This window comes from Erwinia sp. JH02, assembly GCF_013074405.1.
GTDB classification, from domain to species: Bacteria; Pseudomonadota; Gammaproteobacteria; order Enterobacterales; family Enterobacteriaceae; genus Erwinia; species Erwinia rhapontici.
The window spans coordinates 1-55,716 of the sequence record NZ_JABANZ010000017.1 but is presented as its reverse complement, the minus strand read 5'-3'; the positions used below and the strand labels follow the sequence as shown (position 1 = coordinate 55,716).

Genomic DNA, 55,716 nt, shown 5'->3' with positions numbered 1-55,716 from the left:
GAATAAATAATACGAGTGATGTATGATGTATGATGTATCAGATATAACTAATGAGTCGCATAGCAGGAAGTCGATAGGGTGGTATCTATCACATTTTCGCCACAGGAATGTCCTTCCACCGAGTTGTCCATGCCGGCGACAGCATCTCACGTTTCATCTGCCACTCTGGCGCCGTTCCCTGACCGGCAAACCACAGCTTACCCAGCCCTGAATTGTTCACCTTATCGAGCACGGTCATCAGCTGTGCGCTGGCAGGGCGTGGGGGAGTTTCATCGAAAAGCCCCAACTGGGCCACTGAGCCTGAGCTGAAATCACCGAGCATAACCCCTGCTTTAGCATAGCGATGGCCGTCGCGCCAGATGCGCTCAAGGCAGCGCATGGCCACGGCAATAACGTCGCGGGTATCCTGCGTGGCCACCGTCAGTTTTTCACCCGCCACGTTGCCGTAGTAAGGCTCGCCCTGTGCAAACGGGGAGGTCTTGATGAATGCAGAGACGTGCCGGCAGTATTGTCCTTCCTGACGCAACTTTTCCGCTGCTCTCTGTGCGTGGGTGCATACCGCCTGTCGCATGCTCTCAAGCGCGGTGATGCGTTGGCCAAAGCTCCGGCTGCATACGATCTGCTGCTTAGTTGGGGGGACCTCTTCCAGAGCTATGCAGGATTCGCCAGCGAGTTCCCGCACTGTACGTTCGAGCACGACGCTGAAGTTCTTTCTGATAAACGCGGTATTGCTGCGTGCAAGGTCTAGCGCCGTGACGATCCCCATCGCATTTAGCTGCTTACTGAGTTTTCGTCCTACTCCCCAGACTTCCTCCACCGGCTGACGTGCCAGCAGCTTCTCGGTTCGCTGCGGATTATCAGCCGTCAGCGCCAGGACACCACCAAACTGTGGCCACTCCTTGCTTGCCCATTGTGCTGATTTTGCTAGGGTTTTTGTGATTCCCATGCCCACGCCTACGGTCAGGCCGGTGACTGACTTAACCCGTTCACGTACACGCCTGCCGTAGTCTTCAAAAGGCTCAGTGCGGTCAATACCTTTTATGTCCAGGAATGACTCGTCAATCGAGTAGATCTCAGTGGCAGGCGCCATTTCCTCCAGCACTGTGGAGACCCTGACCGACATGTCGTGGTACAGCGAATAATTTGAAGAAAAGACGTTGAGGCGCACCGGGAACTGGCGGGATTTTATCTGAAACCAGGGTTCTCCCATGCGTATACCCAGGGCCTTACTTTCGGGGCTGCGTGCGATAACACAGCCATCATTGTTCGAAACGACGATCACGGGCTGATTTTTTAGATCCGGGCGGAATACCTTCTCGCAGGAAGCGTAAAAGCTATTCACGTCGACGAGTGCAAACATGATTTATCCCCGCGTGGCGTGCAGAAACCAGGTCACCACGCCGAAGATTTCCAGCGAGTCCGGATCAGGGTAAATCGTGGGAAAAGAGGGATTCATTGGTTGAAGTGCAAGGCTGGGGCGCAGCTGCAGCACCTTAACAGTGAACTCTCCGTCCACGGCTGAGATAATTATATCCCCGTGACCGGGTTTTTCTGATTTATCTACGACGAGGAGGTCTCCGTCTTTGATCCCGGCATCCGTCATGCTGTGCCCGGAAGCCCTGATGAAGTACGTAGCGCTCCGGTGACGTATGCAGAGGTCGTTCAGATCCAGCATCTCTTCAACATAATCCTGGGCTGGACTCGGAAAGCCGGCGGGCACCCGCTCCAGAAACAGAGGAAGCGGCATGTGGATTAATGTTGTAGATACCGCAGACATCCGGGAACGGTTCATGGAAAACACCTTATTTATACTGTTTATATATACAGTATAAATATAATCCCGATCGACAGTCTCTACAACAAGGCTGTCGGTAACTTACAAATCGTTCCTGAAAATCTTCAAGATATCTCTACAGTGACTCAATAAGATATCAAATATATCTCATATTTATCTCGTAATGTGTTTATAGTTTTCTCCAATGCCGTTAGTATTCTTATTGTTCTCGTATTTATCCCTTTTTTATCTCCCTTACGGTTCTCAAAAATCCCCTTCAGGGGTAAGGTATGCCAGATGAAAATTTTTATGGATGACGGTTCCACTAACATCAAGATGAAATGGGAAGCGGACGGTGAGATCAGACAGATGATCAGCCCGAACAGTTTTAAGCAGCAGTGGTCAGTGCCTTTCGGAGCGCAGCCGGTGTTCAACTACACCATGAATGGCGAGCAGTATTCGTTTGACCCTGTCGCTTCAGATGCGGTGGTAACAACAAACATCGCGTGGCAGTACAGTGATGTGAACGTTGTTGCGGTACATCACGCACTGCTGCAGACGGGAATGGAGCCCTGTGAGGTAGACATCATCGTCACCCTGCCGCTGGATGAATATTATGACCGGAACAATCAGCCGGACACTGCGGCTATCAGGCGTAAAGAACAGAGTCTGCTGAGGCCGGTAATACTGAACGGAGGGCGTACCTTCACGGTCCGGAGCGTGACCGTCATGCCTGAATCCATCCCGGCCGGATTCAACGTTCTGAAGGCGATGGATCCACTGGAATCTCTTCTGATAGTAGACCTCGGAGGGACCACGCTGGATATTTCACAGGTCACCGGACGTATGTCAGGAATAACGCGCATTTACGGGGACTCATCGGTGGGCGTTTCACTGATGACATCAGCCGTTCGTGATGCGCTCCGCATGGCCAGAACGCAGGGCAGCAGCTATCTTGCTGATGACATTATCATTCATCGCAGTGACGACAGTTATCTGGCAGCACGCATCAACGACACGACGCGCCTGCCGGACGTAAAAAGTACGCTGACTGAATCTGAAAACAGACTGACTAAACGGGTTCTGAACGCGGTCAGTTCATTTGAGGGATATACGCACGTCATGGTTATCGGCGGAGGGGCTGAAATCGTGGCAGGGGCAGTCCGTGAGCACTGTGGCATTCGGCCGGAGCGCTTCTTTAAAACAGATTCACCCCAGTTTGACCTCGTCAACGGTATGTTTGAAATCGGATAACAGAAATGGATACGCGAAGAAAAATACAGTTTTACCTGAACCCGGAAACAAACCAGGCGGACCACTGCGTGGATAAGGTGCTGGACAATACGCCGCAGGGTGACAGGGGCAGGCTGATGCGTGCAGCAATGCTCAGTGGCTTCGCGCTGCATAAAATTGACCCGCGTATCCCATTCCTGCTCTCAGAGTTGCTGACAGAAAAAACCACGTTCAGCGAAACTCTGCAGGTTATAAAAGCCGTACTTCCGGCGGCTCAGGCGGAAAGGCTGGAGGAGATCCTCCAGACCGTTCCACCGGTTACTACTGCTGAACAACAATCCCGGCAACCCGGCGCAGATGCGGAGACGCGTAATAATGCACGCGGCATGTTTGGGGTTAAGGAGTAAGACTTATGGATGCCATAAGAACGTTTTTTTTACGGATGAGCCGGGCTGACCGGTTGTCTCCTGAGCAGCGAAAGAATATCGGTGAGTATCTGCTGCTTGGTAGCAGCCTGTTTATTGTTCCACTGCTCTTTCTGGATAACCCTGGCATTGTTGTGAAGGTTGTTCTGCAGCTGCTGTGGGCACTGACGATAGCAGCCGGTGCGATGCTGGCTCACGTCCAGAAGAAAAAGCCTGACTGAAAGAGGGAGGAAGAAGAGTGACCGTGCTCCCTGTGACTCTGGTTAACTGACGCTTCCTCGCCCCGACTGTTCGTTCCTCGCTGCGCTGCGGTACGCCTCAGCCTGAGCTGTGGCGAGCGTTGGGGTAATAATTATTTTTACTGAATTAGTAATAATATCAGCATCCTTCCTGGCCTCCACGGTACGGAATTTCCGGTGAAATTCTTTCGCTGGAGGTTCCGTGCCTGCCCGTCCGGCAGGACACAGTGATCTCCGGCTCTTTACAGGCCCGACCGATAAGGGGGGTAGCCGGTGCGTTAATAAATCAAAACAGGACGCGGGTGCCGGGCATCATAGGCATCTTCTTCAGCGAACCGGTTGGCCCATCCTTCAGCGGTAAGCCCGTCCATTCCTTCAGCCGCGTTGGCGTTGCTGGCCTGAACAACATCTTTAATATCTTCCCCGGTAAATGGTGCGCCGGCTGCTATATAGATTTGCCGGACTCTTTCTGCATTGATTTTCACTGGAATACCTCGCGTTGATGGACTGCCTGAAATTACCATCAGGATCATGATTACAAAACACTGGATGAATACACATGTCGCATTTTCAGGCATGTCCAGAGTGGTCAGGTACCACCGCATCAGTTAAATGACGTCGCGTTGCTCCTCTTAAACTGCGCCTGCCGGCGCATCTCCAGTCTGCTTAACCAACAACCATCTGGGCTGTCTGGTAAAAGGAAGTCGCTCCGCTCCGCCGTACCTCGTCGGTTTCCGCGACCGCGCTGGCCGGACCATTGCCGGGGACCAGACGGACGAGTGGCTACAGCCCGCCTGTCATGAGATGTACCGCGTACTCAAAAACGACTCACTCATGGTCAGTTTTTACGGCTGGAACCGGGCAGACCGCTTTATCAGCGCCTGGACCGCCGCCGGCTTTCGCATCGTCGGGCATTTCGTTTTCGCCAAGACCTACGCGTCAAAATCCGCTTACGTCGGCTACACGCACGAATGCGCCTACGTGCTGGCCAAAGGGCGCCCACGCCTGCCGGAAAACCCGCTGCCTGACGTACAGGGCTGGAAGTACACGGGCAACCGGCATCACCCGACAGAGAAGCCGGTCACCAGTCTGCAACCCATGATTGAGTCCTTCACTCACCCGGGCGCCATCATTCTCGACCCGTTTGCCGGATCCGGTTCGACCTGCGTCGCTGCGCTCCAGTCTGGCCGTCGCTATATCGGCATCGAGCTGCTGGAGCAGTACCACCGCGCAGGACAACAGCGCCTGGCTGCGGTGCAGCGCGCGATGATGAAGCCCGCCGCTAACGGCGACTGGCTGCCGGAGGCCGCATGACGAATTACGCCGGGCTGGAACCCCTACGCGAAGACGTGGCGGCGCTGGCAAACGACATATACGAGCTGCTTTCCAGGTTGAAAGCCCTGGAGTCGCCAAAGCACCACTATGCCGAAACAGTCGCGGAGCTGCTTGCCCGCAATGCGTTCTGCCGCATCAGAGACCTGTACATGGAGGCGTACCGCGAGGCGCTTGTCCTGGACGACAGCTTTAAAGACTGACTGAAACGGCCGGGACCGCCCGGCCTGATAATGACAAACGGAGAACAGAGATGTACGGAACCCGAAAAGAAATTAACGACAAGCTGAAACGTGCCTTCACCAACGACGAACCGCTGGCGGTCCTCGTCTGGTCCCGGGAAACGGTGACGGACGTTTTCGATGAGGAGCTGACCGACGCCGAGGTCGGTCACCTTATGTCCCGTATCGGTGCGGTTGCTTTCTACGGCCACGCGGCGGACGGCGTTTCGCGGCACACCCTGAGTGAATGGCTGTTGTTGCACAGAGCGGAAACCCGCACGGTCATGGTGGATGCCGAGCTGCTGAAAAAAATCACCATGACAGCCCGGAACGCGCTGCTGTCGGCCAAGGGGGCCGCATGGGATGCGGGTAAGGATTACACACCTGCCATCCGCGAGGGCCTGGACGATGTGGCGCGCGTGCTGACGATGCTGGCCGCCTGAGCCTGAAAGGGGGATGAACTGCCGGAGACGACGAAACCCGTCGTTTCCGGTTTTTTTTGCAGGGGAACGGCTGGCACCGGCGGCGGTTCGCCGGGTACGAACGGGGGCATCGAACCCCCGCCCGTACCCCAACGCCACGCGGCAATTCCCGGCCGCGCCGGGGCCGCAAAGGTCGCAGGCTAAGCCTGCCTACGGGGGTAAACGGTGCGCCATGAAGCCGCCGTGTCGTGGGGGCTTACGCCGTGCCCGAACCTTAGCCGGGCCGCTGCGATCGCAAGAGTCCGCTTCGCCGCCTCCTCACCCGTTCGCGCCCGTCACGGGCATTCAGCCCGCAACGGCCTTGCGCTGCGGCTTCCGGTGGCGCTCCTGCGCTCTCCGCTTTGCGCCCGTCTCTGGTGTGGTCACGGCGCAAGCCCGCGCCGTATCACATGCCAACACCGGAGATGCTATGAACACACTTACCCCCGCCGCCGTCCAGGTTGATCGCTTCGTCAAAATGCGGTTTCTGCCGATGCTGTTTGCGCACGACTACGTACGTGCTGAACATAACGTATTTCTCTACGCCAGCCGCTTTCTTCATGACTATGACGGCTGTGAGTGGACTTTTGTAACCCTGGAGAACGGCGGGGGGTTCATGCAGCCGGAAGGGGATGATTGGGAGTTCTGCAACCCGGATAATGGCAGGGCGCTGATTCTGTCGGGTGAGGCGGCAGGGATTGTGATCACTGGCCTGGTGCTGAACCACCGCAGCTGGTTTTACGACAGACACGACGAGCCGGACCTGTGTGAATTCTACTGCCAGCGCTTTCGCCAGCTGACGGACTATGCCTCTTCACATCCTGAGTATGACACCATTTTCATCGCACTTAACTGACAGGAACGGGCGGCAGTAGCCGCCCTGGAAGTATCTAAAAATAAAGTTGATTGAGTAAGTACGTTTCAGACGATCTTATGATGACAGGAGTTTAGACTCGTTCTGTTCAGCCCTGAATGATGGCAAATGTCAGATGACTGAACTTAATAGCTCTTTACAAAAACTCAATAATAATTATTATTCTCATCTGGGTTGAGAGTGAAAAGGTTTAAACATGAAAAAATTAAGAACAGTGATAATCGGAGTGGTTATTATAGCAGGTTGTGTGTTCGCATATAATTACTGGTCTATCGGGGAAGGTAGAAAACAAGACATTTTAGCGTGCGGTAATTTGTCGCCTACAAAGGCCGCTGAAGCCGTGATTAATGATGTTATTAATCCGGGAAATAAAATCTTCTCACGTTTTGATTTGGTTCGTAGTGATGTGAATATCCTGACTCCAGAAATACAGATTGAAGAAACGATGGCATACGTTCCTTTTACTTTGCCGAAGAATAAAAATCAGAAATATATTGCCATGCCTAGATGTTCTGTACTGTCTGATGTTGAATACTCTAAAGAGTGAAAAGATGGCCATGAGTATTCATGGCCGTACCAATACTATTTCTTTCCGCTAATATTAACTTTGTGCTCTCCATTTAAATATATGTCATACGGTTTCCCATCAATCACTCGAAGTATATCAGTAAGAAGTTCTCCAACTTTACCTCTACTTGCATCTGCATTTGCATCATAGACATCTTTCGTCCCCCTAATTACGCCATTGAAGTTCCAGGAACCATCAGATTTTACGGTCAGTGTGCCATTGGTTGTGAGTGAAATTCTTCCAAGGTAAGACCATTCCCAATAGCTACTGTTTCGAAAATCATATCCAAAAGGTTGGTTGCTGATATTGAACGTACCAATCTGCCCGGATGACAGGATGTTGTTGATTGGCTTCATATTTGAACCAGTAAGATTGAAGCTGAGTTGGTCAAGCTGAACAGATAAAGGTTCACCGTCGCCGAAGGTATAGTGAAATAAAGCAGCAAGTGGAGCCATAGCCCCATTAGTTAATTTACTCTGTTGAGATGGCTTGAAACTCATCGATGCATAATTAGTACTGCTCTGAAAATAACTATTAGGACTGAAGTTTGCTCTTTGCTCTTCTGCAAATGCAGCCTGACTAAGAACAGTATAAAAAGTCATCTTGGCTTTTTTTCCTTGAAGTGCCTTCAAAATTGTCTCAAGACGTCTGCGTGTTTCAAATCCACTGTTAAACTCTGCGGTTTTTTGCAAAGTTAAGCTAACCTGAAATCCTGCACCTGGAGGGGCCGAAAAACTGAAAGGGTTAGTGTAACCTGCGTTTGAATAATTTGGTGCTACGGCAGTTACTGTCATGGTGTTTGACATTATTAAATCCTCATTTATGAAAGATAACTTGTGAGGTGCTATTGTTATTTGTTAGGTGAAATTTTTCATTAATTTTATTATCTGCCAGGCACTAAAGAACATGTCGAACTAAGAAGCTCTTGCGAATTATTAATGGCTTTGTTTACTTAACTAAAATAAAAAAGAACCAATGCTTATTCTAAGTTGATTGAGCAGTTACTGTATTTCATAAATCATTAATATAACCACAGGAGATGGCACCTCCGGCTCCCCGTCCGTTCCGGCCGGGTCGTCGAGCCCTACTGCGCTAACCGGGCGCGTTGCGCACGGTAAGCTCCGCCGAACCGCCAGAAGCGGCGTTTCGTGCCTGCCGGCTAGGGTCTGATGGAAACAGACAGGTCAACACCCGCAGCCGGCGTTTGCCGGCGCCTCTCACTGGCCACTCCGTGGCCGCTAAAGCCCGGACTGCGTGTCCGCTGTCCGGGGCTGTGCCCTGCTCACCACCGGTGGGTGATATCTCCGTGGTATTTCCGTCGCAGGGAACTGCGCCACACCGTCTCGCTCCTTCTGACAAGGCTGAAATGAACGCCTCCGGCGGCCTTGTCAGCGCTTCCCGGCGCGGCTTTTTCCCTTTCTGCGACGGCGAATACTCACAGAGACATCATTTAACCCACAGAAGGAGAAGCAGCATGTCACAGCAAAACGTCAACGGCGCGACAGCGAAGCCTACAGAAACATCTGCAAAAAAAACGCGCAGCGGAACCAAAAAAGAAACGGCGGCAGTTGAACAGGTACTGGCGCAGGCCACGAGTGAAATGGTCACGCTTTCCCGTTTAGTGGTATCGGCACATCAGGCGCGGCGGCGCGAACATTCAGCCGAACATATCCGGGGGATTGCCGACAGCATCGCCGGGGTGGGGCTGTTACAGAACCTTGTCGGTCACATAATGGAAGACGGTCGTATCGGGGTTGCCGCCGGGGGCGGTCGCCTGCTGGCATTGCAGCTGCTCCAGGGGGAAGGGCGCTGGCAGCCGGACCAGGCTGTACCCGTCCTGATGGTGCCGGAGGATATGGCAAAAGCCGTTTCCCTGACCGAGAACGGGAAGCGCTGTGACATGCACCCTGTTGACCAGATCGCCGGGTTCCGGTCGCTGGCAGAAGACGGCAAGAGCACGGCGCAGATTGCCGACCTGCTGGGCTACAGTACCCGCCACGTCGAACGCTGTCTGAAGCTGGCGGGGCTGGCTCCTTCCCTGCTGTGCCTGCTGTCTGAAGACCATATCCAGCTTGACCACTGTCACGCCCTGGCGCTGGCCAGTACCCACGAACGGCAGGAACAGGTCTGGGAAAATGCCGTCAGCCGCGTCTGCGGCGTGCCGTCCGCATCGCTGATCCGCTCCCTCGTCACCTCCGGTGAGGTGAAAACCACTGACAGCACGCTGTTCAGTTTTACCGGGCTGGACGCGTACACCGCCGAGGGCGGCGAACTGCGCAGCGACCTTTTCAGCGATGCGAACGAAGGCTGGATTGATCCCGTCACGCTTGAACGCGCCGCGCTGAAAAAGCTGGCGGCAGCGGCGGCTGAGATTGCAGATCGCGAAGGCTGGCAGTGGAGTGAAGGACGCCTGTCCCAGGTCAGAACGTATGGCGATGACGCCCGGGCGTATCGTCATTATCCGTTCCCTGAGCGTGTGTTCGCTGTGGCACAGACGGAACGGCTTGCGCAGATTGAAACCCAGATGAAAACCGCCAGCGACGACGAACGCGCCGTGCTGGACGCTGAAATGGTCGCCATCCACGATGCAGGTGAAGCTGCCGCATGGCCGGAGGCTACGCGCGACCTTTGCGGCGTTGTGGTATCCCTCGATCAGGGAGTCATGACCATTCAGCGCGGCATTGCCCGTATCTCAGAAGAAGAGGCGGCGGCCATCGAGGCCCGTCATGCTGCTGCGGTGGCTGCCGTGTCGCGCAAACAGCCGACGGTCGAAGCTGACGATTTCCCGGCAACCCTGGTGAATGCGTTGTCCTGTGAACGTACGCTGGCCGTTCAGGCCGCGCTTTGTACGCAGACCGATATCTCCGTCACGCTGCTGACCTGGCACCTCGCCCGCAGCGTGTTTACTTCGGGATTTGGCGGCACTGACCCGTCATGCGTCAGGCTTAACGACAGCCATTATGCGCTGCGTGAAGGGGCGCTGTCCGGGGAAAGCGGGAAAGCGTACCGTTTTCTGATGGAAGAAAAGGGGCGCTGGCAGGCACGACTGCCGGAGGGATGGAAGCAGGACATGCGCTGGCTGCTGGCCTGGACCCCGGAAGACAGGGCCGCGTTGCTGGGATTCATGGCAGCCCTGGCCGTGGATGGCAGGCAGACGCGTGAGCACGGCCGCACAGGTCGCAGCAACCTCGACGGGCTGGAAACGGTGATGGGGTTCAACCTGTACGACTGGTGGCAGCCGACCGCTGAAAACTATTTCAGCCGTATCGGGAAAGCGCAGATCTGCGCGGCGATGAGAGAAGCGGGACGTTCCGGGAAAGCCAGCGATGCGGAGAAGATGAAAAAGGGCGATGCCGCAGCGCTGGCAGCCGACGAACTGGCCGAACTCCAGTGGCTTCCTGGCTGGATGAAACCCGCCGATGAGAAGAAAAAAAACGCACAGTCCCCGGACAACAGCGCCGGATAACCCACGGGCCGCCCCGCGAGGGGCGGCAGTCAGGAGAGAAGACCATGAGCCAGATTTATTCCCCTATTCCATCCTGTCGTGCGCTGGTTCCCGTGTGCGATGTCCGCCGTGCCGCCCTCGATGCGATTGCCGAAGTGGAAGACAAACGCCGTGACGGAAAGCGCCTGTCCGGGCAGCCGTTTGCCAGGGATTTCTTCCGGCATCTTAGCGGTGAGGGGCGCGCCAGCGGCAGGAGTCTGATGCAGGCAGGGGTGATGTGGGAGCCGCGTAACCGCATGACCAGCATCAGCGACTATGAGTACGCATTCAACGTGCTGCTGCAAAGTCAGGGGCTGCACTATCCGCTCCCCCTGTCCGGGAGCGTGCGCCAGCGCCTGTTCCCTGAGTACAGCTTTTCACAGGCAGATCGTCGAGATAAGAAGGGCGATATTGCCCGTCACACAGCTGCACGGCGGGAAGCCAGCCAGGAAGCGCGGAAGTATCTGCTGTTGCAGGGGCTGGTCGGTCAGGCAGGTGTGGAATTGAACTTCTGTACGCCGGTCAACGTTATTGCATGGTATGCGCGCTGGGAGCGGGAGTTCCCGGAGGAGCTGATCGAAGGGACATTCTGGCGATAGCTAAAGCGGTTCCCTTCACTGCGCCCGCTTCGCAGCCAGGAAGGGATGGGCATTCCTTTATGGTCTGTGATGGCTGATCTGGCAGAAACCAATGACCGGACACCGGGCTGGCTGCACGCGCTGGAGCGCTGGATGGTGCCGAACAAGCTGATGAATGAGGTGCTGGCATGAGCAGGGGACACTATATCACTGAACTGAAAACGGCTCGCAGCCAGCGCCGGAAACTGGTCACGATGCGCGAAAAACTCATCGTGATGGCAGGAGAATGGGACGGGCTTTCCGGGGCGCAGGAAACTGAAACGGAGCGGCTCTTAGAGTCTCTGAATGAGCATCTCAGCCGACTCGATGATGACATTGCCATGTGGAAAAATGGCGGGGAAGGCGAAGGTTATTTTTAAAGGAAGCGCAGGCATAAAGGGAGATAAACCTGGTGTCTTTCGTTGAAGCGGGTATAATCATTTTATACGTTTTTACGTAACTACAGTTAAGGCAAGGGATGCGTAAACCACTCAGTTTTATTGACAGCAGCCTGGATGATTTGAAGGTGTTCCCGGGCGAAATGCAGAGTGAAATCGGTCACCAGTTGGACATGGTACAGCAGGGGCTTGATCCCGATGACTGGAAGCCTTTCCCGACCGTAGGGCCGGGAGTCCGTGAAATTCGCGCGAAGGGAATGGACGGGATATACCGGGCCATGTATGTGGCTAAATTTGAAGAAGCGGTGTACGTGCTGCACTGTTTCCAGAAAAAAACGCAGGCAACAAGCCAGCCTGACGTCCAGCTGGCCCGTAAACGATTTAAAGAACTTGTTCAGGAGCGTAAGCCATGAAAATTCAGACATTTGAAAACGTCTGGGATGCTATCAGCCCGACGAAGGAAGAGGCAGAAAATATGAAGGTACGTTCACAGCTGATTATTGCTCTGAACGGCCTGATCGCAAAGCGTGGCCTGAGTACCACTGAGGCAGCTGAGTTGCTGGGCGTCAGCCAGCCGCGCATTTCCGAGCTGGCGAAGGGCAAAATTCACCTTTTCAGCGTTGATAAGCTGATTACGATGCTGGCTCATGCCGGGATGCATATTGGCACGATTGAAATCAGGGAGTCCGTGGCCGCCTGAACCACCGCATAAAACCTTTCACGAACTGCTGCGCCTCCGGCGCGGCGGTTCATCTTTATAAACTCCATTATGGCTTCCTCCCCCCTCAGATGCGTTAGCGTTTTCCCTGTTATCAAGTGGCCATTCTGCCTGTCATTCCGGTTCTTCTTCATTGTCCCTTTCTGGCTGTGCAGCAGCTGCATAACGTGAATTCAAAACAGTCTGGCCCCCTTCGGCTTCCCGTCCGTTCCGGCCGGGTCGTCGAGCCCTACTGCGCTAACCGGGCGCGTTGCGCACGGTAAGCTCCGCCGAACCGCCAGAAGCGGCGTTTCGTGCCTGACGGCTAGGGTCTGATGGCAACGGCCACGTCAACACCCGCAGCCGGCTGGCGCCGGCGCATTTCACTGGCCGCGCTGCGGCCGCTGAGGGCGCCACGCCGTTCCGTCGTGTCGGGTGTGTTCCTGCTCATCTCACCAGCGGTGTTCCTGTCCCAGTATGTACGCTGCGGAGGGCCTGTCGTAGCACCGCTCCTCTCTCCTGCAAAGGCCGCTCCGTTGCTCCTCGCCCGTTCGCACTCGCCATAAAGACGGCTCGCTTGCGCTGCGGCCTGCGGGCTCCGTCACTGACTCCTCACCCGTTCGCACTCGCCTGAAAAGATGGCTCGCTTGCGCTGCGGCCTGCGGGTCTCCCCTGCACTCGCTCGAGCGCGTTGCTACTTTGCCCTTCGCCGCTCCGTACATACCGAAACATGGATTAACCACCTCAGCAGGAGAAAAAGCATGAACACACAGAACATCAAAACCGCCGCAACCGAAACACCCAAAACATGGGGTAAAGGGCCAGAAATCAAGGGAATCAGCCCGGCACTGGCTGAAAATCTTATGTACCTCAGAACCCTGCGTGAAGGTCGCATGTTGACGCGTGAACGCGATGAGCAGCTTTTCGGGACGCTGACCATTATGGCCGATGCCGTATGCAGTACCGTCACCGACTGGTCGACGGCGCGCCCTGTCATGCCGCTTTCATCCGTACAGGCATGGGCTGAAGCACGGGAAATTGCCCTGACGCTGCACGGGGAGTCGGGCAAGGCGGCATGGAACTACGCCGTCGATTATCTGAGAACCGAGCTGAGTGTCGGTTACGCCATGTTCAGAGCCGATATCGCCTGATCCGCAAACATCCCACGAACCCGGCCCGTCTCCGGTGGGCCAGAAACAGAAGGAACGCAGCATGACACAGAACCAGACCGCAGCAGAAACCCGCACGGAAAAGGTGTTTTTCAGCCCGACGCTGTTTATCGGCTGGCGCGCAGAGCGCGTCAGCGGCAAATGGCGCACCCAATCTGACGGCAGAACGCTGCATGATCTGCGCCGCACGTGGCCGCACGTGGCCGGACATGCAGTTGATCACCCTCAGTGAATATCAGGCGCTGTCTGACGCGCGTCACTGCCCGCCCGTGAAGGAAATCGACGAAGCCCGTTTTACCGACCAGCTGGAGGTGTTGCCCCCGGAAGACTGGCAGTATCCGGGCAAGGGGCAGGGGCAGTCGTTCAAATCCTCAGAGCATTTTCACGGTGACGTGACGGACATTTTCGCCCACGTTCAGGGGCGTTTTTTTGAGTTTCGCGACCGCTGCACGCTGTCACATCAGGACATCGTGGCGCGTATTCAGAAAGAGGTGTTTGACCTGGAGCAGGCGTAAAAAAGGCAGAGCGAAAGCCCTGCCTCATTACGGTCAGCTGCGCTAACAGCTGGCCATTATCAACAACATAATTGGGATGAAACCATGAACATTGCTGAAGCCACAATCATTGCACCAACGGCGGGATATGTAAAGACAGACGTGTCCGCGCCACACGTCCGGGTGATGCACGACAGCATCGCCGCGAAGGATATCAAACCGGAAATCCGCGCCAGAGGCCGCCACGTTGCCCGCTGTTCGCAGAAACGCCGGTCAGTACGCGTCCCCGCGATGCGCGGCAGCGAATGGGGGCAGTTTCTGCGCACCCTCGAATTAACCCGGGCGCTGGCCTGAACCACGGAACGCCGCCCCGCCGGGGCGGCAGTCAGGAGAATGAACATGCAAAACTTAACATCCCGCCAAACCCCCGTCTGTGCCGCGCTGTCCGGCGTCTGTCTGCTTGTGCTGGATAACGATGAGCAGGCGCTGTTTATCAACGGTGATTACATCAGCGAACAGGCTGAGACGCCTGCGCTGTTTGACGTGGCGCGACTGACGGCCAGCGCGATGGGGCTGCCGCTGAAACGCCTGGAACTCCCGGTTCCCGCCGGGGAATGGTGCTGGAGTGACATCACCGGACGCCTGAACAGTGCGGCAGGCACGCTCGACGCCCGGGCGAGGGTGACTGTACTGGAATGCGCGCTGGGAAGTGGCAGGGGCTTTCACTTCTGCGGTCATCCGGTGCTGAGTGGCAGCAACAGCGACCTGTGGTTTCCGCGTAATGAGGGCGAAAGCCTGCACGCAGCCGTTGAGCGGGTGATGGTGATGAACCACCAGGCCAGAAACGTTGCCCGGATGGAGCCAGTGAGCGAACACCCACACGGTGCCGACTGGTCCGTGGTTTATAACGTGACGCTCAACCGGGGCTGAAAGGACGGGCAGGGGATATCCTGCCCGAACCATGAGACTGTCAGTAAGGAATACAAGATGAACGATAAAAATGTGTGCGGCAGCACGGAGCCTGAAAGCGCCCATCCCGGCCGCCTGGTCGATGGCCTGATGGACGTGGTGCATGAGGTAATGAACAGTGGTGATGAAATGACGCAGACGCATTCAGAGCGTCTGATCACGGTTATCGATACCCTGCTCTATTTCTCGCTACAAAAGGGGCTGACGGAGTCGGGTGAGGAAACCGCCACCGCAATTTCTGATCTGCTGGCTGACCTGATGCACCTGGCCCGCCACGTGGGTATTGATGACGCTGAGTTTTCCAGGCTTATCAATACGGCATCGATGCACTTTGAGGCGGAGCTGAACGGCGGAGAAGGCTGAGGAAAGGGCGGTGCTGACGCACCGCTCGTCCTCATAGAATTCAGCCTCTGTCTTCTGGGGTTTCTGATTTACCCGGTGTACTGCCAGTTCCTGTTTCTCCTGCTGCTGCCAGTGTCTCTGTTCCTCTCCGTTTTGCTGCTTTTCATCCCCGGAATTTTCCTGCTGTGCAGCTGCATGGCGTGAATGAAAAACAGTCTGGCCCCCTTCGGCTCCCCGTCCGTTCCGGCCGGGTCGTCAAGCCCTACTCCGCTAACCGGCAAGCCGGTAAGCTCCGCCGAACCGCCAGAAGCGGCGTTTCGTGCCTGACGGCTAGGGTCTGATGGCAACGGCCAGGTCAACCCCCGCAGCCGGCTCACGCCGCCGCTCTCACTGGCCGCGCTGCGGCCGCTAAGGACGCCCCGACGTTTCGCCTGGCGGCGACCCGCCGTGCCGGGTGCGTTCCTGCTCATCTCTCTACCGGTACATCCTGTTCCGCCGGTTCTTTGCGGAGGGCTGGTCGTAGCACCGCCGGTTCGCGCAGAAAGGGGTGAAATGCACGCCGACCAAAAACTTTTTGCCTGGGCCGCAAAAACTTTTCGTCGTCGCCCCTTTATGCACTCTCTTCGGCGTCGCTCCTTTGCCCTTCGCCGCAACGAACTCACCGAAACAGGGTAATGACCTCAGAAAGGAGAACCAGCATGAACACACAGAACGTCAACACCGCCGCTGCCGAATCTACCAAAACACGGTTTAACGGCGACAAAGTACACCGGGCGCTGCGCCGCCCGCTATTTGTGCCCGGCTTGCCGGAGATCAACACGGTCGCCCTGCGTACACAACTGGGTTTCCACATTGAGACGCTGACCGCCCTAAACGTTATTCACGCTGAATATCAGAGCTACCGGCAGGCCCGCGTCAGTGAGCTGGCACTTGAGCTGACGAAACCGGAGGAACGTCTGTTAATCAGCGTTGAAGTCATACACCCGGAGGTGGCAAGCGAACCTGAGACGTTTTCTGTCCGGATCGTTCACGCGGCGAACCGCCTTGACGACGCGTCTGTTGATGCACGCGTCGCTGAATACGAAACAACCAACGTCTGGAAAGCACAGGGGATCGTCACGCCTGACGCTAAGGCGATTTTTAACGGGGAAATGAGCGGGCTGGAACGTTACGGCCGGGAGCAGATGGTGCCGGGATGCAGGGGCAACCCGTTTGGACCGTGGCGTTTTGAGCGCGTGCAGAGCTGACAGGCACTGAGCCGTTTTCTGATAACAATCCTGATAAATTTTCGCGGGGCCGTCAGGCTCCGCCAGTAAAGAGGAATTCACATGACCCGTCTGGCCTCCGCGTTCCGCGCTGCGAACGTCATCCGCAAAAATCGTCCACTGACTGATGATGAACTCCGCCTTCATGTGCCGAGCATCTTCTCCGAAGATAAGCACGAATCACGCAGCGATCGCTATACCTGGATCCCCACTATCAACCTGTTAGACCGCCTGCGCGGTGAAGGTTTCGAGCCGTTCTTTGCCTGTCAGCAGCGCGTGCGTGATGAGGGCCGCACGGGTCATGCCAAGCACATGCTGCGCCTGCGCCGTCACAATGAAATTTCCCGTGATGAAGTGTCAGAAATCATTCTGCTTAACAGCCATGACGGGAGCAGCAGCTACCAGATGATCCCGGGTCAGTTCCGTTTCGTCTGTGCGAACGGCATGGTCTGCGGCGAGACGTTTGGCGAAATTCGTGTTCCACACAAGGGTGACGTGGTCGGGCAGGTCATCGAGGGTGCTTACGAGGTGGTGAAGCGATTTGAAGCCGTTGAGGAGTCACGCGAGGAAATGAAGTGCATTCCGTTGAATGAGGCAGAACGCCGCGCGTTTGCCGAAACCGTTCTCGACTATCGCTATGAGGGGCAGCATGTTCCGGTCAGTCCCGACATGCTGCTGCGCAGTAACCGCCGTGAAGATGAAAAAAACGACCTGTGGACGGTGTACCAGCGGACCCAGGAAAACGTGATCCGGGGTGGCCAGCCAGGGCGAAATGCGAAGGGGGGAAGGGCGCGCACACGGGCAATAAACAGCATCGATGGCGACCTGAAAACGAATCGTTTCCTGTGGTCGCTGGCAGAGAAAATGAAAGAACTGAAGGGCTGATAATATCATGCGGGCCGGAATGAATCCGGCCCGAAAGGAGAGCGCGACGGTGAAAAGGGAAATTAGAAAAATGCTCATCTGCTCGACCGGAAATATTACGCGTGAAGATTCGGAAGTATTCAGAGAACAGTGCCGGGTGCTTGCTGGTAATTCAGAAGGGCGATGGGTGGTTGGTATTTTCTACGGTTTTATTGTGCGGCCTGATGTTATACCCGTTCCGGCGATGACACTCAGAAATGCCGGAGTGTCAGAAAATACGATCCGGCTTCTGACGGAGGGGTGCGAAACTTACGGCGTGGACAGCTTTTGCTTTGATTGCGACGGCGACCCTCTTGAAGGGTGGCCGTTTGAAACCTGGTAGTGGATATTTTAAAGCCGGTCAGTTGACCGGCTTTTTAGTGTCTGCTTGAGAGAGTGTTGGCGTGGATGAAAAAGGTTCTGTATACGGCATTTTATTTTGTGAAATAGCGTATTTACCTGAAATAATTTCACGCGCCAGCAGGACGCGGTAAATGCTGTTAATTTTAGCTGCATAAGATTTTCTTGCTTTCATCTTCGTTTCTTTTGGTCCGGCGTTATATATTCCGACGCTGTCCCAGTTTCGACCGTAGGAGTTGAAGTTCTTAGCAAGTACCCACGCGCCAGCATAGGTGCAAATACAGGGATCGTTTAACAATCTTTCGCGATCAATATTGAATTTCTTCAGTTCTTTATAATGAGAACTGTTCACCTGCATTCCGCAGACATCCTCTGATTTGTCACGATTTGCCCCGTTGATGGCTTTTGCATTGAGCCTTGACTCCTGTATTGATATTGCTGTCAGCAGCAGTGGATCAATACCAAAGTCTTTCCCGGCAGTTGTAAAACACATCTGCGGTGTTGCCTGGCTGGAGAAAGTCGCCGCCAGCGCAAGAAGCGCGAACCATTTCATTTTAATTACCTTCACAGAATGCGCCAGCAGCGCAGGGGAGCGTTCGAGATAAAATACGCCGGGCGGCAAGGGTATGGCAAGAAAAAACGATACAGACGCGCTCTGGTGCGCTCAGGGTACGCGTTAACACGCTGATGAAATAATGAAAATGACAAAGGACGGGGTATTTACACAAGCCGCTTTTTGAATGATTACTTAACCACACCCCACGCAAGATTTTATCTTGCAGTTTTTATATTGTAATTCATATACTTAATGGGTGATTTGCGTGTAATTTAACAAGTGTTAACAAGATAGTGGCCTGATGCCCACACCTGTCAGTGCCGGAGTGTGGCCGTAGCAGTGCCGTCATGTGTGCTGAAGCAGCACCCCAGGCGGCACTGCCACAGTGTGTGGTTTGTGTGTAGTTATATAATATCAGTTGTTTATATTAAACAGTGCCGCATGCACACACCTTGACAGGTGCCGCCATCACACACCTTTTAACGCCATGTAAGATGCTTTTATCAGAGTTTAATATCGTTCAGTGCTGAATCACCACACCTGATTTAACCCACAGGTGCCGCATCCCCACACACGATGATATTGACCTGACAGTGCCGGATTGACACACCCGTAACTTCAGGTAAATAATATTACCACTCTCAACGAAACATGCCGAACTAATAACGCATCACTGACGATGGTTAACTTAACGATTTAATCAACGGGAAGGTGGTTATGTTATCGAGCTTATAAGGTATAAATATGTCCCGCCACAACATCTACTTCAAAGATAAAATCGAGAATGAAATCAGGGAGTACGTTCTGCTTGAACAGCAAAACGGCGCATCGGAGAGCGATGTCAGCTTCTCATCCGCCGTAAATGAACTTGTTGGACTGGGACTGATGCTGAAAAAACACCAGGAAGGGAAAAAGGATTTTGACCTGAAGGGATTTAACCAGGACCTGATGCGGAAAGTTTCCGGGACGAGGGAGGGAATGTCGATCGTTATAGCGATGCTGACAGAAATGTATCTAAAATCCCGGGGTGGTATTGAACCCGGACAGCTTGAAGACATGCTTGACGGTAATCTGACCGCCATGAGCACGGCAGAGGATAAGGCAGAAAGCCGGCATTTCCTGAGCGAGGAATAAATAAAAAAACCGGGCGAAGTCGCCCGGCCATAAGATCACGGATGACCTTTTTTATTTATCAGGCTCACCCTCCCGGGCAAGCGGGTTTTCCGCCAAAGCCACACGCGAACCAATAAACTCATCAAACAGGATGGCCAGCGAGCGCAGCCGCTGAACCTCCTCGTTCTCAGGAAGTTGCTGTTCTGTGAAATAATTAAGCGTCCCAAGCAACCGCTGCACGATTTCCTGATTCATACTCCGGCGGTTAAACCGGGCGCTAATTTCCATATCCTTCTTGAGATTCACCGGAAAACTGCTGCTGAACCGCCTCATTTTTCCGGGAATAAACTCACGCCCGCCCTCAGTAACAGGATTATCACGCGCATACTCCTCGCGAATAACATCCAGACGCGCCTGAATAAACTCGTCAAATAAGCGCGCCAGTGCCAGAAGCCTTTCCCCCTCTTCGGTGCGTATCAGCGGCTTCTTCGGGGTGAAATTCAGCGACTTAACCAGACGCCCGACCACCTCATCATTCATGCTCACGCCGCGCACACGGGCCGCAATACGCAGCTCAAGCAGCAGATTATCAGGTGCCCACAACACCCGGTAACGAACCTCCCCGGGCGTGTATTTACGTGGCCTGCCGCGATTCTCACCCAGCTTCTCTTTTACTTTCATGATATTAGGGTTAACTCCAGAGGGTTTTCTCGCAATGTGAGGAAAGAGCGTACCCCCGTCTGCACTTAAGACAAATCCTAATCAACCCTTAAAAGTGTGACATGTGTCACAGTTTTTTTTTTTTTGACTCATTGTAAAATGTGCTTGCGTTACGTCTGTTTACTTCAACTGACATTTTCCTAACCCAATTAGAGGGATTTTTACAATGAAAGCAGTCCTGTCTGACTCCATTACGGAGGAGGGGGCCGCGGTAGCTTTGCCTGAAGAAAATAAAATTCAGGCAAATAATATCGGCAACCTCTTTTCCCGCTTTAAATTATTTTCACTCCCCCGCTTTAAACACTCCCTGAAAAATTCACCCGGCGCACAGCGAAATCTTATTTATTTCGCCCTGATGCTGACCGTGGTGGTATTTCCGCATTTCGCCGGCGCAGAGGATTTACTGAAAACCCAGAAGGCCGACACGACCGATACGTTCGGTCACGGTTCAACGGTTGAGTACATGCTTTACGTCGCTGAAATCGTCATCTCCGTGGTGGGCTTTATTAAGTCCCGCAACCCGATGGTGTTCACCGGCATGATTATGGTGCTTCTCGCCACCCGCGCCCTGTTCGCGCTGGCGGGCGGCTGACCGTCATGGACAGTGACGCGGCAAAGTACCGGTTCCCGGAAACGCTCAACCAGCAGAAACGGTTCATCGGCCTCCCTCCGGAAGAAGCCTTCGTGCTTTTCGCCTTCGGCATCATCGGTTTTTATATCGACATGCTGATTGTCATGCTCTGCGCCGGCGGAGTGGTCTGGCTGATGCTCCGGCACCTGAAGAAGGGGCAGGGGTCATGGTGGCTGCTGAACCTTCTCTACTGGTACCTGCCGACGGTGCTGTTCCGCGTGCAGTTCAGGCGAGTGCCTGACTCCGCGAACCGGCACTGGATGCAGTAGCGGCTGCGCCACCTCCGGGTGGCGCCTTTATTTATCTGACGGAAGGACATATGAAATATCAGGTCAAAGAAACGCGAAACCGGATGATGGTGGTGACGCTGATGTCGCTCACGTCGTTGCTTGTACTGAGCATCGCCGCAAACTGCATCACCGGCTCGCTGGCGTGGCACTTCTACCGCACGCAGAAAACGGTCACCACGCCCATGATGTTCGACCGCGCCTTCACCTCCACTTCCGCTGAAGGCGACGCGGCGCTCAACAGCATGATGGTGCGCTCCCTCATTAACCTGCGCCTCAGCGTCACGCCGGAAACGGTCGACGGCCAGCACGCCGCGCTGCTGCGCTGGGTGCCGCCAGAAGACCGTCCTGAAATGAAAAAGGCGCTGGCCGCCGAAGCGGAATACATCAAAAAGAACGGCGTCTCCACGGTGTTCCGCATCGACGACGAGACCACCGACACCCGCACCGGTGACATCACCGTCCGGGGCACGCTCTCCGCCAGCACGTCCAACGGCTCGCTGACGCTGGCGCTGCCGGACGTCAGCAAAGCCTACCGCCTGAGCGTGGGCTATGTGGACGGCCTTATCCGCCTGACCGCCTTCCCGGAAGTTCCGTGGACGCCGGTATCCAGTAAAACCTCCCGGGGATAGCACCATGAAGAAAACCCTTTCCGCCCTGTTTGTGATGTCTGCGCTGATGACGCCTGCCGCGTTCGCCGCCGTCAGCGGTCCGGCGGGTACGCCCTTTGAAAACGATGCGCACCTGAAAGCACAGCTGAGCAATACCAGTCCCAATAAAATTGTTATCGACGGTGAACTCATCACCCGCGTGACCGGGCCGGAAAACGCCTTCACGCAGGAAAATACCGAGGGCGGGGCATTGCTCGTCACGCCAGTGACCAGCGAACGCTTCACGCTGTTTCTTGAAACGGCCAGCGGCATCGGCGCTTCGATTGACGTGACGCCAAAAGCCGGGGACGGGCGCACCCTGCGCCTCATTCCCGCCTCCGGCCCGGTGAATCCGAACCCCGACGCGAAGGCGTGGGAGGAAAGTCAGCCCTGGGAGAAAACGCTGGTCAGCGTGGCCCGCACCGTCGTCAGCGGCGGCGTGCCGGAAAGCTATACCGAACTGCCGGCCAGTCGCGCCCCCGCTTACACCCCCTCCGTCGCACTTACCCTGACCGCAGAACGCCAGCTCGCAGGCTCACACCTCCGGGTGGTGCGCTACCGGATGAAGAACAACGGTTACATCACTCAGTCGCTGAGCGAAAAGCAGTTCTGGCAGAAGGGCGTTCGTGCCGTGATGCTTTCAACGCGGTCCCTGTTTGCCAGCGGTGAAGGCTATGTCTGGGTTATCTTCTCCACCGACGCGGAGGGCGGGGCATGAGCAACATTAATACGGCCGCCCGCCGCAGGCAGTGGGTGATTGCCGGCGTGACCGCCGCAGTCGCGGCGGCGCTGGGTGGCGGCATCTGGTGGTACTCACAGCACCAGGCCGCGCTGAACGCCCCGCCTCCGGCAAAGAAAGCCGACATGACCGGCCTGGTCACCTCGACGTTTACCGATTCACTGGCCAGCTCGGTGCTCACCCAGCAGCAGAACAAAACGGCCGGGCTGGAAAACACCGTCACGCAGTTGAAGTCCGATATGCAGCGCCAGAATGATGAAATGAAGCAGAAGCTGGGCAAGCTCGATGACCTGCTGAACAAGCTGCAGGTGCAGGCGGATAAACCGCCCGTAACTCCCCCCGCTGCGGTGACCCCGCCGACTGGCCCGATTGCCACCGGTCCTGCCGGACCTGCGCAGTGGAACATTAACGACCCTGCCCGTGGGCCTTCACCCGGACAGGGTAGCCAGTTTTACCCCGGTCAGGGGACAGGACAGGCTACAGGCTATTATCCGGGCAACGGTGGCGGCACTGCACGGACCCGGACTGGCGGCATGACCACCACCACCTTCACCTATACCTCGCTGCAGGCGAAGAAAACGAAGCTGCCGTGGATACCCTCAGGTTCCTTCTCCGAGGCGGTGATGATTGAGGGGGCTGATGCCAACGCCAGCGTGACCGGTAATCAAAACACCAACGCCGTGGTGTTCACCCTGGTGGGCGATGTCTCCATGCCCAACGGCAAAACCTACAGCATGGACCAGTGCCGCGTGACCGGGGAAATCTGGGGGGACATCTCCAGCGAACGTGGAGAAGTGCGCACCAAGAACATCAGTTGCATCCTGAAAAACGGCAAACACATCGACATGCCGTTTGAAGGCCACGCCGCCTACGCGGGCAAGCAGGGGATTCGCGGCAAACCGGTCATGCGTAACGGCGTGATTGTCGCCAACGCCTGGGGGGCTGGCATGCTTTCCGGGTTTGGTGAGGGCATCCAGTCGGCGGCGACTCCTGCCGTTGGCCTTGGTGCCACAGCGTCGGTAGGTGCGGGCGATGTTTTCAAGCAGGGCTTCGGCGGCGGCGCCAGTAAGGCGGCTGATACGCTGAGCCAGTACTGGATAAAACGCGCCGAACAATACCACCCGGTGATTGATATCGGTGCCGGTAACCTGGTGACCATCGTGTTCCAGCAGGGTTTCCGCCTGGAAACCATTGAAGACGTGGACCACGAAAAAGAGCTGGCATCGAATGCAGCTGGCGGACAGAACGCAGCCCCGGCAGAAGCACCGGCAAAAGCGGCGGTCAGCGCGGTGAATGCATCAATGAGCAACCTTAATCCGGACGAAGTGCTGCGCCAGGCGAGCCAGCTGCGTCTGGGTGACACCATAAACTAAGGAGCGGGACATGGAACACTGGTACGTGGCGCAGACGCAGTTTGCACAGGAAAAACGGGCACAGCAGCACCTGCAGAATCAGGGCGTGGACTGCTTCCTGCCGCTTTACACCGCTCAGGTAATGAAGAATGGCGCGGTGAAACCGGTGACGGCACAGGCGCTGTTTCCGGGCTACCTTTTCGTGCGCTTTGACCCGGAGGTGATTCATACCACCACCATCAAAGGTACGCGGGGTATCTCGACACTGGTCAGTTTCGGTGGCCTGCCCTCGCCGCTGCCGGATGACGTCGTAATGAAGCTGCGCTCGCACGACTGCCTGTCACCTGAGCCGGACGGACCAGTGGACGGTGACCGCGTGGAAATTCTCACCGGCGCTTATGAAGGGCTGGAAGCGGTCTGGCAGGAAAGCGACGGTATGAAGCGCGCAATGCTGCTGCTGACCATCATGAACCGTGAAGTCCGGGTCCCGGTCTGCGGACGCCGGGCACCGGATGCGCTGCGCTTTCGCGTGCTGGGAAGGGAGGTAAGAGTTTGAAAAAGGCATCCAGAATGGAGAAGCGCATTTATTACGGCGTCGGGTACGCCACTCACGTTTTGATCAACGTCGTCGGGATTTTGCTAATGGGGTCGGTCCTGACAGTAATGAGCTATGCGATTATCCATTACGTTTTTCCTCCATTAGGCCTGTTCTTATCAGTCATTTATTAAACGTTTTAGCTACACTCTGGAGAGCGCTTCCCATGAACGAAGTAAAAGAAACTATAACGCTAGGCCGCCGGATTTTTTATGCCGCAGTACCCGCCGCGTCCGTCACATTAAACCTCTGTATCGCAGCATGGGCGATGCATACTGGTCCGGATATCGGCTCCTGTGCTATCTGGAGGGTACTCCTCCTGGCGGTTCCCTTCGTGGCACTGCTCAACGTCATAAATGGCTCTTGGTCAGGTGCGCAAAGCTACTGGATCAGCGCACTTGCAGGGTTTGCGGGCACCATCATTCTGTGGATGCCGTTCGCGATATACTGCGCTTTTATGAGCCTCTGGGAATGGACCTTTTACCTGCCATCGTATGATGGTGTCTTTTCAATAGCAGCGGCATCCATTATTTTTACTACCATTTTGGACTTGATGGGTCGCGTGCTGATTGCACGTCCCTGAAGCACCCTGCGCTGAGCAACAGCATGGCTGCGCGTAAACAGCAGTGTCGATAGATGAAATTTAAGTACACCTACACCTCGCACATTATCAGGGGCGATAAAGACACGCGTCCCTGAACCCTGTCCCTCCTTTTTCTTAATCACACATGAACGCGGCCCGGCCGCATCCGGAGATAACACCATGTACAAACTACTCGGTGGCGCACTGCTGTGCGCCGCACTCACTGGCTGCGCCGGTATGAACTCGGATTTCGACTGCAACAAAACCACCACCGACCAGTGCCTGTCGATGGCTGACGCCAGCAAGCTGGCGGCAAAGGGCAGAAGCCTCGATGACCTTTCCGTGGAGAAAGACGCCAGCCCAAAGCCTGCCGGTGAGGCGCTGGCCACGCTCCCGAACAGCCGCCCGGCCGTATCATCAGACCGTAAGGTGAGCGTGGCGACCCTGGCACCACGTCCAGTCATGAGTGCGCCAGCGGTAACACCGGGCAATGCCCTCCGCACATCGTCAGTCCCGGTTAAAGCTGCGGCTGCAACGATCACACCCACTGATTACGCCAGCGCCGGACGCGTTAACGCACTGCGCATTCCTGACGCCACCCAGCGCCTGTGGATAGCCCCCTGGGTTGACGAACAGGACAGTTTCCATCAGCCCGCCGTGGTTGAGTTCGTGAAGAAAAAATCACGCTGGGATGAAGACTTCCGCGTCATCAGCGACGGAGAGTAACCATGAGCAATTCCCTGATTAACCAGCTGGCGGGCATCTTCGCCGGCAGTAAGGATGAAGGCGGCGCGAAGGCGGCGGCCAGCATGCTGCGCCAGAACTTCAGCTATCCCTCCCTCACCAGCCTGCTGCCCTATCGCATGTACGATGAAAAAAGCGACCTCTTCATTAACAGCCGCTCCGTGGGATTTATCATGGAGGTGGCACCGCTGGCCGGGGCCAACCAGCAGGTGGTACAGGCGCTGGACGACCTTATCCGCAAAAAAATGCCTCGCAAGACGCCCGTTTCCGTCGTGCTGGTTGCCAGTAAGTGCGTCGGTGAGATGCTGGAGCAGGGCCTCAGCAAAGACATGTGGAAGGGCGAGCATGCCCTCAAGCTGAACGCCATCACCCGCGCCTACTGGGAGCGCGCCGCGCTGATGGGGCTCAAAAACGAACGCGAGTTCCCGCTGTACCTGCGTAACTACCGGGTTTTCCTGGTGTATGCGCTGCCGGGCAAAACGGGCATCCGCTCGATGGACAAGGTCGCGCAGCTGCGGGAAACGCTGCGCGTGTCGCTGCTGGCGGCGCACATGGACACCCGGCGCGTCGACGTGCCGGAGTTCCTCTCCGTGATGCGCGAGCAGCTGAACTACCGCCCCGGTCAGGTCACCCGCAGCTCAGGCCACTGGAACCCGGAGCAGGAGCTGCACCGTCAGTGCGTCGACCACAGTACCGAACTGGAGGTCCATCCCGGCCATCTTCGCATGACCACCGCCCGGCAGCCGGAAGACCGCATCATCGGTGACGGGCGGGATGCGGCGGTGGCCAGTACGCGCATCGTAAGCATGCAGCTGACCAAAGCCCCGGCGCAGTTCGCGCTGTGGCAGGGAGCTGACAACCTGCAGAACATGCGTTTTCCGGATCTGGGCATTCCGTGTCCCTACATCCTCAGCTGGACGGTCTGCGTCGAAGACCAGGTGAAAAGTCAGAACGATGCGTTCAGGAAAGAGCAGGACCTGGGCAAGAAGGCCGCAACGTCCTACGGCAAGCTGTTTCCGGGGACGCAGCGTGCTTACGAAGAGTGGCGCGACCTGCGCCAGGGGCTGGCGAGCAATGAGATTGCCATGTGCGACGTCACCCTGAACCTGACGCTGTTCACGCCCGATACCGACAGCGAGCAGCAGGCGTGTGAGCTGTCCGCCATCAACGTATTCCGCAAGAACGACCTGGAAATCTCCGCCCCGCGCTTCCAGCAGCTGCGCAACTGGCTCAGTACCCTGCCGTTCATGATGCAGGAGGGGCTGTGGGAGGACATGGTGCACATGGGCGCGACGCTGCGCTGCAAGAGTTTTAACGCCGTTAACCTGATGCCTGTGGTGGCCGAACGCCAGATGTCACCGTCCGGCAGTGCCCTGCCAACCTATCGCAATCAGCTGTCATTCTTTGACATGTTCAGCGAGAGCAACGGCAGCGCTAACTTCAATATTGGCGTGACCGGGACGTCCGGAGCGGGCAAGAGCTTCTTCATTCAGGAAATCCTGCGTCAGGTGCTGAATGCGGGCGGTTTCGCCTGGGTTATCGACATGGGGGGCAGTTACAAAAACTTCTGCCGGCAGGCAGGCGGGGTGTATCTCGACGGCGCCACGCTGCGCTTCAACCCGTTCGCCAACGTGACCAGCATCAACGAGTCGGCGGAAGGCATCACCGGGCTGCTCACCGTGCTGGCCAGCCCGGAGGGCACGCTGGACGAGGTGAGCGAAGCCGTGCTGCTGAAGGGCGTGATGGCGGCCTGGGCGGCGAAAGCAAACAAGGCGCGCATCGACGACGTGGTGGGTTACCTTACGTCCGCAGAGGTGAAGGGGCAGTACAGCGAACAGACGACGATCATGAACCGCATCAACGAGCTGGTCCTGCTGCTCGACCCGTGGTGTACGTGGGGGGCGAACGGGGAATACTTTAACTCCGATAATCCGACGCTGGACGGCGATACCCGCTTCTCGGTGCTGGAGCTTCTGAGCCTGGAAAGCCGGCCTCAGCTGCTGTCGGCCATCCTGTACTCGCTCATCCTGGCGATTCAGGAAAAAATGTACCACTCGCCGCGTGACCTCAAAAAGGTCGCCATCATCGATGAGGCCTGGCGCCTGTTCAGCGGGAAGAACCCGCACGCCGCCCGCTTCATTGAAACCGGCTACCGCACGGTGCGCCGCCATAAGGGTGCCTTCATTACCATCACTCAGGGTATCAAGGACTTCACCGGCACCAAAGACCAGGCGGCACCGCCGGCAGCGGCAGCGGCGTGGGACTGCAGCGGGACCAAAATAACCCTGCTTCAGGACGCCAAAGCCTTCAAAACGTACCTGAATGCCAACCCCGACCAGTTCTCAGAAATGGAAACGCAGGTTATACGCGGGTTCCAGCCCGCGAAGGACACCGGCTTCAGTTCGGTGATGATCTCGACCGGGGAGAACAGCTCGTTTCACCGGGTGTTCGTCGATCCTGTCACGCGCGCCATGTTCAGCACGCGCGGTGATGACTTCCAGTTTATGGATAACGTGCAGAAAGAGTACGGTGCCACCAGTGAGGAGGCTGCCTGGCTGCTGGCCTGCGAACCGGACAGGTATCAGCAGGAAATGCACGAACTGCAGCTGTGGGCAGGGTTGATAAAAAATGAAACTGAGGAGGTGGCATTGTGAGTGACAAAACGAACGCCCGGCGGGAGGGCGATGACGTCCGCAGGGGCGTGACGGTGCCTCCCCGCCGGTCGCGGTTTCACAACAGGCGGCAGAACGCACCTGCCCCGGACGTATCGGTCCGTCAGCCACGCGCGGGGTTCAGTCAGCGCACTCTGGCCGCCTTCGCCGGCGCATCCCTGCTGCTGCTGGCGTGCTGCGCCGGGGTCAGTGCGCTGGTTGTGCAGCACATGCAGCGCGAGACGGTGGTGTTTGATATGAAAAATACCATTGACGTGTTCAAACAGCAGGCCGCGCAAAAAGCCCTGGACGAAAACACCGCCCGGGAGATGACGGAACGGTTCAGCCGTGCGCTGAACGACAGCCTGAGCGCGTACATGGCCGCGCACAATGACCTTATCCTGGTGGCGGGCGCGGTCGTGCAGCCCACGCTGGATATTACACCGGAGATACAGGCCGACATTGCCCGGCGGATGCAGGAGGATCCATGAAGAAAAGGATGGTATTTCTGCTCCTGCTCAGTCTGCTGAGTGCCGGGGCGTCTGCCCGCGACCTCGGCACCACCGGTCACCTGTTTACCATCGCAGAGCCTGACCTGCTGACGTTTATCAAACAGCGTCTGCAGGCGATGGAGGACAGCGGGGAAATGGCGAAAATGCAGCGGGAAACCGAGGCGAGAGTGAAAGCGCACGCCGTGCGGCCCACACCGGTGGCCGGACTGTCTCCGGCCATCACGTCACGCAGCTTTGCTTTTGACCCGACCTTCACCGTCCGGGAAACGATTAAGGACATGCAGGGCCGGGTGATCGCCAGGCAGGGTGACCAGGTGAACCCGCTTGACCGCGTGCCGTTCAGCGAGGTGCTGTACTTCCTCGACGGAGATAACCGCGACCAGGTGGCCTGGGTGAAAAAGCAGGTAAGCGGTCAGATGAACTTCAAGGTGATCCTGGTGAACGGCAACATTAAGGAAACCAGCGATACCCTGGACGAGCCTGTGTACTTTGACCAGTCGGGCGTACTGACCACGAAGTTCGGCTTTACCCATACGCCGGTGCGTATCAGCCGGGACGGGCGTGTTCTCAAAGTGGATGAAGTGGCATTGAAATGAAATTAACTGAACCGGTGAGTCAATTCCGCCTCATATTCCCGGCTGTTCGGTGCTCACTGCGTTGCGCTCCGCCTCAGCCGGGAACCTGACGCGGTGCCTTTTTTAACCTGACCAGGAGGCGTCACTCGTGAATGTTTCACGCATCGAAGCCGTTCAGCTGCAGCGCAGCCGGGACGGCTGCTGGACCCATCCGCACTATTTTATTCCTGATGGCGACGCGGAAGGGCCGGGCGAGTTCAACGCCTGGCTGGCAGCGCAGCAGCTGGAATGCAGCATCCGGTGGATGCGTGAAGAAGTGCCGCCTGAGCTGATGCGTACGTACCAGCTGAGCGACGGAGACATCAGTCGCTGGCAACCCGCAATGCCTCAGGGAAGTGGCTGGTTTATCGGTTCCCTTCACGATACGCAGCAGGGCGCCGTGTGCATCTGGCTGCGTCGCAGGGCTGCTTTAGAAAAAAAACGTACCGCTACCGGCGCTGCGCTGTAACAGATACCCCTTTCCTGCCGGGCAGACCTGTCCCGACACCTTACGGATACCCGATCATGACAATCACAAAAGCGATTATCGCCCAGCCCGTGCTGCGTGATGACTCCGGCTGCTGGACGCACCCGGACTTCTTTATTCCTGAGAATGAAAGCGGACCGGCGCTGGAAGCAGAGTTTGCCGCCTGGCTGAAAAGCCACCGTCTTCGCAGCGCCGCCAGCTGGATGGAAAACGAGGTCTCCGACGAGATGATGGCGGCCTACGACAACGGCTTTACCGACTTCAGCGCGTGGACGCCGGTGCCACCGGGTAAAGCCTGGTTTGTCGGATCCATTCATGACACGCCGGCCGGACCCGTCTGCCTCTGGCTTCGCGCCCTGACGGATGAGGATACTGCTTCATGAAACGATTTCTGCTGGCGCTGACGGTCCTGTGCGCCGGGCTGCTGTCCCATACTGCAAGTGCGGCCGTCACCAATGCCGGAGAAGGGCGCTGGGTTAACCCCATCAGCGACGTCTGCTGGACCTGCCTGTTCCCGATGTCGCTCGGCAGCATCCCGCTGGCGGCGGGGCCACAGCCCGACACCTCGAACCCGGCTTCCCCGATCCAGATCTGCCCTTACGGGATTTTCTATCGCATCGGGCTGGCCATCGGGTACTGGGAGCCGATGGCCATGACCGACGTCACCCGTGAGCCGGGCGTCATGGTCAACATGGGCGGCTTCAAGATCGACTTGGGTAAGGTGGGCACAGGCACAGCCGGGCAGAGCGACCGGCCCGTTGCCGGCGGGTTCTACCACGTTCACTGGTACAAGTACCCGCTGATTTACTGGCTGAACATCATCACCAGCGAAGGCTGCATGCAGACCGGTGATATGGACATCGGTTACCTGTCCGAGGTCGATCCGATGTGGGGCGATGACACGCTCTCGATGATTATCAACCCGGAGGCGGCCCTGTTTGGCAACCTGCTGGCACAGGGGGCCTGTGCGGCAGACGCGATTTCCAGTTCAGCCAGCTATCCACTCTCACCCCTGTTCTGGTGCGCCGGCGCGCAGGGTTCCATGTACCCGCTGACCGGCACTGTCAGCAGCGAGTACTCCCCGCTGGAGGCATCAGTTCAGGTGACGGAGCGCATGGCGTTCAAGTTGCACCGGGAGGGGCTGGTACAAAACACAGTCGGCGCCGACTTTGCGGTCTGCTACTCCTATCCGTCCCCCATTATTCCGAAAGAGCGATGGCGGTATCAGATGGTGAACATGGTGCCTGATGTGGCGTCCTGTCATGCCTTCGGGGCCAGCACCCAGATATGGGGTTCGGTTCATAACCCCCCGACCACTAAAAAATCGTTCGGTTATCTCATCTGGCGCAAACGCAACTGCGTCTACACCTGAGGCTATGTCATGAATGCAAAACTTACCCGCGCGCTGTGCTGCAGCGCGCTGCTTGCCTGCGCATTTTCCACCTTCGCGGCAGAGCAGCCCTCAGTGAACCCGGGCGACGTCGCCTGGATGAAGCAGCAGCAGAAAGAGCTGAAGGAGTTTCAGAACACGCTGATGGGGCAGACGGTGACGCTGCCGCCTGCCCAGCAGGACAGGGTTAACGACCTGCAGGCGCAGATCGCCGCCAGCCAGTCCGGTGATGACAGACCCGACGTCACGCCGCCTGCCGTGTACTTCGTCAGCTTCTCCATCCCGCCGGAGGGGCTGAAGCCTATGCTGTCCGATGCACGGCGGTTCGGCATTCCGGCCACCATCCGGGGGCTGATTGATAACGACTTTCGCAAAACCGCATCGGCCATGTTTGATATCGCGAAAGAAGACAACACGCTGGGCGTGCAGATCGAACCGACCCTTTATCAGAAATACAACGTCAGCGCCGTGCCTGCTCTTGTCGTCACCTGCCCCGGCCACTTCGACATTATCCGGGGCAGCCTGCCGCTGGCAGAAGCGCTGAAGAACGTGGCCGAACGCGGTGAATGCGGGGCCACGGCACGTCAGCTTCTGGAGAATGCAAAATGAAAAAAGCCGTCATTTCCCTGCTGTTGCTGTTATGCCCGCTGGTTCACGCGGATCCGGTGAGCGATGCGTATAAGGACGGGGCCAGCACGGGAAAGAGCAATAGCGGGCAGGGCACCGGCGCGCTGTCGGGCGGTGACCCGTCTTCCTTCATTCCGGGTTATACGTCCAGTCCGCCACAAACAGGGTACTACGGTGGCGTACAGGGGGGAGATGGCGGTATCAGCGATAAAGGGCTTGCGGAATTCACCAACGGTGATGCCGGAAAGGCGGTGACCGATTCGGCAACGAAAAATCCGCCCGTCACCCTTGACCCGAACGCCGACTATATCCAGACGGGTAAGAACGCGGAGGCCAATGCCGGGACGATGGTTGATGGCACCAGTGCGCAATGCACGGAAAAAGTCGTCAGCAAAACGACGTTCCAGGACTACAGTTGCGATCGTGATGTGGCAGTGGTTCAGACCTGTGGCAGAACGGCAGGCATCGTTCTGACGGGCAGTAAGGAAACACAAAAAACCACGCTGGTTCTCAATGCGCGTGAGGGTTCTGTAGTCCGGGAAGCTAACTGGGTGGTCCGGTATGACTTCGTCATGAAAGAAGGGGGAACGATTTCTTCGGGAACGGCCAGCTTTGGCTATCCCAGTGATTCCGGTTACCACGGCGGCCGTCTGGACTATACGGTGAGCTTCAGAAATGGGTCACGCAACCTGAATTACAACCGCTCCGGGAGCATGAATTTTACGACATTTAAGGTCGCAAAAGGTGACATTGTCAGCGTGCGCGTTCGCTCCAATACCGACGGGCATGAAGACAGCTACCGGGACACGATTATCAGCAGCGTGAATTCCGGAAGATTTGTTATTAAAGTCACCGTCCCCTTCCTGGTCGAACGCGACACGACCAAGTCGTCCGTCGGCTGGAGTGAAAGCTGCGGGTTTGATAAGAGCACCGCAATAGCGCAGAAAGAAACCACCTGCGTGGACCCCGGGGGAACGCGGTCAATCACGCAGGATGGTAAAACCTACACCGAGACAAGCGACTGCTGGGAATATTCAGACACGTACATTACCCCCACCACTTCAACCGGCACATGCAGCACGCTGATGAATGACAAAAACTGTACCCGTTCTGGCACAGCCTGTACGCAGACGGACGGCGGCGTGTGTACCCACCAGTCTGAAACCTGGCAGTGTCAGAAGACGTACACTTCCGGCGGCCTGCTGTGCGGGGATGACTACTTCTGCAAGACCGGCGACTGCGGCGGCACAGACGGTGCCGGGGACAGCGGGTTTGATCTCGCCGTGGCGAAACTGGCCGGGCTGGCCTCCGCCGGCGATGACGTAAAGAACGGGGACCAGATCGACATTAAAGCGTTTACCGGGCAGAGCATGGCGTGCCGAAAGGCGATGGCGGGCTTCTCAAACTGCTGCGTGGACTCCGGCTGGGGCAACAGTGCCGGGGTGGCCAACTGCAGCAGCGAGGAGATGGCCATCGGCAAGGCGAAGGCGAAGAAGGTGACGGTTTTAGTCGGTGAAGCCTGCAATCATAAGGTCGCCGGCATCTGCATCCAGAAAAAGCAGGTCTACTGTGTGTTCGGTGGCAAGCTCGCCCGCATCATTCAGGAACAGGGCCGTCGGGATCAGCTGCACATCAGCTTCGGTGAAGGTGATGACCCGAACTGCAGAGGGATAACCGTCCCTGAACTTCAGGCGATCAACTTCGACAAAATCAACTTCAGCGACTTCTACAGTGACCTCATGGATAACCAGAAAATCCCTGATACGGAAGCGATGACGAAGATCGCAAAAGAACGTATCGCCGCACAGGTTAACCAGCAGACGACGGGGAGCAGTAAATGAAACGGATACTGATGCTGCTGGCGGCGCTTTGCGTGCTGCCGGCACGGGCAGAGGAAGCCCCCGACCCGGGGACGCATGAGGTGGTCACCCCGGCTGAACCGTTTACCGGCTGGCACTGGTATAACGAACCGAAAAAAGCGCCACCGGTGAAGCCTTCACCGCCGCCAAAGCCCACGGAGAAGGTGCCGGACCTCAGCCAGCTCTCCCCCGGGGAACAGGCGAAGATCCTGAAGCGGTTCACGCAGGAGGCGCTGGACCGCGCCATCCTGTACCCGACCAGTGAAAACACCGCGACGTTCCTGCGCTGGCAGAAGTTCTGGACCGACCGGGCATCGATGTTCAGCCAGTCATTTGCCGTGGCGCAGCTGAATCATCCTGACCTGGACTACAACCTTGAGCACCCGCACTACAACAGCACGGTGCCGATTCAGCAGGCGAAAGAACAGGAGCAGCAGGTGCAGGCGATTGCGAAACTGTCAGGCGCCTACGGACTGTTCTACTTCTACCGTGGACAGGACCCGATTGACGCACAGATGGCGGGCGTGGTGGCAGACTTTGCGCGCACGCGCAACATCGCGCTTATTCCGGTCAGCGTGGACGGCACGGTGTCACCGCAGGTACCGGACAGTCGCCCGGACAACGGGCAAAGCCGGGCGATGGGCATCGACCACTTCCCTGCGCTGTTCCTGGTGGAGCCGAAGTCGCGTAACTACCGACCGCTGGCGTACGGCTTCATGACCCAGGATGACCTGGCGAAACGATTTCTGAACGTGGCCACCGGCTTCAAACCTAACTTTTGAGAGGTACTCATGTTTACATTATCTCATGCTGCGCGTGCGGGCGCGTCAGCACTTAAAATGGGTGTTTATTCCTTGCTGGTCGGTCCGGGCGTGATGCTGACAGGTCTGTTAATGCTCACCCAGCCCTCCGTGAATGAGGAAATTCTCCGGAATGCGGAACAACTGGTTCGTGATGCGCCGGCAGATAAAGTCTGGGCCTGCAGTCATGATGACAGTCACCGGGCGGCGTTGTCAGTTCCATCTCTGCCAGTATCAAAACCCATAACGATGCCGTCGACCCTGCGAGTGGCAAAGCCCTTAACGTGTACGCGTCATCTCCAGAGTCGTTCGGACTGGATCAAGGCCTCTGATGTGACTTTGCATAACTTATATACGTCGGTGGTTCTGCTGAGCGGACTGATATATGCGTTCTGGGTATTTTTGATCCCCAAAAAACGCGCCCGGCGCGGGGAGGGCGTATGAGAAACATCAACGCCGTCATCATCCTGTTCCTGTCGGGTATCGTGCTCAACTGCCTGCGCCAGCTGCTCGACTGGTCGGTGAGCAGCACCCAGAACATCCTCGGACTGCTGGCGGGTATCTTCCTGGCTGCTGCCGTGATCACCTGCCTAGTGACCGAATGGCGTGACCGCCACCCTGCTCCTCATAAACGGGAGAGCGGGCGATGAAAGCGATCCTTGCACTGATTTTGCTGGCACTTCCCGCCCTGTCACAGGCCAGCGTGGCCGATGAGATTGCGGCGCTGGAGGCCGCTAAGGCACAGAACCCCCCGCAGCTGCTGCCGGGTTTTCCGACCGGACCGCTGGCGCGGGTGCCGCGCCCCATGATGCTGCAGGACGGGCGTCAGGTTGATCTCAACAACTACGCCTTGGTGGTGTTCATGCAGCAGCACTGCGAGTACAGCGCAAAGTTCGACCCGAAGTTGAAAAGCTGGGCGGGGGAGAACGGAATGAAGGTCTATCCCTACACGCTGGACGGCAACGGTGACGCCTCGTTTCCGCACCCGCTGGTGCCGCGCAAGGCCGGGCCCAACGAACCGCTGGCCGGGGAGATCATGACCTTCTTCGGAAACGGACTGCCGATTGCCACGCCGACGACCTTTATGGTTAACGTGAACACCAATGCTGCCTACCCGCTGATTCAGGGGGATACGGATATGTCGACGCTGAGCAGCCGCGTAGCGCAGATGATTGAGGCCGACCTTGACCACGTCTCTGCCGACCAGTTTGGTCCCGTACCGTCCAGTCAGGGCATGACCCCGCAGTAACCTTCATGGCGGCACCGCCGCACCCTTTGGAAAAACACGTATGTATTCCAGACCGTTCGCGCTCACGCGCACTGAACAGGTGCTGCTGCTCGTCTGCGCTTCATGGCTGGCCAGTGCGGCGCTTTACGCCTTTATTGCCGCTGAACTCATCCGGCCGGTCGTTGATTCCGGTCGGTTGCGTTTTGACTCCCCGGAGGGGCGTCTGTTGAGCGGCCTGCGGGACTATCCGCTAATTTTTCTTCTGTCGCTGGCGGGCGGCTTTGCCTGCGGCGCACTGGTCAGCATTGTGCTCCGTCGTCATGTGTTTACAGATACCGGGCTGTTAGCCGGGGAGGATGTATGAAATTTCGAAAAGTTGTGGTGAGTTTGGCTCTGGCGCTGGGTATCAGTACACCGGCACTGGCCGACGTTAACGGTGATCTGAACGGCTTCTTCGGCAGCCTGGGCTATGACGGCAACGTCAGCAAGGCACAGGCCTGGCAGGGGCAGGCGGCAGGTTACATGACCGGTGGCTCCATCTACCTGCGCAATCCCGTCAAGCAGGTGCAGCTTATCTCGATGCAGGTTCCTTCGCTGAACTCCGGATGTGGTGGCATTGACGCCTACCTGGGCGCATTTTCCTTTATCAGCGGCGCGGAAATTCAGCGCTTTGGTAAGCAGATCATGTCCAACGCCGCAGGATACGCGTTTGACCTTGCGCTGCAGACGATGGTACCGCAGCTCAAGCAGGTGAAAGACTACCTGCAAAAAATTGCCTCCGACATCAACTCCATGAACATGAGTTCCTGTCAGGCGGCGCAGGGCATCGTCGGTGGCCTGTGGCCCGTCTCGCAGGTCTCTAACCAGAAAATCTGTCAGGACATCGCGGGTGAAAACAACATCTTCTCCGACTGGGCGGCTTCACGTCAGGGCTGCACGGTGGGCGGGCAGGGTGACAGTGTCACCAATCGGGCGTCGGATAAGGACAAGGATCAGGTCCTCAAGAACAAAAACCTCATCTGGGATGCGCTGGGCCGCAACCGCCTGTTCGACGGCAATCGCGAGCTCAAGCAACTGGTGATGAGCATCGTCGGTTCCATCATCTTCAACAAGGACGGGCAGGTCACCATCCTTACCCCGATGGTCGACAACCGCGATATCATTACCATCCTGATGCGCGGGGGCACCGCCAAAATCTACGGCTGTGATGATGCGGACCTGTGCCTCGCTCCGACCGTCAGCAACGTGACCATCAGCGCCAACAACGCCCTGGTGATTCAGGTGCGGAACATCATGATTTCGATGAACGCCAAGCTGACCGAGGATACCGGGCTGACCGAAAAGGAGAAGGGGTTCCTCAACACCACGTCGGTGCCAGTGCTCAAGTATCTGACCAACTCGCAGAGCATGGGGATGGCACCAACCTATCTCGTTCAGGTGGCCGACTACATCGCGCAGGACCTGATGATCCAGTATCTGCAGGAGCTGGTGAAGCAGGCCAGCCAGTCGCTGGCGGGCAAGAACTTCCCTGAGCAGGCGGCGCGCGATCTGCGTGAAAACATTCAGCATGCTCAGGGACTGCTGGCCGACATGAAGCTGCAGTCGGCGGCAGACCAGAACGCGCTGGACGGGATTGACCGCAACATGCAGTACCTGCAGCAGCAGGTCTCCACCATTATCTCCACCTCGTATCAGGGGAACTACCGCTGGGGGAACAGCAATGACTGAGGTCTACACGATTTTCGGCGGTGACATGTGGCGTCAGGTTCTCAACGGCGTGGTCACCATCATCGGATCTTCAACATTTGACACGCTGCTGCGCATTGTCAGCACCTTCGGCGTGCTGGGCGTGGTGGTGTCGTTTATTAAATCCCGTAACCCGATGGTGTTCCTGCACTGGCTGGCGGTGTTCATGGTAATTACCTCCGCGCTGCTGGTTCCCAAGCGCAGCGTGCAGATCATCGATATCACCGACCCGGCGGGAATTTATGAGGTCGATAACGTTCCGCTGGGGCTGGCGATGATTGCCGGGCTGTCGACCAGTGCGGGGTTCGGCGTGGCGCAGCTGTATGACTACGCGCTGTCGCGGCCGGACTCACTGACCTACACCAAAAGCGGCATGCTGTTCGGTTCGCAAATCGTGGCGCAGACCTCCGATTTCCGTACGCAGAACTCGCAGCTGTCGCAGATGCTGACCGACTACGTGGAAAACTGTGTGATCGGGGACATTCTGCTGAACCAGAAATACAGCATCAACGAGCTGCTCAACAGCACCGACCCGCTGACGCTTATCACCAATAACCCGAGTCCCCTGCGCGGTATTTACCAGACCACCTCAGCCGGACGCGAGTTCGTGACCTGTCTGCAGGCGGCGACTACCATCAAAACGCTGATGGGACAGGACATCCGTATCGGCGGCACCAGCTGGCACGACATGGCCACGCGTATTTTTGGCAGCAGGGTGAATGCCGACGCGCTGCTGGGCAGCGCGATGGATGAAAGTTATGGTTTCTTTTACAAGGGCGGCCAGAGTGCGGCGCAGATCATGCGTAATAACGTGACTAACGCAGCGGTACGCGACGGCTGGAAAGGGTTTGCGGCCAGATCATCAGACACGGCAAACCTGGTGAATCTGGCCACCGAGTCCAGCATGACTAAACAGCGTCTGAGCTGGGCGGCCGGTGGCACAATTGCGACCCGCACGCTGCCGATGTTCCAGTCGCTGATGATGCTGATCCTGATTGGGCTGTTCCCGCTGGTGATTGCGCTGGCGCTGGTCAATCACACCATCTTCGGTCTGAACACGCTGAAGATTTATGCGGGCGGTTTTCTTTACTTCCAGATGTGGCCGGTGATGTTCGCCATCCTGAATTCACTGGCGACCTTTTACCTGCAGACGAAAACGGGGAGCACGGACCTAGTGCTGGCCAATACTGACAGGGTGGCGCTTCAGCACTCCGACGTGGCCAACATCGCGGGTTACCTCAGCATGTCGATACCGGTACTGTCGTTCTTCCTGACCAAGGGGGCGGCGTCAGTGGCCTCGCAGGCGGTGGGCGGCATCATGAGTTCGGCGGCGTTTGCCACCGGTGGACAGGCGTCCACCACGGCTGACGGCAACTGGTCGTTTAACAATATGTCGATGGATAATGTCAATGCGAACAAGTTTGACACCAACCTGAGTCAGCGGATGGGACAGCAGAGCCATCAGCTGGAAGGGGGCAGTATGCGCACCCAGACGTCGGACGGACATAACGTGTATGACACCAGCGGGGCCATCTCGAATCTCCCGGTCAGCATGAAGCTCAGTTCGCTGGCCAGCAGCGGATTCAGCGAACAGGCACGTCAGGCGCAGCAGCTGGCGCAGACCTCACTGGATGGCTATAACCACAGCGTAACCAGCGGGTTCCAGCAGTTGTCACAGTTGTCAAAACAGTCCGGTAACAGTGACAGCCTGACGCAGGGCAGCGACAGCAGCCTGGCGACTAACGCCACGCGCGGGGCCAGCATGATGATGTCGGCCGCTGAAAGTTACGGCAAGGCGCATAATATCTCGACGCAGGAGGGCTATAACAGGCTGATGGATATCAGCAATCAGGGGTCTGCAGGGGCAGGGGGGTCTGCTCAGATAAAATGGGACTCCGGCGACCAGATCGCTGGCAAAATTGGGAAATGGGGCACCGGCCTCAGCGTGAACGGAGAGGGGCATGTCAATTCCGACTGGAAACACTCGTCCGGTAGTTCGCACGGCACTCAGGATAGCGGCTCGCAATCGAGAGACTTCCGTCATGATGAAAACAGCCAGGCGGTGAAAGACTTCCGCCAGGGCATGGACATGGTGGGCAGCACGCGCGTCAGCGACTCAGGCAACCATACAGACAACCAGTCTAACTCTCAGGTTGAGCAATTTGCGGCGACGCTGAACGATGCGAAAAGCCAGTATCATCAGTATACCGACAGCAGCACCCGCAGCCAGGAGTTCAGCCGTATGGCCACGCTGTCGCAGAACCAGAGCGCCAGCCTCGATGCCAACTACAACCAGGAGTTTGTGGACTGGACGACGGCCAAATATGGTCACGATGCGGAGGGTATCCTGACCAACGTCAACTCCGCGCGAACCGCCGCCACCGAGTTCGTTGAGGAGCGACTGAAGCCGGAAATTATGAGCAACTACGGCAATGCCCAGGCGCTGACCGGTTCTGCGCCGCTGCGGCCATCTGAGACGTTACCATCTGAACTTCCGAATATGACGACAGCAGGAGGGGCGGTCACGGGGTCCGGTGTTAACGCGCCAGTCCCGGCGTACGAGTCTGGTAACAACAGACCACAGCGTGCAGGTGGGCCGGTGCAAAGCAATGGGGACTATGGCGTTCCTGCTGGCACAAGCGAACCATCCCGTGTCCGTGAAAATTCTCCTGGACGTAACGGTGGAGGATATGAAGCCCCTGTATCTGCTGGCGCTCCATTCCACGTGCGAGACGGCGGTGGCCGGGTGCCTGGTCAGGATATCACCTCCGATTTCGATGCTGCAAAGGCCCGGGTTGCACAGCAGTCTGAAGGAACCGGCATCAGAAATGACATCGGTCAACGAGTGGCAGCACAAAGATCTGAAAATGCCGATAACATAAGAGAAAATGGTGCAAAAACTGGAGAAAATAAAACCACTGTTCAGGCATCCAGTGATATATTAAAGGGAGAACATCATGGAGCGGTTAGAAGTCATGATATTGGTCGTACTGAAGAAGATCTGAAGCAAACCAAACCGATTTTTGACAGGGCTGAAGCTAATAGTTACAGCGACAAGCTTGAAAAGCTTCGTAATCAGAAATAAAGGTTTCTTAATTTTTAAGGAAATAGGTAATGAATAATCTGACAGCAGCAGACGTAGATGCAGATATCACTATGCTGATGGATAGTTTCAACGTTCATAAAAGGAGCATTCCTTCTCTGGGGATGTTGATGAGCCGAAGTGCAGTCGTACCTTGCTTCTCATTTTTCTTCAGCCTAATCAGTACAGTTGTATTCTACTCTTCGACAGATAAGGACACTGCTTCAGTGTCAGGATATTTTGATTTTTTCATGAACGAAGGGTGGTATTTAGTAGCTGCAACTGTTGCCGTTGGGTTGCTTTTTTCTATTATGACTTACAGTAATTTGCTTACTTATATGGCAGTTCCTGAAGAGGCACGAAAAAAATCTATAATCATTCGTCATTTGAAGAGAGTTACGCGTAAGACAGTTTTCTTCTTTTTTGGTCTGATTGTCGCCTCATGTATTTTGTCTGGATTATCGCCGTGGTTCACTGTGGCAATCCCGGCGCTTACATTGACATTGTTTATTGTGGTTAACGTTATTGTTGGACTGGAAATAAGCCGGTTAGGAATAGGTGTTTTCTTACAGAAACTGAGCTCACTGGTTAAAAAGATTTAAGTCTTCAATAAATCTGCCGATAACCCCTCCGTCACTCCGTCGGAGGGGGTCTTTTCACCCCACACCGATCGAACTAAGGGCCTTCTGAGCCCCGGGTACGCCTGCCCGTTATCTACCGACAAGGAATAAAATACATGCAATTCCGCAATACTTTTGTGGCGGCCGTTGCCGCATCATGTATTGTACTTTCTGGCTGCAGCGCGATGGGAACCGCCATTAAGAAGCGCAACCTCGACGTCAAAACGCAGATGAGCCAGACCGTATGGCTTGAACCGTCCTCTGAAAAAACCGTGTACATCCAAGTCCGCAATACCTCAGACAAAGACATGAGCGGCCTGTCTCCACTGCTTGCTCAGGAACTGCGTAACAAAGGCTACACGGTGACATCATCACCGGATGCAGCCTATTACTGGATCCAGGCGAACGTACTGAAGGCTGAAAAAATGGACCTGCGCACTGCTCAGGGCCTGCTGGGTACGGGCTTTGAAGGTGCAGCCACCGGTGCCGCACTCGGTGCGGGCATTACCGCCTATAACAGCACGTCCGGTGGAGCGATCCTGGGCGTGGGGCTGGCAGCCGGGCTGGCCGGAATGGCTGCCGATGCAATGGTTGAGGACGTGAACTATGCAATGGTGACCGATCTGCAAATCAGCGAGCGCAGCAAGGCAACCGTGACCACCGATAACGTGGCGGCGCTGCGTCAGGGCACCTCCGGTATCAAGCTGCAGACCAGCAGCGAAGAAGGCAACCGTTTGAAGTACCAGACCCGCGTCGTGTCGAACGCCAACAAGGTTAACCTCAAGTTTGAAGAGGCGCAGCCGGTGCTGGAAGCGCAGCTGGCGAAGTCAGTTGCGAACATCATGTAATACCCTCTGTGGTGGCACTGTCGCCACGGGTTCTGCCTGGCGTGCCGGGCAGTAACCAGGAGGCAGGGATTGCCATTGAGAACAATACGCTCTCCGGACAACACCTTTCCTGCCTCCCGTTTACTGAATCCTGAATCCACTGACTGATAATTCATCGCGTTCTGCCCCTGCGGCGGAGTGACCGTGCCTGCTTTACCTCCTGTGATATGACGCCTCCTCGCCCTGACGGATAACCCGTCCGGACTGCGGCGGGCGTTGCGTCTTTGATAACCTTCTTCCGTAAGGATTTTTATGCTGCAGATTAACGGTGCGGTACGTACCCTGATTGCCTGGTTCACCCTGTTCTTTGTCTGGAGTGCCTTCGTGCTCTGGTTCCACGGTATTACACTGATAAAATTCATCATGAGCACAAGCTCGCTCTTTACTTACGACCTTGCCATTCACTCCGCAGAAAATCTTCCCCAGTCTGGCGTTCCCGTCCTTTTGCTGACGCTGACCGTACTGGCCGCCGGAGCGGTTCTGGCCAGCACCGCGCTTGTCATCGCCGGCGTGCTGGCGGTCTGTCGCCAGGACATCGCCCGTGCGGCGGAACACAAGCCTGAATGACGGCATCCTGACCTTTACGCTTCTTCCGTTCTGACCGGGCTGCGACCTGCCCATCTCCCCCTTTAATGATGACGCCCTGCCTGCACCCTCACGGGAGCGGGCTGCGCCTGCGCGTTTGCCGGAGTCTTTCATGAGTTTCACCCCTAAAAATCTCACCCAGGGCGGTCAGATGACGGCCTACCGCCTGCGTATGTTCGCGCAGGTTAACCAGTGGATCTTCAACTGGATCCTGCTGCTGTTCGTTCTGATGACGGGCCTTATCTTCTGGGGCATCACGCCGGACGATACGCTGCGTAACGGCTTCTGGCACTGGACGGGGCGGATGTTCTCCAGTCTGGTCCCGCTGATGAACCCCTCAAGCCCGGCGACCTGGGACATTCTGTATCACTGCGGCGACGGCACGCAGCTGTGTAAGGCAAAACTGACCCTGGCGCAGGTGATTGCGGACCCGTGGATGCGGGAGATGGGGGCGAACCTGTGGGTAAACCTGAAGGTGTGCGCCACCGGCAGCGCCATTTTCTGCAGCGCTCTGTTCTGTCTCATCGCCTGGTACGTTGGCCGCATCGGCAGGAAGGAGAGCGAGGACGAGTACATCTCCGGAATGACCCTGACCGAGGACGTCCCCAGCGTGAACCGCATGCTGAAGAAAATGGGAGAAAAGTCGGATCTGCAGATTGGCGGCCTGCACATGGTGAAGCACGCGGAGGTGATGAACTTTCTCATCCACGGCACCATCGGCGTGGGCAAGTCCACGCTGATACGCTGGCTGCTGGACTACATCCGTAAGCGCGGCGATCGCGCCATCATCTGGGACTCCGGCGGCACCTTCACCGAAACCCACTATGACGAGCGGCGCGACGTGGTGATGAACCCGCACGATGAACGCTGCCCGAACTGGGTGCTGTGGCGCGAATGCACCAGCCCGGTGGACTACGACAACCTGACCGAGGGGCTGATGCCGGAGGAAGGAGAGTCGGATCCGTTCTGGGTGTCGTCGGCGCGCACCATCACGGCCGACACCGCGATGCGTATGGCCTCCGACCCCGATCGCAGCATTGAAAAGTTCCTCACCACGCTGATGTCGATGGGGCTGAAGGACCTGCGCGCATACCTCAAGAACCTGCCATCGGCCAACCTGGTCGAGGAGAAAATCGAAAAAACCGCCATCTCCATCCGCTCCGTCGTCACCAACTACGCCAAGTCGCTGCGCTACCTGCAGGGCCTTGACCGGGACGGTCGTCCTGAGTTCAGCATCCGCGAGTGGATGACCGACGAGAAGTACGACAGCAGCTGGATGTTTATCTCCACGTCTGCACGTCACCGGTCCGCCGTCCGGCCGCTTATCTCGATGTGGCTGTCGCTGGCCACGCTGTATTTACAGAGCATGGGAGAGAATTCTGACCGCCGCGTATGGTTCATCCTGGACGAACTGGCCGCGCTGCAGAAAATTCCGGCGCTGGCCGGCACGCTGGCCGAGGCCCGCAAGTTCGGCGGCTGCTTTGTCATCGGCATTCAGAACATCCCGCAGCTGATCACCATTTACGGGCAGCAGATGGCTAAAACCATCTTTGACCTGCTGAACACCCGCGCCTACGGACGTAATCCAAGCGCCGAAGTGGCAAAAATCGTGGAGGAAGACTTGGGATCGCAGCGCCGTCGCGAAGCGCGTGAGCAGAACAGCTACGGTCTGGACCAGGTGCGTGACGGGGTCTCCATCAGCAAGGACAAGGTACGGGAGCCGGTGGTGGACTATGAGCAGATTATGCGCCTGTTCAACCTCAACTTTTACGTACGCCTGCCCGGGGAGTTCCCGGTGGTGAAGCTGAAGCTGAAGTACCGCCAGCAGCGTAAGTACCACCCCGCGCTGATGGAACGCAACATCCGCGACACGTTAAGCCCACAGCTGGAACAGATGATCACGCAGAACGAACGGGGTGCGCGGGCTGCCGGCATCTCGTTCCTGACGGGCGACGAAATTCTGGAACAGCCGGAACAGAAAAAGGGCGCAACAACAGCAGAGACAGGGACTTCTTTTGACGTTCCTGTCTCTGCCCCTGAAAAAACGGTGGCGCAACCCGACCCCGGGAAGGTCGTCCGGGCCGTAGCTGAAGCGGACAAAGCGCCTGCTGTGCCGGAAACCCCAGCCTCTGCGCTGGCACCGGTGCTGACGCTGGTTCCCCGGGCGAAGACCGAAGTGCTCTCTGAGAAGAACACCGACGTTAAGCCGGGTGTGGAAACAAAACCGGCAGCACCGGCGGTCAGCGACAGGGCCGTCAGCGTTGCGGAAAAGCCCGTGACGCCACCGCTTCCTGCAGCTCCGGTTGTCCCTGCGGTGACAGCAGCTGTCGGAACCCGGAAAAAAACTGCCACTCCGGCACCACCCAGCGCGCTCGACTACCTCAACCTCCACCGTCGCAGGAAGCCTGACGCAGATGCACAGGACGCTGATGAGGCGTCCGCTCAGGGCGGAGGCGAAGCGCCGGAACTGGTGATGGAGGCCGAAATTGATGCTGACGGCACGCTCAACCTGCGCGCGGCGGGCGTGGAGAAAGCCGGACAGCCCGGTGAAAAAAGTGACGGCAACCGGAATGCCTCTCAGGCCAACCGGTCGATGGCAGACGACGAAAAAAACATCCTTCACCACCACCCTGCAGACGACTGGGAAGCCTACAGCGCCATGCAGCATGAAAACCATGAACCCGGAGACTTTGAACGATGATGACCGTGGCGCCCGTGGCGTCGGCCGCAGGTGCGGCTGACTACTACAGCAGCAAAGATAACTACTATTTTCTCGGTGACCTCGAAAGCCAGTGGCTGGGCGAGGGCGCGAAGCAGCTGGGCCTGGAAGGCCCGGTTGACCTCGATGCGTTCACCGACCTTCTGCACGGCCGCCTGCCAAACGGCGTTGAACTGGGCAAAGAGGTGCAGGGCAATCACGTACACCGTCCCGGACACGACCTGACCTTTTCGGCACCCAAAAGCGTGTCGCTCCTGATCCTCGCCGGCGGTGACCGCCGCCTGCTTGAGGCGCACCATGAGGCGGTAAAAGAAACGCTGGCCATCATTGAGCAGAACGTTTCCGCACGGCACACGAAGGACGGCGTGACCTCCATCGTCCCCACCGGAAAAATGGTGGCGGCGCTGTTTACGCACGACACCTCGCGCAACCTTGATCCGCAGATCCACACCCACGCCGTGCTGGCCAACGTGACGGAGTTGGAGGGAAGCTGGAAGGCGCTGGCCACCGACTACGTTCACGGAGCCGGCTTTATCGAGACCATCTACCGCCATCAGACCACGTTCGGGAAAATCTACCGCAACCAGCTGAAGGATCGCGTGGAAGGGATGGGGTTTGAAACGGCGCTGACGGGCGATCCGCACGGCATGTGGGAAATCAAGGGTATTCCCGACACGGTGCTCGAAGCATTCTCCACCCGCCACCATGAGGTGACCAGCGCGGTGGGCGAAGATGCTTCTCTGAAAAGCCGCGACGTGGCGGCCCTGGACACCCGCCAGGCGAAACGCGCCCCGGAATTTTATGAGCCGGGTGAACCCGGACCGCGTCAGGCATCTGAAGCGACACGGGACGACGATCGGCGGATTCTCGTGCCCACCGACTTTCTGACGGCGGAAGAACGCACTGAGCCTGTGAAGAACGAACCTGCCGGCGCAGGCGATCCGACCCGACCCGCCCGTGAACCGGCAAAGGACGTCCCTGAACGTGAGGTGCCGGTGGGGGGCGATGCGGACAAAACACCGTCCAGGCCGGTCACTGAAGCAGCGCCCGCAGAACAGGCGCAGGAAATGACCCCGGGCGAACGGACCGAGGCCGGACGTAGCCGGCTGCTGGAGCGCTGGAACAGCCAGATCCACGGACTGGGCTTTGATCTTAAAGAATTCCAGGCGTCAGTTCAGGCCCCGCCGGTGCGTGAGCAGTCAGAGCCTGTGGCCGCCGATGCGCTGCAGTCGGTGCGTGAAGCTATCTCGGTTCTGAGCGACTCGCGTACGCGGTTCACCTACGGTGACCTGCTGATGACCGCCCATGAAACCGGCCCCGGCGTGAAGGACACGCAGGCGCTGCGCAGTGCGATTGATGAAGCTATCCGCGACAACCAGCTGGTGCCGCTCGACCGTGAAAAAGGGGTGTTTACCTCCCGTATCCACCTGCTCGATGAACTCTCCGTGCAGCAGCTGGCGGGCGGGCTGGTGAAGGACGGCCGGGTTGTTGATTTTCGCACGACCGGGAAAGAGGTTCCGGCGCGTCTGGCCGGTATCGAACATGCGCCCGTGGCCATCCTGAATGCCCCTGCGTCAGTCGGCCTGCTGCGGGAAGTGGCGGAGGATCTGGTGACAATGTCACTTGAACGCGGGCGTGAAGTGCAGGTGCTGACCAGCTCGGCCGAACGCCGGCTGACGATGGCCAAATCACCGCAGCTGCAGGACAGGCTGCTGTCACGCAGCGGTATTAAGGACGCAACGTTTTCACTGGTCCCCCACAGCACGCTGATCGTGGAAGGGGCGGAGCGGCTTGGCCTGAAGGAGATGCTGGTCCTGACCGGTGAGGCCCATGAGAAACAGGTGCAGCTGCTGTTTCTGGACAGCGCCGGGCGTCAGGCCAACGGCAGCGCGATTTCAGTGCTGGAGTCGGCGGGCGTTGAGCGCCATGCACTGACTGAGCCTGCACCGGGTATGGAAGCGCGCGTGATCAGCATCAGCGACAAGCGCGAACGCTACCGGGCGCTGGCCGAACGCTTTGCCGACCTCAGCGGTCCGGACACGCCGGTCACCGCCGTGGTGGTGGGGCTGCGCGAGCAGAAGCAGCTGACCGGAATTATCCGCGATGCCCTGCAGAACGCCGGCAAGCTGGACAGGGACGGCATTACGGTTGAGTCCCGCACGCCGGTCTACCTGGACAGCAAAACGCGCAAACTGGCCGGGTCGTATCGCGCGGGAATGGTGCTGGAAGATCGTACTGAGAAGAATGAAACGAAGCACTACACCATCGACCAGGTCCATCCCGACACCCGCATGCTCTCCCTGGTGGACGGAGATGGCGTGCTGTCCCGCGTGAAAATGAGTGCCCTGACGGGCGACTGGCGGGCCTTCACCACGGAGGACATCAGCGTGGCGAAAGGCGAACAGCTGTTTGCCCTGGCGGGCGATAAGGGCAACGGCCTGAAAGCCCGCGACCGTATGACGGTCACCGCGATCGGTGACGGCAAACTCACCGTGGTGCGCGAGGGAAGCAGCCGGGCCATCACCCTCCAGGCGGGGCAACCGCTGTACGTTACCCACGGCTGGGTGGCCGCCCCCGGCAGCCGGGACAATGAAAAGGGCATCGTGCTGGCCAGCCTGAACAGCAGGGAGCTGAACGCCGGCACGCTGAATGCGCTGGCCCAGTCCGGTGACCAGGCGGAAATCTTCACCGGAGAGGCGCAGAACCGCGCAGAGGATCGGCTGTCACGCATGCGTCCGGGCAGTTCGCCGCTGACGCTGGTGCAAAAGGCCAGCGGAGAGGCGACCCCTGACGGCGGTATCAGGGCGCTCAACGATGCCCTGATGAATGATGCACAGAAAGCGGTGAGCCGGGCGGTTGAGCAGATGTCACAGGTGGCCTTTACGCGAACCAGTCTGCTGAAGGCGGCGATGACGTTTAACGACGCAGTGCCTGCGCTGAGTGAGGAAATTACCCGCCAGGTGAAGAACGGCGACCTGCTGGCCATCCGGGGCGGCAGCGATGCCACCTATGTGGCCAGAGCGACCTGGGAAATGGAGAAGTCCATCCTGCGGGATATCAGCGACGGGAAAGGGGCGGTTGTCCCGCTCCTCAGCCAGGTGGACCCGTCGGTGCTGGCCGGACTGACCGCCGGACAGCAGTCGGCCACGCGCATGGTGCTGGAAAGCGATGACCGTTTCACCCTGGTCCAGGGGTATGCGGGTACGGGGAAAACCACGCAGTTCCGGGCGGTGAAGTCAGCCACGGAGACGCTGCCTGAAGACCAGCGGCCTGTGATCATTGGCCTGGCGCCCACGCATCGCGCGGTGAAAGAGATGCGTGATGCGGGCATTGAGGCGCAGACGATGAAATCGTTCGTGCTGGACTGGCAGCAGCGGACGGCGGCAGGCGAAGATGTCCGGTTCGGCAACACGCTGTTCCTCATCGATGAGGCCTCGATGCTGGGTAACCAGGACACCGCTGCCGCTTACCGTGCTATCACCGCCGGTGACGGCCGGGCGGTGACGGTCGGAGACATCGCACAGCTGACGTCGCCGGAAAGCGGCGAAGCATTCCGGCTGCAGCAGGAGCGCAGCCCGGCTGACGTGGCCATCATGAAGGAGATTGTTCGCCAGCGTAATGAAGACCTGAAGTCAGCGGTCTACAGCGTTATCGATAACCGGGCGGCCACGGCGCTGGAACAAATCAACCGCGTCAGTCCCGACGTCGTGATGCGTGAGGACGGCGCGACTGCCCCAGCGCATTCAGTGATGGAGAGTAAAACTCCGGTGGAGGGGATTGTTAATGACTGGGTCAGCCGGACGCCGGAGGCCCGGGAGAAAACCCTGATCATCACCCAGCTGAACGCCGACCGTCAGGCCGTTAACGCCGGTATTCACGAGGCGCTGGCGCAGCGCGGGGAGCTGGGCAGTCTGGAGGTCACCGTTCCGGTGCTGGCCCGTATCGGCGGTGGCCGTCACGATTTCAGCCGTATTGCCGACTGGAAAGCGGGACAGGTGGTGCTGGAAAACGACCGTTACCTGACGGTGATGGCCGTCGACCGGGGGACAGATAAGGTCATCCTGCGCGATGAGGACGGACGCACGCGCTGGTTTTCGCCGGCAGAGCTGAACGCCACCGGAATTGAAGTTTTTGAGCGTCAGTCGCTCGGGGTGCGGGAGGGGGACAGCCTGCGGTTTAACAAAACGCAGAAGGCGGCGGGACACAGCGCGCATGAACAGTATCGCGTTGAAAAAGTCGGGGCCGACGGCACCCTGACCCTGCGCAACGCCACGGAGGTGAAAACCCTGCGCCCGGAGGACACGCTGGCCGATCGCCATATCGACTACGCCTGGGCGGTAACCGGATACGGCGCTCAGGGTGCCAGCAGCGACTACGTTATTGCACTGGAGGGTACGGAAGGTTCACGTGAGCGTATGAGCGGGATGCGGGCGTTCTACATCAGCGTGTCGCGTGCGAAAGAGCACGTTCAGATCTGGACGGACGGCGTTGATGACTGGCTGAAGACGCTGAAGCAGGGGGATGGTGACCTCAAAACTGCCCATGACGCGCTGGCACCGGAAAAGGAACGGCAGCAGGCAAAAGGTATCTGGGCAATGGGGCAGCCGCTGCGTAAAACGGCAGCCGGGCGTACCTGGGCAAAAGCGGAAGGGCTGACGCAGGGGGCGCTGACGGCGCGTATCATTCCGTCGACCCGGCGCTATCCTGAGCTGCATCTTGCCGTACCGGTGTATGACGGTAACGGCAAAACGGCGGGGCTGGCCATGCAACCTCTGAACACGAAGGGTGACGTTAAGCTGACCGGGGAGGTGAGGATGGTGACGACGGAACGTGCACAGGGTGCGGTGGTGCAGCTCAGCCGCAACGGGGAAACCCGGGTGGTGGCCACGCTGCAGGAGGCGCTGACGGTGGCCCGGGATAATCCGAAATCCGGGGTGGTCTGGCAGACGGGGGATGAGGCACCTTCTGCGCAGATGCTGAAGATGAGCAAGGGGCAGGTGCCGCAGCCGGACCGCACCGCAGATATCCAGGCCCTGGTCAGGAGCGTTGCATCGGAGCTGGAGCGCTCCGGACAGTTGCCGGACATTACCGGGCTGGCAGCGGATAAACGCGAGGTTCTTGATACCTTTATTCTTCAGCAGGTCAGGGACAGCCTGCAGAGTGGATCTGCTTTGCCAGCTGATCTTGAACTGGCATCACGGAACCCACCAGACCTGTCAGCCGCCGTACGTCACGTCCTAGGGGCGCTGAATGACGATACATCAGCAACCGTATCGCTCAAATCCGCAATGGAGACGCTGCGTCCTGACATTCCAGACATTGTGCTGCCGAAGGGAGACGGAGCGGAGAGCGCTGGCGGCATACCGGCATCGGTCATTCGCGAGCTGCAGGACGAGCTACAGCAGACGCTCAGGCCGTCTGAGAAACAACACGACATCAGAGTCAGCCCGCAGGCGCTCGATGCGGTGTCACGCGACCTGGAACGCCGGCAGGAACTTAGCCTCCCGCCAGCACCTGAACGCGGGCGGGAGATGGAACGTCAGGATCTTGACCACGGCCTAAAAAATCCTGTACAGAAAGAACGGTAAGTTCATGAAAACAGGTGAGTCTATGACGAAACAGGAGTGGATATTCCGGCTCAGGCGCTGCACCCGTGCCGAGACGCTGGAGAAAGTGGCAGAACACCAGAACCATATGCTTGAGGGCGACGCGCTTTATGCGTTTAACGCGGCCGCCGACCACCGGCGGGCTGAACTGGTCGCCGGACGATTGTTTGACAAAATACCCAAATCACTGTGGCGCCACGTGCGCTGAGGAACCCCCTTTGAAACAGACCTTACTGAAGGTGGCCATGACGGCCGCCCTGCTGTGCTGCGCCGCGTCTGCGGGTGCGGAGACACACGCTGCCCCCGCTACGAATGACGGTTTTACCCCCCAACAGCAGGCGGACATTGGCAAAATTGCCGGTGATTACCTGCTGGCCCACCCGGAAATACTGCTGCAGGTCAGCCAGAAGCTGCAGGCGCAGCAGGCCGACAGGCTGTCGCTCTCGATGCGCACGGCGGCGGTGAAGCTGCAGGGGCCGCTGACAACGGATCCGGACGTACCCTCCGTCGGTCCGGCGGATGCGCGCGTGGCGGTCATTGAGTTCTTCGATTATCAGTGCGTGTACTGCAGCCGGATGGCACCGGTGGTTGAACAGGTGATGAAAGCCCGCCCTGACGTGAAGTACATCTTTAAAGACTGGCCAATCTTTGCCGGTCGCTGGGAAACGTCGAAAACGGCGGCAGAGCGCGGGCTGCAGGTCTGGAAGCAGAAGGGGGCGCAGGCCTACATGGCGTATCACAACGGCATTTACGCCACGGGTCACGACGAAGGCAAACTCACGCAGGCTGACATTGACCAGGTCAGCACCGCCGCCGGCTTCGCTCCCTCAGATCCAGTGACGGTGTCTGCGCAGGTGATTACGGAACGCAACGACGGACTGGCGCAGGCCATCGGGCTCACCGGGACGCCCGGCTTTATCATCATGCCACTGTCCGGGGCCATGACGGAGAACACGACCGTGCTGGGCGGTGCCGTTCCGGTGCAGCAGTTGCAGGACGCCATCGAACGCGCGTCGGGTAAACACTGACCCCATCCTGCCCTTACCGGGCGGACTGTTCGTTCCTCGCTTCGCTGCGGTACGCCTCAGCCCGTCCGGCCCGGTCAGGGCCGTAAACGAGAACACATATGATGAAGAGAGTTCAAACGCTGTGCGCGGCGATCGTCAGCGCGTCGCTGTTACTGAGCGCTGCGCCAGTGATGGCTGTGCCGTCGGTGAGCGTGGGTTTTTCCCCCGAAGGCAGCGCGGAGCAGCTTGTCATCAGCACGATTAATGACGCCCGGGAGAGCATCCGGCTGATGGGATACTCGTTCACGGCACCCGAAGTCGTGAAAGCCCTGATGGCAGCAAAGCGCCGGGGCGTAGATGTGAAGGTGGTGCTCGATGCAAAAGGCAACGATAACCGTTCCGGTCAGGCAGCGATGGCGTTACTGGCCAGTGCGGGTATTCCGGTAAGGACGGTGAGCGCTTTCAGAATCATGCATGACAAGACGATCGTTACCGACGGGCGGAATGTGGAAACGGGCAGCTATAACTTCAGCAGGTCGGCAGCCCGGGATAACTCTGAGAACGCGCTGCTGCTGAAGGACATGCCTTCGGTTGCACAACAGTACCTTGTGCACTGGCAGAGTCGCTGGGACATGGGAACCGACTGGTCTCCCGCAAATTAACCTCTCAAAACTCCACTCTTACTTTACTGACGTGACGGGCGCGCCAACGCCGGTCACGCCGTTGTATAAAGTAAGTCGCTGATTTCAGGAAGTTGTAGTATTCTCAGTCGATGATCCATTTTTTATTATGGGGAGGCTGAAATGCCACGAGTTGTAAACGCGGATACTTCCTCATCGCAGGACAAGCGCCCATACCGTAAGGGGAATGCCTTATCCCCTGCTGAAAAGAAACGTATGTCGGTGTCACGAAAGAAAGAAACGCACAAAGAAGTGAATGTCTTCATCCGGAATGAGTACAAAGAAGTCCTGCTTCAGCTATGCAAAGATTCGGGGATGACCCAGGCTGGCATGATCGAGAAATGGATTGAAGACGAAAAGGCTAAAAAGTAGTCTAATGTAATGGTGATTCAGTTACTTTCTTGTATGTAAGAAGGATGAGTGCTAGATTGCTCTAAGACTAATAATATCTGGTGGGCCACGCCGCAAGGTGGCAGGGAATAGGTTCTGTAGAGCGTTTTTTCCAGAATCTGAAAAGCAAAAACCCCGATAATCTCTTCTGTTTGGCGACGTGAAGATTACCGGGGTCCACTAAAACTGTATAGAGTTTGTTGCTCTATGCAGGGAGTATAGGTTTATGCCTTTTAAAGGTCAACTCCCCCCGCGCAACATAAGTGCCGGGAGCTGTGTCTGAGCACATCTTTACGATTTCTCCGACCGGGGCTGCTACAGCACCGGCGGGTGCATACCGTCCTTCCCGTCGCGGCGAGTCCAATCGTCAGCGCAAAGGGCAGGCCAAAACGCACCGCAATCACCAGCCTCAGTTTAATGAAAAAACCCCGCGCGGCATGGCGTCCAAAGTGGTGGCCTGCATCCGTGGCCACGACTGGTGTCGTAACGCCGATCTGACCGAGCTGCGCCGTCAGGGTTACACCCCTTACTCGCGGATGTTTGATAAAACGTTCCGCCCGAAACCCATGCGTATCACCCCCCGTTCAGAGAGCCGCGAGGCCCTGACCGCACTTTCCCTGGTGCTGGCCGCCAACTGCGACTACAGCCCTGACAGTGAATACATGTTTGAAGTGATGCTTCCGGTCGAAGACATGGCGCGCCGGATGGGCGTTCTTCACGTCTATGAGAGCGGCCGCAAGGCGTATGACGTCCTGCTCAACGCTCTGCGCGTGCTGGAGCAGTTGGACTACGTCGTCGTACACCGCGACCGCGACACGGACTCTGGTCAGAACAAGCCGATGCGCATCTTCCTCACCGAAAACTTCTTCGCCTCGCGGGGCATGACGGTCGAAAACGTGCGTCAGTACCTGCACAAATACCGCCAGTGGGCGGTAGCCTCGGGCGTGGCGCAGTCCATGCGCGAGAAGTACGAACGTCACCAGCTGAAGATGGCCCGTCTGGGCATCAATATCGATGGCCATCACTCACTGAAAAACCGCCTGAAGCAGATCAAACGCTGGGTCGTCAGCCCGGAGCTGCGCGCCGAGAAGCAGCGCGTGAGCTCCGACATTGAGCGCGCGCTGGACGGACGTGCTGATAAGCTGCGGCAGCTGCGCCCGCGTAACGGCACCGACCGTTACCAGAGCGCCTGGCGCCGCCATACTGCCAGCGGTGCGCTGACGATGGCCATGCAGATGACGCTGGAAAAGGGCGTTAAGGCCGAGTTCCCGCAGCTGAACGTGACCGACACCGAGAAGTATTACCGCCTGCTGCTGGAGCGCGCCGGCGTTACCCTCTGATACACACCCCCCTCAAATAACCGCGCCCGTCGCGGTGTCTGTGCTGGCGCTGAACGGTCATTCCCGCGCCCGGCAGGCCCGCGCACGCCTGAAATTCGTCCCCGACCGCATGCGTGGCCACGCTTCCCGCCGTTAAACGGCCACCGCCGGCAGCAAAGTACAGTAAGCAGTCAGTTAACTTCGAACAGTTGCCAGCAGCACGGTCGTGTGAGCCGTTAACTTCGAAAATCACTGACGGGATATCGTTAATTCCGAACGTTACTTCTGAACAAAACATGCTTTCTAAAGAAAGAGTACCCTGAGCCTGCTTCGCATGGCTTCGGGGTAGCTCCCTTCACTTCGTTCAGGGCATATTCCTGCGTCATTAAAGAAGCGACAGTTTCCCGCCGATCATCTTCAGAAGTAGCTCCCCGGCAAGCCGGGGCAGAAGAAGCCAAAAGTATTAGTTACAACAGTCAATGTCTGAACCGGTAATGTCAGTGCAAACCTCAACAGCGCACACACACCAGGCATCCGGGTACCCACTGCAAAGCCCCGCCGCCCCGGGCCAGAGGCCCGGAACTGTGTGGCTTTAGAGTTGGGTGTTGTAACTATGATTTAGATCGCTTTAAGAGGTGTCGCTGTAGCTATCTTTTGTCTTCGACCAGTTAACTTCTTCGGCGCTGAAAGGACGCTGCTTAAAAGCGTCTGGCAGGGATGGGTTGGATTTTTGCCACCATTGTGCCTGTAACCGGCTCCGCCGGGCTTACGGCGCCCGAGGGCATCAGAGTAGTCCTTAACAATTTCTGGCGCCTCCATGCCGCTAACGCGGCATTCAGGAACAGGCTGCGCCGCGCTACCGGCGACCCTTACCCAACGAGTTCCATAAGACTGCATCTGTCGCCTTCATGCGCTTAAGCGCATCAGTGACGGTCAGAATTTAGGGGGTACCCTTGGAAAACCGAAAATATCCTACGCTAAGCCTGTATCATAAGCAGGGATGACGGACCGCTTTGTGCTGTGAGTTCAACTGATGGACGCAACACACTTATTGAACCGTTCTGCGGGTGATTCATAATCTAGCGTTTTTCTCGGCCTTTCGTTGAGCTGTC

The 55,716-nt window shown here is 57.5% G+C and carries 62 protein-coding genes and 1 pseudogene; 57 read left to right on the top strand and 6 right to left on the bottom strand.

All coding sequences use genetic code 11. The annotated features are described in order from the left end of the window. Positions 1-88 precede the first annotated feature (88 nt). Both umuC and umuD read right to left on the bottom strand, forming a co-directional pair. Positions 89-1,360: a translesion error-prone DNA polymerase V subunit UmuC gene (gene umuC, locus HHI26_RS24145; RefSeq protein ID WP_171149873.1), complete on the bottom strand. Its 1,272-nt coding sequence runs from the start codon at positions 1,358-1,360 to the stop codon at positions 89-91. A gap of 3 nt (positions 1,361-1,363) precedes the next feature. Then, a complete protein-coding gene (gene umuD, locus HHI26_RS24140) occupies positions 1,364-1,792 on the bottom strand; it encodes a translesion error-prone DNA polymerase V autoproteolytic subunit (RefSeq protein WP_241008345.1) in 429 nt (142 codons plus the stop codon). 279 nt (positions 1,793-2,071) lie between these two features. Here umuD and HHI26_RS24135 point away from each other — a divergent pair, with 279 nt between their 5' ends. From HHI26_RS24135 to HHI26_RS24125, 3 genes are read left to right on the top strand one after another with little or no spacing between them, the layout of a single operon-like run. After that, the gene (locus HHI26_RS24135; RefSeq protein WP_171149872.1) at positions 2,072-3,028 is read left to right on the top strand and encodes a plasmid segregation protein ParM; all 957 of its coding nucleotides are present in this window, start codon (positions 2,072-2,074) and stop codon (positions 3,026-3,028) included. A 5-nt stretch (positions 3,029-3,033) separates the two neighbouring features. Beyond that, complete coding sequence (locus HHI26_RS24130; RefSeq protein ID WP_171149871.1) at positions 3,034-3,414, top strand: plasmid partitioning/stability family protein; 381 nt, start codon at positions 3,034-3,036, stop codon at positions 3,412-3,414. Positions 3,415-3,419: 5 nt separating this feature from the next. Beyond that, positions 3,420-3,653 carry a hypothetical protein gene (locus HHI26_RS24125; RefSeq protein WP_118666094.1) on the top strand — a complete coding sequence of 78 codons (234 nt, stop codon included), beginning with the start codon at positions 3,420-3,422 and terminating at the stop codon, positions 3,651-3,653. 296 nt (positions 3,654-3,949) lie between these two features. Here the strand turns inward: HHI26_RS24125 and HHI26_RS24120 are convergent, their stop codons facing one another. Continuing rightward, entirely contained in the window at positions 3,950-4,156 is a 207-nt protein-coding gene (locus tag HHI26_RS24120; RefSeq protein WP_171149870.1) for a hypothetical protein, read from the bottom strand. Between the two features lie 229 nt (positions 4,157-4,385). Between HHI26_RS24120 and HHI26_RS24115 the strand changes: the two are divergent. From HHI26_RS24115 to HHI26_RS24095, 5 genes and pseudogenes are all read left to right on the top strand, one after another. Further along, a pseudogene (locus HHI26_RS24115) lies at positions 4,386-4,985 on the top strand (DNA methylase); the annotation flags it as partial. After that, a complete protein-coding gene (locus HHI26_RS24110) occupies positions 4,982-5,206 on the top strand; it encodes a hypothetical protein (protein ID WP_171149869.1) in 225 nt (74 codons plus the stop codon). The pseudogene HHI26_RS24115 and the gene HHI26_RS24110, both read left to right, overlap by 4 nt. Before the next feature lie 50 nt (positions 5,207-5,256). Next, a complete protein-coding gene (locus HHI26_RS24105) occupies positions 5,257-5,667 on the top strand; it encodes a DUF1380 family protein (protein ID WP_171149868.1) in 411 nt (136 codons plus the stop codon). 448 nt (positions 5,668-6,115) lie between these two features. Next, a complete protein-coding gene (locus tag HHI26_RS24100) occupies positions 6,116-6,541 on the top strand; it encodes an antirestriction protein (RefSeq protein WP_171149867.1) in 426 nt (141 codons plus the stop codon). 214 nt (positions 6,542-6,755) lie between these two features. Next, the gene (locus tag HHI26_RS24095; protein WP_171149866.1) at positions 6,756-7,106 is read left to right on the top strand and encodes a hypothetical protein; all 351 of its coding nucleotides are present in this window, start codon (positions 6,756-6,758) and stop codon (positions 7,104-7,106) included. 35 nt (positions 7,107-7,141) lie between these two features. Here the strand turns inward: HHI26_RS24095 and HHI26_RS24090 are convergent, their stop codons facing one another. After that, positions 7,142-7,933 (bottom strand): lipid II-degrading bacteriocin, encoded by a 792-nt coding sequence (locus HHI26_RS24090; protein ID WP_171149865.1) that lies wholly within the window; start codon positions 7,931-7,933, stop codon positions 7,142-7,144. A 668-nt stretch (positions 7,934-8,601) separates the two neighbouring features. Between HHI26_RS24090 and HHI26_RS24085 the strand changes: the two genes are divergently transcribed. The 15 genes from HHI26_RS24085 (at position 8,602) to HHI26_RS24015 (ending at position 17,808) form a co-directional block, all read left to right on the top strand. Then, on the top strand, positions 8,602-10,593 hold the full coding sequence (locus tag HHI26_RS24085) for a ParB/RepB/Spo0J family partition protein (RefSeq protein WP_171149864.1): 1,992 nt from the start codon (positions 8,602-8,604) through the stop codon (positions 10,591-10,593). 44 nt (positions 10,594-10,637) lie between these two features. Further along, complete coding sequence (locus HHI26_RS24080; protein WP_171149863.1) at positions 10,638-11,210, top strand: plasmid SOS inhibition protein A; 573 nt, start codon at positions 10,638-10,640, stop codon at positions 11,208-11,210. Between the two features lie 45 nt (positions 11,211-11,255). Continuing rightward, entirely contained in the window at positions 11,256-11,381 is a 126-nt protein-coding gene (locus tag HHI26_RS25650) for a hypothetical protein (protein ID WP_171149881.1), read from the top strand. Then, complete coding sequence (locus tag HHI26_RS24070) at positions 11,378-11,608, top strand: hypothetical protein (RefSeq protein WP_171149862.1); 231 nt, start codon at positions 11,378-11,380, stop codon at positions 11,606-11,608. Before HHI26_RS25650 ends, HHI26_RS24070 begins: the two co-directional genes overlap by 4 nt. A gap of 98 nt (positions 11,609-11,706) precedes the next feature. Then, entirely contained in the window at positions 11,707-12,039 is a 333-nt protein-coding gene (locus HHI26_RS24065) for a type II toxin-antitoxin system RelE/ParE family toxin (protein ID WP_171149861.1), read from the top strand. Beyond that, positions 12,036-12,326, top strand: coding sequence for an XRE family transcriptional regulator (locus tag HHI26_RS24060; protein WP_171149860.1), 291 nt, complete (start codon positions 12,036-12,038; stop codon positions 12,324-12,326). Before HHI26_RS24065 ends, HHI26_RS24060 begins: the two co-directional genes overlap by 4 nt. A 758-nt stretch (positions 12,327-13,084) precedes the next feature. Next, entirely contained in the window at positions 13,085-13,474 is a 390-nt protein-coding gene (locus tag HHI26_RS24055; protein ID WP_171149859.1) for a hypothetical protein, read from the top strand. 61 nt (positions 13,475-13,535) lie between these two features. Next, positions 13,536-13,724 carry a hypothetical protein gene (locus HHI26_RS24050; RefSeq protein WP_171149858.1) on the top strand — a complete coding sequence of 63 codons (189 nt, stop codon included), beginning with the start codon at positions 13,536-13,538 and terminating at the stop codon, positions 13,722-13,724. Beyond that, positions 13,702-14,007: a hypothetical protein gene (locus HHI26_RS24045; protein ID WP_171149857.1), complete on the top strand. Its 306-nt coding sequence runs from the start codon at positions 13,702-13,704 to the stop codon at positions 14,005-14,007. The genes HHI26_RS24050 and HHI26_RS24045 overlap by 23 nt, the downstream gene beginning before the upstream one ends. Positions 14,008-14,148: 141 nt before the next feature. Continuing rightward, a complete protein-coding gene (locus HHI26_RS24040; RefSeq protein WP_346775715.1) occupies positions 14,149-14,340 on the top strand; it encodes a hypothetical protein in 192 nt (63 codons plus the stop codon). Positions 14,341-14,385: 45 nt separating this feature from the next. Continuing rightward, positions 14,386-14,916, top strand: coding sequence for a hypothetical protein (locus tag HHI26_RS24035; RefSeq protein WP_171149855.1), 531 nt, complete (start codon positions 14,386-14,388; stop codon positions 14,914-14,916). 57 nt (positions 14,917-14,973) lie between these two features. Beyond that, positions 14,974-15,318, top strand: coding sequence for a hypothetical protein (locus tag HHI26_RS24030; RefSeq protein ID WP_171149854.1), 345 nt, complete (start codon positions 14,974-14,976; stop codon positions 15,316-15,318). 677 nt (positions 15,319-15,995) lie between these two features. After that, positions 15,996-16,544 (top strand): hypothetical protein, encoded by a 549-nt coding sequence (locus HHI26_RS24025; protein WP_171149853.1) that lies wholly within the window; start codon positions 15,996-15,998, stop codon positions 16,542-16,544. 81 nt (positions 16,545-16,625) lie between these two features. Further along, positions 16,626-17,447: a DUF932 domain-containing protein gene (locus HHI26_RS24020; RefSeq protein WP_171149852.1), complete on the top strand. Its 822-nt coding sequence runs from the start codon at positions 16,626-16,628 to the stop codon at positions 17,445-17,447. A gap of 49 nt (positions 17,448-17,496) precedes the next feature. After that, on the top strand, positions 17,497-17,808 hold the full coding sequence (locus tag HHI26_RS24015; RefSeq protein WP_171149851.1) for a DUF5983 family protein: 312 nt from the start codon (positions 17,497-17,499) through the stop codon (positions 17,806-17,808). An 18-nt stretch (positions 17,809-17,826) separates the two neighbouring features. Here HHI26_RS24015 and HHI26_RS24010 read toward each other — a convergent pair whose 3' ends face one another. Continuing rightward, positions 17,827-18,378 (bottom strand): lytic transglycosylase domain-containing protein, encoded by a 552-nt coding sequence (locus HHI26_RS24010; protein ID WP_171149850.1) that lies wholly within the window; start codon positions 18,376-18,378, stop codon positions 17,827-17,829. Positions 18,379-19,125: 747 nt separating this feature from the next. Between HHI26_RS24010 and HHI26_RS24005 the strand changes: the two genes are divergently transcribed. After that, complete coding sequence (locus HHI26_RS24005; RefSeq protein ID WP_171149849.1) at positions 19,126-19,515, top strand: relaxosome protein TraM; 390 nt, start codon at positions 19,126-19,128, stop codon at positions 19,513-19,515. Positions 19,516-19,566: 51 nt separating this feature from the next. Here the strand turns inward: HHI26_RS24005 and HHI26_RS24000 are convergent, their stop codons facing one another. Then, a complete protein-coding gene (locus HHI26_RS24000) occupies positions 19,567-20,175 on the bottom strand; it encodes a hypothetical protein (protein ID WP_171149848.1) in 609 nt (202 codons plus the stop codon). Between the two features lie 205 nt (positions 20,176-20,380). Between HHI26_RS24000 and HHI26_RS23995 the strand changes: the two genes are divergently transcribed. The 33 genes from HHI26_RS23995 (at position 20,381) to HHI26_RS23835 (ending at position 54,625) form a co-directional block, all read left to right on the top strand. Continuing rightward, entirely contained in the window at positions 20,381-20,806 is a 426-nt protein-coding gene (locus HHI26_RS23995; RefSeq protein WP_171149847.1) for a conjugal transfer protein, read from the top strand. A gap of 5 nt (positions 20,807-20,811) precedes the next feature. After that, on the top strand, positions 20,812-21,114 hold the full coding sequence (gene traL / locus HHI26_RS23990) for a type IV conjugative transfer system protein TraL (RefSeq protein ID WP_171149846.1): 303 nt from the start codon (positions 20,812-20,814) through the stop codon (positions 21,112-21,114). 50 nt (positions 21,115-21,164) lie between these two features. Then, the gene (locus tag HHI26_RS23985; protein WP_171149845.1) at positions 21,165-21,764 is read left to right on the top strand and encodes a TraE/TraK family type IV conjugative transfer system protein; all 600 of its coding nucleotides are present in this window, start codon (positions 21,165-21,167) and stop codon (positions 21,762-21,764) included. A 4-nt stretch (positions 21,765-21,768) separates the two neighbouring features. Then, complete coding sequence (traK, locus tag HHI26_RS23980; RefSeq protein ID WP_171149844.1) at positions 21,769-22,500, top strand: type-F conjugative transfer system secretin TraK; 732 nt, start codon at positions 21,769-21,771, stop codon at positions 22,498-22,500. Next, a complete protein-coding gene (gene traB / locus HHI26_RS23975) occupies positions 22,497-23,894 on the top strand; it encodes an F-type conjugal transfer pilus assembly protein TraB (RefSeq protein ID WP_171149843.1) in 1,398 nt (465 codons plus the stop codon). Before traK ends, traB begins: the two co-directional genes overlap by 4 nt. 10 nt (positions 23,895-23,904) lie before the next feature. Then, on the top strand, positions 23,905-24,429 hold the full coding sequence (rfaH, locus tag HHI26_RS23970; RefSeq protein ID WP_171149842.1) for a transcription/translation regulatory transformer protein RfaH: 525 nt from the start codon (positions 23,905-23,907) through the stop codon (positions 24,427-24,429). Between the two features lie 205 nt (positions 24,430-24,634). Beyond that, positions 24,635-25,051 (top strand): hypothetical protein, encoded by a 417-nt coding sequence (locus HHI26_RS23965; RefSeq protein WP_171149841.1) that lies wholly within the window; start codon positions 24,635-24,637, stop codon positions 25,049-25,051. A gap of 180 nt (positions 25,052-25,231) precedes the next feature. Beyond that, positions 25,232-25,777: a type IV conjugative transfer system lipoprotein TraV gene (gene traV / locus HHI26_RS23960; RefSeq protein ID WP_171149840.1), complete on the top strand. Its 546-nt coding sequence runs from the start codon at positions 25,232-25,234 to the stop codon at positions 25,775-25,777. 2 nt (positions 25,778-25,779) lie between these two features. Next, a complete protein-coding gene (traC, locus tag HHI26_RS23955; RefSeq protein ID WP_171149839.1) occupies positions 25,780-28,449 on the top strand; it encodes a type IV secretion system protein TraC in 2,670 nt (889 codons plus the stop codon). Beyond that, positions 28,446-28,937 (top strand): type-F conjugative transfer system protein TrbI, encoded by a 492-nt coding sequence (gene trbI, locus HHI26_RS25700; protein WP_346775713.1) that lies wholly within the window; start codon positions 28,446-28,448, stop codon positions 28,935-28,937. Before traC ends, trbI begins: the two co-directional genes overlap by 4 nt. Continuing rightward, positions 28,934-29,554 (top strand): type-F conjugative transfer system protein TraW, encoded by a 621-nt coding sequence (gene traW, locus HHI26_RS23945; RefSeq protein WP_171149838.1) that lies wholly within the window; start codon positions 28,934-28,936, stop codon positions 29,552-29,554. The genes trbI and traW overlap by 4 nt, the downstream gene beginning before the upstream one ends. Positions 29,555-29,681: 127 nt before the next feature. After that, a complete protein-coding gene (locus HHI26_RS23940) occupies positions 29,682-30,041 on the top strand; it encodes a hypothetical protein (protein ID WP_171149837.1) in 360 nt (119 codons plus the stop codon). Between the two features lie 56 nt (positions 30,042-30,097). Beyond that, positions 30,098-30,442: a hypothetical protein gene (locus HHI26_RS23935; RefSeq protein ID WP_171149836.1), complete on the top strand. Its 345-nt coding sequence runs from the start codon at positions 30,098-30,100 to the stop codon at positions 30,440-30,442. Continuing rightward, a complete protein-coding gene (gene traU / locus HHI26_RS23930; RefSeq protein ID WP_171149835.1) occupies positions 30,439-31,431 on the top strand; it encodes a conjugal transfer pilus assembly protein TraU in 993 nt (330 codons plus the stop codon). The genes HHI26_RS23935 and traU overlap by 4 nt, the downstream gene beginning before the upstream one ends. A 9-nt stretch (positions 31,432-31,440) precedes the next feature. Then, positions 31,441-32,058, top strand: coding sequence for a type-F conjugative transfer system pilin assembly protein TrbC (trbC, locus tag HHI26_RS23925; RefSeq protein ID WP_171149834.1), 618 nt, complete (start codon positions 31,441-31,443; stop codon positions 32,056-32,058). Beyond that, positions 32,055-33,917, top strand: coding sequence for a type-F conjugative transfer system mating-pair stabilization protein TraN (gene traN, locus HHI26_RS23920; RefSeq protein WP_171149833.1), 1,863 nt, complete (start codon positions 32,055-32,057; stop codon positions 33,915-33,917). Before trbC ends, traN begins: the two co-directional genes overlap by 4 nt. Continuing rightward, entirely contained in the window at positions 33,914-34,717 is an 804-nt protein-coding gene (gene traF, locus HHI26_RS23915) for a type-F conjugative transfer system pilin assembly protein TraF (RefSeq protein WP_171149832.1), read from the top strand. The genes traN and traF overlap by 4 nt, the downstream gene beginning before the upstream one ends. A gap of 9 nt (positions 34,718-34,726) precedes the next feature. After that, positions 34,727-35,179: a hypothetical protein gene (locus tag HHI26_RS23910; RefSeq protein WP_171149831.1), complete on the top strand. Its 453-nt coding sequence runs from the start codon at positions 34,727-34,729 to the stop codon at positions 35,177-35,179. Next, a complete protein-coding gene (locus HHI26_RS23905; protein ID WP_118666150.1) occupies positions 35,176-35,385 on the top strand; it encodes a hypothetical protein in 210 nt (69 codons plus the stop codon). The genes HHI26_RS23910 and HHI26_RS23905 overlap by 4 nt, the downstream gene beginning before the upstream one ends. After that, on the top strand, positions 35,382-35,984 hold the full coding sequence (gene trbB, locus HHI26_RS23900; RefSeq protein WP_171149830.1) for an F-type conjugal transfer protein TrbB: 603 nt from the start codon (positions 35,382-35,384) through the stop codon (positions 35,982-35,984). The genes HHI26_RS23905 and trbB overlap by 4 nt, the downstream gene beginning before the upstream one ends. 40 nt (positions 35,985-36,024) lie before the next feature. Continuing rightward, on the top strand, positions 36,025-36,327 hold the full coding sequence (locus tag HHI26_RS23895; RefSeq protein WP_171149829.1) for a hypothetical protein: 303 nt from the start codon (positions 36,025-36,027) through the stop codon (positions 36,325-36,327). Next, positions 36,324-37,691, top strand: a complete 1,368-nt coding sequence (gene traH, locus HHI26_RS23890; protein ID WP_171149828.1) for a conjugal transfer pilus assembly protein TraH — start codon at positions 36,324-36,326, stop codon at positions 37,689-37,691. The genes HHI26_RS23895 and traH overlap by 4 nt, the downstream gene beginning before the upstream one ends. Beyond that, entirely contained in the window at positions 37,684-40,794 is a 3,111-nt protein-coding gene (traG, locus tag HHI26_RS23885; protein WP_171149827.1) for a conjugal transfer mating-pair stabilization protein TraG, read from the top strand. The genes traH and traG overlap by 8 nt, the downstream gene beginning before the upstream one ends. A 29-nt stretch (positions 40,795-40,823) precedes the next feature. Further along, positions 40,824-41,393, top strand: a complete 570-nt coding sequence (locus HHI26_RS23880) for a hypothetical protein (RefSeq protein WP_171149826.1) — start codon at positions 40,824-40,826, stop codon at positions 41,391-41,393. A gap of 134 nt (positions 41,394-41,527) precedes the next feature. Further along, entirely contained in the window at positions 41,528-42,259 is a 732-nt protein-coding gene (gene traT / locus HHI26_RS23875; RefSeq protein ID WP_171149825.1) for a complement resistance protein TraT, read from the top strand. A 291-nt stretch (positions 42,260-42,550) separates the two neighbouring features. Beyond that, the gene (locus tag HHI26_RS23870; RefSeq protein WP_205945734.1) at positions 42,551-42,865 is read left to right on the top strand and encodes a hypothetical protein; all 315 of its coding nucleotides are present in this window, start codon (positions 42,551-42,553) and stop codon (positions 42,863-42,865) included. Positions 42,866-42,995: 130 nt separating this feature from the next. After that, entirely contained in the window at positions 42,996-45,584 is a 2,589-nt protein-coding gene (traD, locus tag HHI26_RS23865; protein WP_171149824.1) for a type IV conjugative transfer system coupling protein TraD, read from the top strand. Further along, positions 45,581-51,190, top strand: coding sequence for a MobF family relaxase (gene mobF, locus HHI26_RS23860; RefSeq protein ID WP_171149823.1), 5,610 nt, complete (start codon positions 45,581-45,583; stop codon positions 51,188-51,190). Before traD ends, mobF begins: the two co-directional genes overlap by 4 nt. A gap of 22 nt (positions 51,191-51,212) precedes the next feature. Further along, complete coding sequence (locus HHI26_RS23855; protein ID WP_171149822.1) at positions 51,213-51,416, top strand: Hha/YmoA family nucleoid-associated regulatory protein; 204 nt, start codon at positions 51,213-51,215, stop codon at positions 51,414-51,416. 10 nt (positions 51,417-51,426) lie between these two features. Further along, a complete protein-coding gene (locus HHI26_RS23850) occupies positions 51,427-52,236 on the top strand; it encodes a DsbA family protein (RefSeq protein WP_171149821.1) in 810 nt (269 codons plus the stop codon). Positions 52,237-52,334: 98 nt separating this feature from the next. Continuing rightward, positions 52,335-52,877 (top strand): phospholipase D family protein, encoded by a 543-nt coding sequence (locus tag HHI26_RS23845; protein ID WP_205945732.1) that lies wholly within the window; start codon positions 52,335-52,337, stop codon positions 52,875-52,877. Between the two features lie 141 nt (positions 52,878-53,018). Further along, positions 53,019-53,267, top strand: coding sequence for a replication regulatory protein RepA (locus HHI26_RS23840; protein WP_171149820.1), 249 nt, complete (start codon positions 53,019-53,021; stop codon positions 53,265-53,267). Between the two features lie 293 nt (positions 53,268-53,560). Then, a complete protein-coding gene (locus HHI26_RS23835) occupies positions 53,561-54,625 on the top strand; it encodes a Replication protein (protein WP_171149819.1) in 1,065 nt (354 codons plus the stop codon). The last annotated feature ends 1,091 nt before the right edge of the window (positions 54,626-55,716 follow it).

Excerpts from the sequence above, each read along its gene's own strand:
- HHI26_RS23985 (WP_171149845.1), top strand. The coding sequence starts at position 21,165 with ATGAAATATCAGGTCAAAGAAACGCGAAACCGGATGATGGTGGTGACG.
- HHI26_RS24085 (WP_171149864.1), top strand. The coding sequence starts at position 8,602 with ATGTCACAGCAAAACGTCAACGGCGCGACAGCGAAGCCTACAGAAACA.
- traT (WP_171149825.1), top strand. The coding sequence starts at position 41,528 with ATGCAATTCCGCAATACTTTTGTGGCGGCCGTTGCCGCATCATGTATT.
- umuC (WP_171149873.1), bottom strand. The coding sequence starts at position 1,360 with ATGTTTGCACTCGTCGACGTGAATAGCTTTTACGCTTCCTGCGAGAAG.
- HHI26_RS24065 (WP_171149861.1), top strand. The coding sequence starts at position 11,707 with ATGCGTAAACCACTCAGTTTTATTGACAGCAGCCTGGATGATTTGAAG.
- HHI26_RS23995 (WP_171149847.1), top strand. The coding sequence starts at position 20,381 with ATGAAAGCAGTCCTGTCTGACTCCATTACGGAGGAGGGGGCCGCGGTA.
- HHI26_RS24080 (WP_171149863.1), top strand. The coding sequence starts at position 10,638 with ATGAGCCAGATTTATTCCCCTATTCCATCCTGTCGTGCGCTGGTTCCC.
- HHI26_RS24090 (WP_171149865.1), bottom strand. The coding sequence starts at position 7,933 with ATGTCAAACACCATGACAGTAACTGCCGTAGCACCAAATTATTCAAAC.
- HHI26_RS24000 (WP_171149848.1), bottom strand. The coding sequence starts at position 20,175 with ATGAAAGTAAAAGAGAAGCTGGGTGAGAATCGCGGCAGGCCACGTAAA.
- HHI26_RS23965 (WP_171149841.1), top strand. The coding sequence starts at position 24,635 with ATGAACGAAGTAAAAGAAACTATAACGCTAGGCCGCCGGATTTTTTAT.
- HHI26_RS24020 (WP_171149852.1), top strand. The coding sequence starts at position 16,626 with ATGACCCGTCTGGCCTCCGCGTTCCGCGCTGCGAACGTCATCCGCAAA.
- HHI26_RS23880 (WP_171149826.1), top strand. The coding sequence starts at position 40,824 with ATGAATAATCTGACAGCAGCAGACGTAGATGCAGATATCACTATGCTG.
- HHI26_RS24125 (WP_118666094.1), top strand. The coding sequence starts at position 3,420 with ATGGATGCCATAAGAACGTTTTTTTTACGGATGAGCCGGGCTGACCGG.
- HHI26_RS24010 (WP_171149850.1), bottom strand. The coding sequence starts at position 18,378 with ATGAAATGGTTCGCGCTTCTTGCGCTGGCGGCGACTTTCTCCAGCCAG.
- HHI26_RS23910 (WP_171149831.1), top strand. The coding sequence starts at position 34,727 with ATGTTTACATTATCTCATGCTGCGCGTGCGGGCGCGTCAGCACTTAAA.
- traV (WP_171149840.1), top strand. The coding sequence starts at position 25,232 with ATGTACAAACTACTCGGTGGCGCACTGCTGTGCGCCGCACTCACTGGC.
- HHI26_RS23855 (WP_171149822.1), top strand. The coding sequence starts at position 51,213 with ATGACGAAACAGGAGTGGATATTCCGGCTCAGGCGCTGCACCCGTGCC.
- traW (WP_171149838.1), top strand. The coding sequence starts at position 28,934 with ATGAAGAAAAGGATGGTATTTCTGCTCCTGCTCAGTCTGCTGAGTGCC.
- HHI26_RS24050 (WP_171149858.1), top strand. The coding sequence starts at position 13,536 with ATGACACAGAACCAGACCGCAGCAGAAACCCGCACGGAAAAGGTGTTT.
- HHI26_RS24045 (WP_171149857.1), top strand. The coding sequence starts at position 13,702 with ATGCAGTTGATCACCCTCAGTGAATATCAGGCGCTGTCTGACGCGCGT.
- traG (WP_171149827.1), top strand. The coding sequence starts at position 37,684 with ATGACTGAGGTCTACACGATTTTCGGCGGTGACATGTGGCGTCAGGTT.
- HHI26_RS24070 (WP_171149862.1), top strand. The coding sequence starts at position 11,378 with ATGAGCAGGGGACACTATATCACTGAACTGAAAACGGCTCGCAGCCAG.
- HHI26_RS23870 (WP_205945734.1), top strand. The coding sequence starts at position 42,551 with ATGCTGCAGATTAACGGTGCGGTACGTACCCTGATTGCCTGGTTCACC.
- HHI26_RS24025 (WP_171149853.1), top strand. The coding sequence starts at position 15,996 with ATGAACACACAGAACGTCAACACCGCCGCTGCCGAATCTACCAAAACA.
- HHI26_RS24095 (WP_171149866.1), top strand. The coding sequence starts at position 6,756 with ATGAAAAAATTAAGAACAGTGATAATCGGAGTGGTTATTATAGCAGGT.
- HHI26_RS23895 (WP_171149829.1), top strand. The coding sequence starts at position 36,025 with ATGTATTCCAGACCGTTCGCGCTCACGCGCACTGAACAGGTGCTGCTG.
- traD (WP_171149824.1), top strand. The coding sequence starts at position 42,996 with ATGAGTTTCACCCCTAAAAATCTCACCCAGGGCGGTCAGATGACGGCC.
- HHI26_RS24110 (WP_171149869.1), top strand. The coding sequence starts at position 4,982 with ATGACGAATTACGCCGGGCTGGAACCCCTACGCGAAGACGTGGCGGCG.
- HHI26_RS24035 (WP_171149855.1), top strand. The coding sequence starts at position 14,386 with ATGCAAAACTTAACATCCCGCCAAACCCCCGTCTGTGCCGCGCTGTCC.
- traK (WP_171149844.1), top strand. The coding sequence starts at position 21,769 with ATGAAGAAAACCCTTTCCGCCCTGTTTGTGATGTCTGCGCTGATGACG.
- traC (WP_171149839.1), top strand. The coding sequence starts at position 25,780 with ATGAGCAATTCCCTGATTAACCAGCTGGCGGGCATCTTCGCCGGCAGT.
- HHI26_RS24130 (WP_171149871.1), top strand. The coding sequence starts at position 3,034 with ATGGATACGCGAAGAAAAATACAGTTTTACCTGAACCCGGAAACAAAC.
- HHI26_RS24105 (WP_171149868.1), top strand. The coding sequence starts at position 5,257 with ATGTACGGAACCCGAAAAGAAATTAACGACAAGCTGAAACGTGCCTTC.
- HHI26_RS24005 (WP_171149849.1), top strand. The coding sequence starts at position 19,126 with ATGTCCCGCCACAACATCTACTTCAAAGATAAAATCGAGAATGAAATC.
- umuD (WP_241008345.1), bottom strand. The coding sequence starts at position 1,792 with ATGAACCGTTCCCGGATGTCTGCGGTATCTACAACATTAATCCACATG.
- HHI26_RS24060 (WP_171149860.1), top strand. The coding sequence starts at position 12,036 with ATGAAAATTCAGACATTTGAAAACGTCTGGGATGCTATCAGCCCGACG.
- HHI26_RS24055 (WP_171149859.1), top strand. The coding sequence starts at position 13,085 with ATGAACACACAGAACATCAAAACCGCCGCAACCGAAACACCCAAAACA.
- traN (WP_171149833.1), top strand. The coding sequence starts at position 32,055 with ATGAAAAAAGCCGTCATTTCCCTGCTGTTGCTGTTATGCCCGCTGGTT.
- HHI26_RS23845 (WP_205945732.1), top strand. The coding sequence starts at position 52,335 with ATGATGAAGAGAGTTCAAACGCTGTGCGCGGCGATCGTCAGCGCGTCG.
- HHI26_RS23935 (WP_171149836.1), top strand. The coding sequence starts at position 30,098 with ATGACAATCACAAAAGCGATTATCGCCCAGCCCGTGCTGCGTGATGAC.
- HHI26_RS25650 (WP_171149881.1), top strand. The coding sequence starts at position 11,256 with ATGGGCATTCCTTTATGGTCTGTGATGGCTGATCTGGCAGAAACCAAT.
- HHI26_RS24030 (WP_171149854.1), top strand. The coding sequence starts at position 14,974 with ATGAACGATAAAAATGTGTGCGGCAGCACGGAGCCTGAAAGCGCCCAT.
- HHI26_RS23840 (WP_171149820.1), top strand. The coding sequence starts at position 53,019 with ATGCCACGAGTTGTAAACGCGGATACTTCCTCATCGCAGGACAAGCGC.
- traB (WP_171149843.1), top strand. The coding sequence starts at position 22,497 with ATGAGCAACATTAATACGGCCGCCCGCCGCAGGCAGTGGGTGATTGCC.
- traU (WP_171149835.1), top strand. The coding sequence starts at position 30,439 with ATGAAACGATTTCTGCTGGCGCTGACGGTCCTGTGCGCCGGGCTGCTG.
- rfaH (WP_171149842.1), top strand. The coding sequence starts at position 23,905 with ATGGAACACTGGTACGTGGCGCAGACGCAGTTTGCACAGGAAAAACGG.
- traF (WP_171149832.1), top strand. The coding sequence starts at position 33,914 with ATGAAACGGATACTGATGCTGCTGGCGGCGCTTTGCGTGCTGCCGGCA.
- trbC (WP_171149834.1), top strand. The coding sequence starts at position 31,441 with ATGAATGCAAAACTTACCCGCGCGCTGTGCTGCAGCGCGCTGCTTGCC.
- traL (WP_171149846.1), top strand. The coding sequence starts at position 20,812 with ATGGACAGTGACGCGGCAAAGTACCGGTTCCCGGAAACGCTCAACCAG.
- trbB (WP_171149830.1), top strand. The coding sequence starts at position 35,382 with ATGAAAGCGATCCTTGCACTGATTTTGCTGGCACTTCCCGCCCTGTCA.
- mobF (WP_171149823.1), top strand. The coding sequence starts at position 45,581 with ATGATGACCGTGGCGCCCGTGGCGTCGGCCGCAGGTGCGGCTGACTAC.
- HHI26_RS24135 (WP_171149872.1), top strand. The coding sequence starts at position 2,072 with ATGAAAATTTTTATGGATGACGGTTCCACTAACATCAAGATGAAATGG.
- HHI26_RS24100 (WP_171149867.1), top strand. The coding sequence starts at position 6,116 with ATGAACACACTTACCCCCGCCGCCGTCCAGGTTGATCGCTTCGTCAAA.
- HHI26_RS23905 (WP_118666150.1), top strand. The coding sequence starts at position 35,176 with ATGAGAAACATCAACGCCGTCATCATCCTGTTCCTGTCGGGTATCGTG.
- traH (WP_171149828.1), top strand. The coding sequence starts at position 36,324 with ATGAAATTTCGAAAAGTTGTGGTGAGTTTGGCTCTGGCGCTGGGTATC.